Raw genomic sequence first — 57671 nt, 5'->3', positions numbered from 1 at the left:
TGCCAGGCTTGGCTTCGCAGTAGACCGCATCGTCGAAGTCGCGGGCGTCTTCGCCATCGATGGTGACGAACGGCAGATGGCGCAGGTCGATGCGCTTCTCTTTGTCCTTGTCTTCCACTTCCGGCTTGAGCTTGCGCGCTTCCTTGATGACCGCTTCGGGCCATACGTGAGGAATATCGTAGGTGCGCAGCGCAACGTCGATCTCCATGCCCGGCGCCATGTAGTTGCCGACCACTTCAACGATATCGCCCTGAGGCTGGAAGCGCGCCGTTGGCCAGTGGGTGATTTTCACCTCGACAAACTGGCCGACCTTGGCGGCGCCATTGCGGCCCGGGGTGATCAGCACTTCCTGCTGGACCTTGGGGTTATCCGGGACAACAAAGCCGATGCCGCCTTCTTCGAAGTAACGGCCGACGATGGACTCGTGGGCGCGGGACACCACTTCGACAATCACACCTTCGCGGCGACCGCGACGGTCCAGCCCGGAAACACGTGCCAGGGCACGGTCGCCATCGAACACCAGGCGCATTTGCGCCGGGCTCATGAACAGGTCATCGCTGCCGTCATCCGGGATCAGGAAGCCGAAGCCGTCACGGTGACCGGCAATGCGGCCCAGGATCAGGTCGAGTTTGTCCACGGGCGCGTAGGTGCCACGGCGGGTGTAGATCAACTGAGCGTCGCGTTCCATGGCACGCAGACGGCGGCGCAGGGCTTCGAGCTGGTCTTCGGTGGTCAGACCGAACTCTTCAACCAGTTGCTCGCGGCTAGCAGGCGAACCCCGATCGGCGAGGTGCGCCAGGATCAGTTCGCGGCTAGGAATAGGGTTTTCATATTTTTCCGCTTCACGAGCGGCCTCGGGATCGAGGGACTGCCAATCGGCCATTAGAGAGTTTTCACCTTGTCTATATAGGGGTTAGTTTGGCATACGCGTATTGAAACGGGAAATTTCAGGCGTCAACAAGCCCTTAAAAGGCCTTTTGTGCAATCGGTTGCACACCTTGCACGACCATTGGCGAAGTTTTCCAGAGTTTTTTGATAGCGGGGGTTTACAGCGTAAATTCGGCTCCGTATAGTGCGCGCCATCGACGACGGCAACGTGGTTGATGCTGCCCAGGTGGTGAAATTGGTAGACACGCCAGCTTCAGGTGCTGGTGATCGCAAGGTCGTGGAAGTTCGAGTCTTCTCCTGGGCACCAAAATTCAGATCAAACCCGCGAAAGCGGGTTTTTTCGTTTCAGGCCTTTGATTTTTAACGAAAAAATTGATTTATATTTTTCGAGCCAGGGGTTTACAGATTAAATAGCCCGCCGTATAGTTCGCCCCATCAACAGCGGCAACGTTGCTTGATAATGCCCAGGTGGTGAAATTGGTAGACACGCCAGCTTCAGGTGCTGGTGATCGCAAGGTCGTGGAAGTTCGAGTCTTCTCCTGGGCACCAAATTCAGATCAAACCCGCGAAAGCGGGTTTTTTCGTTTCCGGGGTTTGAAAACTTCCCGGCGATTCAGCCCTCGCCCGTACTTGAGAAGCTTTATCGTTTATCCTTGCAAAGATTTGTTGCATTCAAGCGAGGAAACCGTCGGATGACTATCCGCTCTACCCATCTCAAGACATCCCTTCTGCGTGGCCTGACGCTCACTCTACTCAGTCTGACCCTGCTCTCCCCTTCGGCTCACAGCGCCGACAAGGTCTCACTGACCCTCTACAACGGCCAACACAAAGAAGTCGGCGATGAACTCGCCAAGGCCTTCGAAGCCAAAACCGGCATTCACGTCAACGTGCGCAAAGGCAGCAGCAACCAGCTGGCCAGCCAGGTCGTCGAAGAAGGTGAGCGCTCCCCGGCCGACGTGATCTATACCGAAGAATCCCCCCCGCTCAATAAACTGGGCGAGCAAGGCCTGCTGGCCAACATCGACGCCAGCACCCTCAACGTACTGCCCAAGGACTACGTGGGCAGCAACGGCAACTGGATGGGCGTGACCGCCCGCACCCGCGTGGTGGCCTTCAACCCGAAACTGATTGCGGAAAAAGACCTGCCCAAATCGGTGCTGGATTTCGCCGGCCCCGAGTGGCAAGGCAAAGTCGGCTTCGTGCCTACCAGCGGCGCATTCCAGGAACAGGCCGTGGCAATCCTCAAGCTGCACGGGCGCGAGGCGGCTGAAGAATGGCTGACCGGCCTGCGCGCCTTTGGCAAGGTGTACAGCAACAATATGGTTGCGCTCAAAGCGGTGGAAAATGGCGAAGTCGCCACCGTGCTGGTGAACAACTACTACTGGTTTGCCTTGAAGAAAGAAAAAACCAACCTGGATTCGCAACTGCATTACTTCACCGACGGCGATGCCGGCGGCCTGATCACCGTGTCTTCGGCAGCCGCACTCAAATCCAGCAAACACCCGAAAGAAGCCCAGCAGTTGCTGGCATTCATGGCCAGCGAAGACGGCCAGCGTGTGATCACCAACACCTCAGCCGAATACCCGCTGCGCAAGGGGATGCAATCGAGCCGTGGCCTCAAGCCATTCTCTGAGCTGCAACCGCCGAAAGTCACGCCTGCCGACCTTGGCAATGCCGAGGAAGCCCTGGAGCTGGAACGCGAGGTTGGCTTGAACTGATGAGCCCATCGCTATCGGCGCCGGGGTTCATGCCCCGGCGCAAACGTCCGTCGATCTGGCTGCTGTTGCCCGTGTTGTTGCTGGTTGGCCTGAGCCTGCTGCCGCTGGTCTACGTTGGGCTCAAAGCCTGGCAGGCGGGCTGGGCGCAGGCCCTGCACCTGCTGTGGCGGCCTTACGTGTTCGGCCTGCTGCGCAATACTTTGGCGCTGATGGTCGGCGTTACCCTGGCGTGCGGCGTGATCGGCCTGTCCCTGGCCTGGCTGCTCGAACGCAGCAACCTGCCGGGACGGCGCATCTGGGGCGTGATCCTGTGCCTGCCGTTTGCAGTGCCGGCGTTTGTCAGCAGCTTTACCTGGGTGTCGCTGAGCGCCAATTTCGAAGGGCTCGGCGGGGCGATCCTGGTGATGACGCTGTCGAAATACCCGCTGGTGTTTCTGCCAGTGGCGGCAACCCTGCGCAACCTGGATCCGTCTCTTGAAGAGTCGGCGCGCACGCTGGGACACAATCGCTGGGGCGTGTTCGTGCGCGTCACCCTGCCCTTACTGTGGCCGTCCCTGCTGGCCGGCGCATTGCTGATCGCGCTGCATATGCTGGTGGAGTTCGGCGCCCTGTCGATCATCGGCCTGCAGACCTTCACCACGGCGATCTACCAGCAATTCGAACTGGAGTTCAGCAATGCCAATGCCGCGATGCTGTCGGCAGTGCTGCTGGTGATGTGCCTGACCCTGCTGTGGCTGGAGCTGCGTGTGCGCGGCAAGGGCCGACACGTGCGCATCGGCCAGGGCGCGGCGCGGCATGCCGGGCAGGTGAAGCTGGGCCAGTGGGCGCCGCTGGGCCAGCTGTATTGCCTGGCGCTGGCGGTGATCGGCAGCGGCATTCCGCTGGGCATGCTCGGGTATTGGCTGGCGGTGGGTTCGTCGGCAGCGTTCCCGCTGGCCGAGATTGGCGAGGCGCTGCTGTCGTCCCTGGCGCTCTCGCTGGGCGGCGCGGCGCTGTGCCTGCTACTGGCGGTGCCGGTGGGGCTGCTGGTGGTGCGCTACAAGGGCCGACTGGCGATCTGGGCCGAGCGTCTGCCCTATCTGCTGCACGCTCTGCCTGGGTTGGTCATCGCCCTGACGCTGGTGTATTTCGCACTGCATTATGTGCCAGTGCTGTATCAAACCTCGGCGCTGTTGCTGATCGCTTATGCGCTGCTGTTTTTACCGCTGGCCCAGGCGCCGATTCGTACGGCCCTGAACAAGGCTGCACCGCAGCTGGAAGAGGCGGCGCGCACCCTGGGCGCGTCGTCGTTCAGTGCGTTCTGCCGGGTGACCCTGCCGATTATTTTCCCGGCGCTGGGCGCAGCATTTGCGCTGGTATTTCTGGATGCGATGAAGGAATTGACGGCGACGTTGCTGCTCAGTCCGACCGGGCTGAATACCCTGGCGACTGCGGTGTGGGCGCATACCTCGAATATAGAATTTGCGGCGGCGGCGCCTTATGCGGCGTTGTTGATTCTGGTGTCGGGGTTGCCGGTGTATTGGCTGACGACTCGGATGTATCTGAGCCGCTGAAATCGCTATCGGGAGCAAGCCCCCTCTCACATTTGAAGGTCTTCACACATCAAAATGTGGGAGGGGCTTGCTCCCGATAGGGCCAGCACTAGGCCCGAAACTGTCCCAGGCTGGCCTTAAGCTGCGCCGCCAACCCATCCAGCACCTTGCCACTGGCCGTGGTCTCCACCACCGCCTGCGCCGCGCGCTCGGCCTGGGCATGGATCACCTCCACCCGCCCACGCACCGCATGCGCCCCCTGGGCCTGATGCTCGGCCGCGCGCGTCGCCAGGCCGATGGCCGCGTGCACCTGCTCCACCGAGGCCTGCACCGTCTGCTGCAAGCGCACACTGTCACGCAACACCAGCAAACCTTCGCTGGCCTGGTGCCCGGCCTTGCCGATGGTTTCCACCGCCTCGCGCGCGCCCTGCTGCAACGCGACGATATGCGCCTGGATGTCACCGGTTGAGCTTTGGGTCTTGCTGGCCAGCGCACGCACCTCGTCCGCCACTACCGCAAAGCCGCGTCCGGTCTCACCGGCACGCGCCGCCTCGATGGCCGCGTTGAGCGCCAGCAGGTTGGTCTGTTCGGCGATGCCATGAATCACGGTCAGCACCACTTCGATCTGCTCGCTTTGCTGCGCCAGCCGCTCGATGACCTGGGAACCGGCCTGCACCTGCCCCGCCAGCGCCTCGATCAAACTGCCGACTTCGGCCGAAGTGCGCGCGTTTTCATCGGTGGCCTGACGAATATCCACCACCTGCTGCAACGCCGCCTGCATCGCCTGGCTTTCGGCCTGGGCTTCATCAGCCATCTGCGAAAGCTCGCGCAGGCTCTCGGCCACCTCATCGCGCTGCAAGCCGGCCGCGGCATCGGCGCCGGCATTGCGCAGGGTCATGGCGCCGATTTCCACCCCGGTGCGCTGGGCCACATCGCCCGCTTCGCGCACGATAGGCTGCAACTTATCCACAAAGCGATTGACCGCCGAAGCCATGGCGCCGATTTCGTCCTTGCTGTTGATTTGCACGCGCCGGGTCAGGTCGCCGTCGCCCGCCGCCAAGTCATCCATGGCGGCAATCAACAGTTTCAGACGATTGACCACGCGCCGCCCCAGCACGATGGCGATCAGCAGCAACACCGCCAAACCCACGATGGCGAGCCCCATACCGATGCGCCAGCGCAGCGTGCCCGCCGCATCCTGCACAGCATCGGTGGTGTTGGCGGTCATCTGGTTGGCGGTGGCCTGGGCCGATTGCAGACGCGCGCCCATGGCGGACGCGCTGTCAGCGGCTGCGCCCTTGAGGCTGTCGCCCACCAGTTGATCGCCGCTGGCGATCAACGCGGCGAAGCGTTTGTCGAGGGCTTGCAGATTCGCCTCCACCGAGGCGGTCGAAACGCCCATGCGCACCTTGCCGATCTCGACCCCATTGGGGCTGATGGACGCTTCGACGTAGTACACGGCAGGATCGGACCTGGCCGCATCCAGCACTTTGTCGAGGGCGCGCTCACCGGCGCCCTTGGCCAGCAGCGCCTGGTTGATCGGGTTTTCACGATTGAGGTAGCGGGTCAGATGCTCACCGGTGGCGTCGTCGTAGACCACGAACAACACGTTGGGATTGCGCTGGGCGCGCCGGGCGAATTCGGACAACGTCGGCACATCGCTGTCCCACATGGCGCGCGGCGCCACCGAGGCCAGCAATTGCGCCATGTCGTTGGCGGAGTCTTGCAGGTCTTTTTCCAGGGTCGCACGCAGTTGCTTCTGCTCTTCCTGCAGGCGTGTTGAAAGCCCTGCAGTCAGACGCTGACGCGTGCTGGTGGACAAGCTCTCCAGACTCGACGTGACTTCCTTGCCAGCCTGGGCCAGTTCACCTGAGAGCTTCTGGCTGTCGATGCCCAGACGCGCGGCCAAATCTGCTTCCAACGCCGTGACCGTGCTCCGCGTCAGCGCGACGGCGACCAGCACTTGCACCAAAAGGGCGATACCCAGAGTAACGAACACCGGACGCAACAGACGACTTTGTAACACTGAGAGAACGGCAGACATCGGTAATCCCTCGACCACGGGTGCCATTAATTTGATAGCACCGCGAAAGAGAGAATAACAGCAAGTGTCGTGCCGTCTGGCAGACGCCCATGAAAAAGGGCTCCCGAAGGAGCCCTTTGCTTTTCACATCAATCGCTTATCAAGCGAACGGGTGGCGCAGAACGATGGTTTCGTTGCGGTCAGGCCCCGTCGAAATAATGTCGATCGGCGCACCGATCAACGCTTCAACACGCTTGATGTAGGCACGGGCGTTAGCCGGCAGTTCTTCCAGGGTCTTGGCGCCCACGGTCGATTCGGTCCAGCCCGGCACTTCTTCGTACACCGGCTGCAGGCCTACGTAGCTGTCAGCGTCGGTCGGTGCGACGTCATTGCCTTGCGCATCCTTGTAGCCGATGCAGATGTTGATGGCTTCCAGACCGTCGAGTACGTCCAGCTTGGTCAGGCAGATGCCGGAGATGCTGTTCACATCGATGGCGCGACGCAGGATAACGGCGTCGAACCAGCCACAACGACGGGCACGGCCGGTGGTGGCGCCGAATTCGTGACCCTGCTTGGCCAGATGCGCGCCCACGGCGTCGAACAGCTCAGTCGGGAAAGGACCCGAGCCCACGCGGGTGGTGTAGGCCTTGGTGATGCCCAGGATGTAGTCGAGGAACATCGGGCCAACGCCGGAACCGGTGGCAACGCCGCCGGCAGTGGTGTTGGAGCTGGTCACGTACGGGTAGGTACCGTGGTCGATGTCCAGCAGCGAGCCCTGTGCGCCTTCGAACATGATGTCCTTGCCGGCGCGACGCAGGTCGTGCAGCTCGGCAGTCACGTCCAGCATCAGCGGCTTGAGCAGCTCGGCGTATTCCTTGCACTCGGCCAGGGTCTTGTCGAACTCGATGGCCGGCTCTTTGTAGTAACCGACCAGCATGAAGTTGTGGTAATCCACCAGTTCACGCAGCTTGTCTTCAAAGCGCGGCATGTTGAGCAGGTCGCCCACACGCAGGCCACGACGGGCAACCTTGTCTTCGTACGCCGGGCCGATGCCGCGACCGGTGGTGCCGATCTTCAGCTCGCCACGCGCCTTTTCACGGGCCTGATCCAGGGCAACGTGGAAGGACAGGATCAGCGGGCAGGACGGGCTGATGCGCAGGCGCTCGCGCACCGGCACGCCTTTTTCTTCCAGCTTGGTGATCTCGCGCAGCAGGGCGTCGGGAGCTACCACCACGCCGTTGCCGATCAGGCACTGCACACCTTCGCGCAGCACGCCCGACGGGATCAGGTGCAAGACGGTTTTTTCGCCATCGATGACCAGGGTGTGGCCAGCGTTGTGGCCGCCCTGGTAGCGCACTACGGCGGCAGCATGTTCGGTCAGCAGATCAACGATCTTGCCTTTGCCCTCATCACCCCATTGGGTGCCCAGGACTACGACATTCTTACCCATAACACTTGTCCTCATTCGCGCAAACTTGGTGCCGGCGATGGCCGGCAGGAAAACTCAAGAAGCCAGTGGCGATACTTGCCAAAGCCCGTTCTGCTGAATCAATTGCCGGTCGCAGTCCGCTTCACGGGCGGCGGCCAATGGCTGCCCAGGCAAAGCCTGGACCACACGCTGACCCTCACTGCGCAACTGGCAAACCTGCTGCCAGAGTGCTGCGTCCGTACTGTCGGGCATCCAGATGCCACCAGACGGCAGCTCGACCTCAGCACGCCCCAGGGTCACTAGGGTTTTCAAATCGGTGGAAAAGCCGGTAGCCGGACGCGCGCGACCAAAGTCAGCGCCGATATCGTCATAACGACCGCCCTGGGCGATGGCCTGGCCAACACCCGGTACGAATACGGCGAACACCACACCCGTGTGGTAGTGGTAGCCGCGCAACTCGCCCAGATCAAAGTACAGCGGCAACTGCGGGAAACGCGCCGACAACTGCTCGGCGATGGCCTCCACGTCGTCCAGCGCGGCCAATACCGACGCCGGCGCATTGGCCAGGCGCTCACGCGCGGCCACCAGCACTTCACGACCACCGCACAGGTTGACCAGCGCACGCAGCATGCCGGCCAGGTCCGCAGGCACGCCTTCGGTGAGGGCAATGACTTCATCGATGGCCTTGCGTTGCAGGGCATCGAACAACTGTTGCTCCACTTCGCCGGACAACCCGGCGGCACGGGCCAGACCACGGTAGATACCCACGTGACCCAGGTCCATGTGCACATCCGGCACATCAGCCAGTTGCAACATGGCCAGCATCAGGCTGATCACTTCAACGTCGCTGCTCGGGCTGGCGTCGCCATACAACTCGGCCCCCAGCTGGATCGGGCTGCGCGAAGACGACAGGGCACGCGGCTGCGCATGCAGCACACTGCCGGCGTAGCACAGGCGGCTCGGGCCTTCGCGGCGCAGAGTGTGCGCGTCGATGCGCGCAACCTGTGGCGTGATGTCGGCACGAAAGCCCATCTGCCGGCCCGATTGCGGGTCGATAACCTTGAAGGTGCGCAGATCCAGGTCCTGGCCCGCGCCGGTCAGCAGGGATTCCAGGTACTCGATATGGGGAGTCACGACAAACTCGTAACCCCAGCTCTGGAACAGATCCAACACCTGGCGACGCGCTACTTCAATGCGCGCAGCCTCTGGTGGCAGTACTTCTTCGATGCCATCTGGCAGCAGCCAGCGGTCTACCGTTGCCATTACGCCATTCCCCTTTGATCCGGGCGGCCAGCCCTCGGCCGAGCCTTGAGTGAAGCAGAAAACACCCGCCCCTTGCATAAACCACGCGCAAGAGCAACGTGACGAACGGCCTGTCAATAGCCTCGTCGGGCACTTTCCTCGAAAAACCGGTGGCGCCTGCTCGACCATCAACAATCAAACATGCAGACGCAAAAAAGCCGGGAATTTCCCGGCTGCCGCATCATACACCCGTTTTCTGAAAGGATCACCCCGCCCGGCATTTTAGCCGCCCGACGGAGTGGTTCCTGCAGAGTGACGAGCTGATTACTTGGCTTTTTCCAGGTAGCGGAAGAAATCGCTGCTTGGGTCCAGCACCATGACGTCGGTTTTGTTCGCGAAGCTTTCGCGGTAGGCACGCAGGCTACGATAGAACGCGTAGAACTCCTGGTCCTGGCCATAGGCCTTGGAGTAGATCGCCGCCGCTTGCGCATCGCCATCACCACGGGCCTCTTCAGACTCGCGATAGGCTTCCGCCAGCAGGACACGACGCTGACGGTCGGCATCCGCACGGATCCCCTCAGCCAGTTCGTTACCCTTGGCGCGGTGCTCACGTGCCTCACGCTCACGCTCGGTGCTCATACGCTCGAACACGCTGCGGTTCACTTCCTTGGGCAGATCAATGGCCTTGACGCGCACATCGACCACTTCGATACCCAGTTCCTTTTCCGCCATGGTGTTCAGCGAGCGGGTGATATCCGCCATCAGCGCATCACGCTCGCCGGATACCACTTCGTGCAGGGTGCGCTTACCGAACTGGTCGCGCAGACCCGACTCGAGACGACGCGACAAACGATCATCGGCAAGCTGCTTCTGGCCGGAGGTCGCGGTGTAGTACCGCTCGGCATCCTTGACGCGCCACTTGGCGTAGGCGTCAACCATCACGGCTTTCTTTTCCAGGGTCAGGAAGCGCTGCGTCGGTGCATCCAGGGTCATCAGGCGACCGTCGAACTTGCGCACCTGATTGACGTAAGGAACCTTCACATGCAGGCCGGGCTGGACATCCGCCTGGACCACGCGACCGAATTGCAGCAGCACCGCGCGCTCGGTCTGAGCGACGATGTAGAAGCAGTTCCAGGCAGCGATGACCACGACGACGCCCACAATCAGGGCGGTCAGCGATTTATTGCTCATCAACGACTCTCCCTGGTACGTGTTTGCTGTTGCAGCAGGTCAGCGGCCGCACGGGCGCTGGCTTCGTTGGCAGCGGCGTTCGAACCGGTCGACGGCGCGCTGGCGCCACTACGACCACCTTCGATCATCTTGTCCAGCGGCAGGTACAGCAGGTTGTTCTGCCCGCCCTTGCTGCCGGTCACGAGAACCTTGCTGGTGTTGCTGAAGACTTCCTGCATGGTGTCCAGGTACAGACGCTCACGGGTGACCTCGGGTGCCTTGCGATACTCGGCGACCAGCTTGGTAAAGCGATCCGCCTCACCCTTGGCGCGCGAGACCACTTCGTCACGGTAGCCGTTGGCATCTTCAAGGATGCGCTGGGCCTGACCACGGGCTTCCGGCACGACGCCGTTGGCGTAGGTTTCAGCCTGGTTGCGCGAACGCTGCTCGTCTTCACGGGCGCGGATCACGTCGTCGAAGGCTTCCTGCACTTCACGCGGTGCCGCTGCGCTCTGCACGTTCACCTGGGTGACGGTGATACCGGTGCGATAGGTATCGAGGAACCGTTGCAGACGCTCCTTGATTTCGCTGGCCATCAACTCACGGCCTTCGGTCAGCACCTGATCCATGGCGGTGGAACCCACCACATGGCGCAAGGCGCTTTCGGTCGCGTGTTGCAGGCTGATTTCCGGCTGGTCGACGTTCAGCACGAAGTCCTGCAGGTTGGTGATCTTGTACTGCACGGTCAGCGGCACTTCGACGATGTTTTCGTCTTCGGTCAGCATCTGGCCCTGCTTGGTATAGGAACGCTCACGTGTGACGTTCTCCATGTACTTCTTGTCGATCGGCGGGAAGTAGATGTTCAGGCCCGGCCCGACCGTCTCGTAGTACTTGCCGAAGCGCAGCACCACGGCTTGCTCCTGCTCGTCCACCACGTAAACGGCGCTGTACAGCCATACGGCCGCCAGCACGACAAGACCCAGGCCCAGCAGGCCATAGCCACCGCCCTTGCTTGTGCGACCGCCGTCGTCACCACCCCGTTTTTTCCCACCACCGAACAACCCATTCAGGCTTTCCTGCAGCTTTCGGAAGGCCTCGTCGAGATCTGGTGGCCCCTTGCGGTCGCCATTATTGCGGCGCTTACCACCCCAAGGATCCTGATTATTCGAGTTGCCACCCGGCTCATTCCAAGCCATAGCGCTCTCCATCTGATAAAGCAAAGACGCGCCCACGGCGCGCCGACCAATGCTACAGAATGCCTGCCATTGCGGCACAACCGCTTTAGGAGGCTTTTATTGCAAAGTGTGTTGTTCGATGAACTCCGCTGGCACCTCACCCTCGCGGCTGACCAGCCGATTGAGCTCCGAGCGCGGCAACCGAACGGCCAGCAAGCTGACACCTTCTTCGTCGTGTTCTTCTTTCTGTACCGCGCCCAGTTCGAAAAACTGTGCACGCAGTCGAGCAAAACGCTGCGGCAAGCGCAAGGTGCCGACGAACAAATCACTGCCGAGCAGTTCGGCAATCGCTTGTTCAAGCAGCTCCAGACCACTGCCATCACGCGCCGACAGCCACACCCGCTGGGGTACGCCGTTCTCGTCGCGCTGAATTTGTGGCTCAACGCCTTCAAGCAAATCGAGTTTGTTATAGACCTCGAGGATCGGCAAGTCCTGGGCACCAATCTCGCCCAGTACCACCATCACCTGTTCAATCTGCAGCATGCGGTCCGGTTCGGCCGCATCGATCACATGCAGCAGCAGGTCGGAGTTGCTCGACTCTTCGAGCGTAGACCGAAAGGCCTCGACCAGCTTGTGGGGCAAGTGACGGATGAAACCTACCGTGTCGGCCAGGACAATCGGCCCCAGGTCGCCTATATCAAGGCGGCGCAAGGTCGGGTCGAGAGTGGCGAACAGTTGGTCGGCCGCATACACGTCCGACTTCGTCACATTATTGAAGAGTGTGGATTTGCCGGCGTTGGTATAGCCCACCAGCGACACGGTAGGAATATCCGCACGCGAACGGCCTCGACGCGATTGCTCGCGCTGGCTGCGTACCTTCTCCAGGCGCCCCTTGATCTGGCGCAGGCGCACCCGCAGCAGGCGTCGGTCGGTTTCGAGTTGGGTTTCACCCGGACCCCGCATGCCGATACCGCCCCCCTGACGCTCAAGGTGAGTCCAGCCGCGCACCAGACGCGTACTCATGTGGTCAAGCTGGGCCAGTTCGACCTGGAGCTTGCCTTCATGGGTGCGGGCGCGCTGGGCAAAAATATCGAGAATCAGACCGGTACGATCGATCACGCGACACTCGAAAACACGTTCGAGGTTGCGTTCCTGACTGGGCGTGAGGGTGTGATTGAAGATCACCAGATCGGCTTCTTCGGCGTGGACCAGGTCGCGCAGTTCCTCGACCTTGCCGCTGCCGATCAGGTATTTGGCGGTTGGCCGATGACGCGGCACGTTAAAAAACGCAACGGTCTCGGCGCCGGCCGAATTTGCCAACTCCTGAAACTCCTGCGGATCTTCGCGCGCCTCAGGGTCCTGTCCATCCAAGTGAACGAGGATTACTCGCTCACCACCACCGTGGCGCTCAAAGAACAAAGGAGACTCCTATCAGGCGTTACCTGGCTCAGCGTCAGCTGCATCATCACCGGCTGCGCTAGGCAGACGGATTGGACGGACTGGAACGACTGTCGAGATAGCGTGCTTGTAGACCATCTGGCTGACGGTGTTTTTCAGCAGGATCACGAACTGGTCGAACGACTCGATCGTGCCTTGCAGCTTGATACCGTTGACCAGGTAGATGGAAACCCCCACTTTCTCTTTACGTAAAGTGTTCAAGTAAGGGTCTTGTAGCGAATGCCCTTTTGACATGTGTCGCACTCCTTTAAGGATCAATAATTAAAAAATCGGAAAATGGGTAGCTTATGGCCGTCACACCCCCAAGGATAGACGGCAATTGCAAGGACTCAGCTCAATATGGAGACCGACCCCAGGTATTTCAAGGCGCGTGACAGATTGTCGCTGTCCAGGCTGTCCAGCCAGTGCAAATCGCTCCAGCTGCGCAGCCAGGTGAACTGGCGCTTCGCCAATTGGCGCGTGGCGATGATGCCGCGCTCCTGCATGTCGGCTGACGTCAGCTTGCCATCCAGGTAATCCCAGACTTGACGGTAGCCTACAGCGCGTATCGAAGGCAGCCCGGCATGCAGGTCACCTCGGGAACGCAAAGCTACGACCTCGTCCACAAACCCCTGTTCCAACATAATCGTGAATCTTTGCGCAATTCGTTCATGCAGCACTTGGCGATTTGCCGGGGCAATGGCCAGATTCGCGACAGTATAGGGCAATTGTGATTGACCCGACGCGTCTGCATCAGCACTTTGCGCAGTTTGTTTCAGCCTGTGTTCAGTCATGGTCTGGCCGCTCACACGCCAGACTTCCAGCGCGCGCGTGAGGCGCTGCGGATCGTTGGGGTGAATACGCGCGGCAGACACCGGGTCTACCGCCGCCAGTTGGTCGTGCAGGGCTTGCCAGCCAAGGCGGGCAGCGTCGTCCTCAAGTTCGGCGCGCACCTGGGCGTCGGCGGGCGGCATGTCGGCGAGCCCTTCCTGCAAAGCCTTGTAGTAGAGCATTGTGCCGCCCACCAGCAGCGGGATATTGCCCCGCGCGGTGATGTCGGCCATGGCTGCCAGGGCGTCAGTGCGAAAATCCGCAGCCGAATAGCTCATCGACGGGTCGAGGATGTCGATCAGGCGGTGGGGATGTTCGGCCAGCAGCGCTTTGGAAGGCTTGGCGGTGCCGATATCCATGTCCCGGTAAACCAGGGCAGAGTCGACGCTGATCAGCTCGCAGGGCAGCACCTTGCTCAGCTCGATGGCCAGGTCAGTCTTGCCGGCGGCCGTGGGGCCCATCAGAAAGATCGCGGGGGGCAAGGCACTCATCAGCGGCCGCGCAGGAACAGTTTGTCCAGATCGTCCAGGCCCATCTGGGTCCAGGTCGGCCGGCCGTGGTTGCACTGGCCACTGCGCTCGGTGTTTTCCATGTCGCGCAGCAGGCCGTTCATTTCCGGCAGGGCCAGACGGCGATTGGCGCGGATCGCGCCGTGGCAGGCCATGGTGCCGAGCAGCTCATTGATGTGCGCCTGGATACGGTCACTGGTGCCGTATTCCATGAGGTCGGCCAGCACGTCGGCCACCAGGCGGTTGGCCTCGGCCTGTTTGAGCAGCGCCGGAATCTGACGGATCGCGAGGGTTTCCGGGCCCAGGCGTTGCAGTTCAAAACCGAGTTTCTGGAACACACCATGGTGTTCTTCGGCGCAGTCGGCTTCCCGCTGACTGACGGCCAGGGATTCGGGCACCAGCAGCGGCTGGCCGCTCAGGCCTTCGCTGGCCATGGCGATCTTGAGGCGCTCGTACATGATTCGCTCGTGGGCGGCGTGCATGTCCACCAGCACCAGACCGTGGGCGTTTTCCGCGAGGATGTAGATCCCCTTGAGCTGGGCCAGCGCATAACCCAGCGGCGGGATATCACCGCCACCTTCGGGCAACGCAACGGGGGCGCCCGGCTCGGCACCCGGCAGCGGCGCGAAAAATTCGCGATAGGCCGCCTGGGCCTCGGCCACCGGCACAGTCGATTGCGGGCGCGGCGTGTATTGATACTGATAGCCCGCGCCAGCACCCGAGCCCGGCGCGGTGTACGAAGGCTGTGGCTGCGGCGATTGCAGCAGGTTGGCCGCCAGGCTCATTTCGCCCTGCGGCCCGAACTCACCGGCCTCGGGGCCGGTCGGCCGCACCACTGCCGTCACGATCGGCGCCGACAGTTGATCGTCCGGACGCACATCGCCCAGGGCGCGGTGCAAGGTGCCATACAGGAAGTCATGCACCATGCGCCCATCACGGAAGCGCACTTCATGCTTGGTCGGGTGCACGTTGACGTCGACCACCGAAGGGTCGACCTCAAAGAACAACACAAAGGTCGGATGCCGACCGTTGAACAACACGTCGCGATACGCCTGACGCACCGCATGCGCCACCAGTTTGTCGCGCACCGCACGGCCATTCACGAAGAAATACTGCAAGTCCGCCTGGCTGCGCGAGAACGTCGGCAGGCCCACCCAACCCCACAGACGCAGGCCATTGCGCTCGATCTCGATCGGCAGCGCCTGCTCCAGGAAACCCGCGCCGCAGATCGCCGACACCCGTCGGGCACGCGCAGCATCGTCATGGGCTTCGTGCAGGCTGAGGATGGTCTTGCCGTTGTGACGCAGGTGAAACGCTACGTCGAAACGTGCCAGGGCCAGGCGCTTGATGACTTCCTGCAGGTGATCGAATTCGGTTTTCTCGGCCTTGAGGAATTTGCGCCGGGCCGGGGTGTTGAAGAACAGGTCGCGCACTTCCACCGACGTACCCACCGGATGCGCCGCCGGCTGAACGCGCGGGGCCATGTCGCGGCCTTCGGTTTCCACTTGCCAGGCCTGCTCGGCGTCGCGGGTGCGCGAGGTCAGGGTCAGGCGCGCCACGGAGCTGATCGACGCCAGGGCCTCACCGCGAAAACCCAGACTCATCACCCGCTCCAGGTCTTCGAGGTCGCGGATTTTGCTGGTGGCGTGACGGGCCAGGGCCAGCGGCAGGTCATCCGAGGAGATACCACTGCCATCGTCGCGTACGCGCAGCAGCTTGACGCCGCCCTGCTCCACGTCGACATCGATGCGTTTGGCGCCGGAGTCGATGCTGTTTTCCAGCAGCTCCTTGATCACCGACGCCGGGCGTTCAACCACCTCACCGGCGGCAATCTGGTTGGCCAGGCGCGGGCTGAGCAATTCAATGCGCGAGCCACTGTTCAACAAGGACTCGCTCATTACTGCGCCGCCAATTCAGTGCCGGGGATGGTCAGCACCTGGCCGACTTTCAGTTCGTCGCTCTTCAGGTTGTTGGCACTGCGCAACGTGGCAGGCGACACCTGGAAGCGCACCGCCAGCATGGCCAGGGTGTCGCCGGGCTGCACGCGATGGTCGCGCGGGCCCTGGGCGATTTTGCCGGAATCACGCAGCCAGGCAATGTAGGTACCCGGCGGCGGATTCTGCTGGAAGAACTGCCGTACGCCGGCGCTGATGGAACGCGCCAGGGCCTGCTGATGGCTGGCACTGGCCAGCTTGGAGGCTTCGTTGGCGTTGGAGATAAAACCGGTTTCCACCAGGATCGACGGGATATCCGGCGATTTCAACACCATGAACCCGGCCTGCTCCACGCGCTGTTTGTGCAGCGAGGTGACCCGGCCGATGTTGCTCAGGACTTTCTGGCCGACGTTGAGGCTGGAGGTCAGCGAGGCGGTCATCGACAGGTCGAGCAGTACGCCGGCAAGCATCTTGTCCTTGTCGTCGAGGGACACGTTGCCGGCCCCGCCGATCAGGTCGGAACGGTTTTCACTGTCGGCCAGCCAGCGCGCCGTTTCGGACGTGGCGCCGCGATCGGACAGGGCAAACACCGAGGCACCGAAGGCGGCGCTGGACGGCGCAGCGTCGGCATGGATCGAAACGAACAGGTCGGCGCCCTTCTTGCGCGCGATTTCTGTACGGCCGCGCAGCGGAATGAAGTAGTCACCGGTGCGGGTCAGCTCGGCGCGATAGCCTTTCATGCCGTTGACCTGGCGCTGCAGCTCGCGGGCGATGGCCAACACCACGTCTTTTTCATGCTGGCCGCGCGAGCCGGAGGCCCCCGGGTCTTCACCGCCGTGGCCGGCGTCGATCACCACAATAATGTCGCGCTTGCCCGGCGGCGCGGGCGGCGGCGGCGGCAATTTCACCTGCGGTTGCGATGGGTTGACGGGTATCGCGGGCACGGTCGCCACGCTCGGCGTCGGCGCAGGCGTCGGGTTGGCGTCGGCGGCATTGTCGAACAGGTCGACCACCAGGCGGTTGCCGTACTGGGCGTTGGGCGCCAGGGAAAAGCTTTTCGGGGTCACGGCCTTTTTCAGGTCGATGACCACGCGCAAGTCAGTGGGCGTACGCTGGGCCGAGCGCATGGCGGTGATCGGCGTGTTGGCGGTGGACACCTTGAGAGGCGCGGCCAGGGTCGCACCATTGATATCGATCACCAGGCGATCAGGCGCCGCCAGGGTAAAGACGCTGTGCTGGACAGGGCCAGACAGGTCAAACACCAGTCGCGTGTTATCCGGCGCTCGCCACAGGCGAACACTTTTCACCTGTGAAGCAGCCAGAGCATTGACAGTCATTGCCGCAAGCAACACTCCCACGACAGCAACCAACGCGCGAAAGCGCATACCTAACCCCACCAATTATTTGAATTCCAATGCCAAAGCGGCGCACCACGACTGGCCACGCGCGCTCTGGGGCAACAACTTCAACTGACGTCCTGTTTCATGCGGCGTAATGGTAATGGTCATGTCCGGCTTTGGCAAAAAGCCTGCACCTTTATCTGGCCACTCGATCAGGCACAGCGCATCTTCGTCGAAGTAATCACGAATGCCCATGTATTCCAGCTCTTCGGGGTCGACCAGGCGGTACAGATCGAAGTGAAAGGCGCGCACGTCGCCGATCTCGTAGGGTTCGACCAGCGTAAACGTGGGACTTTTCACCGCGCCAGCGTGCCCCAGCCCACGAATAATCCCCCGCGACAGCGTGGTCTTGCCCGCGCCGAGGTCGCCTTCGAGGAAGATCAGCCCGGCGCCTGCCGTGACGGCGGCGATACGATTCCCAAGCGCCACCATGGCATCTTCATCGGCCAGGAACAGGGTTACGTCAGACACGGCGACTGCTCCTCCAGCAATTGACGAATGGCGGGGATCAGGTCGCTGGCCGCCAGCCCGCGACCGAAGGTGCCCTGGCGATCACCTGCCGTAGCGTGCAGCCACACCGCCAGGCAGCTGGCGTCATAAGCCGGCATGCCCTGGGCCAGCAATGCACCCACCAACCCGGCCAATACATCACCCAGACCGGGCGCAGCCATGGCGGGATGGCCCTGATCACAGCGGGCAACGTCCCCATCGGGGCTTGCAATCAGACTGCCAGCTCCTTTGAGAATAACCACGGCATTTAATGTGAGGCTAAGCGCGAGTGCCGCATTGAGGCGATCAGCTTGAACCTCGGCGGTGGTAATGCCCAGCAAACGCGCGGCCTCGCCCGGATGGGGGGTGATCACGCAATTGGCCGGCAAGTCGACATGGCCTGCAGCGAGCAGGTTCAATGCGTCCGCGTCCCACACCTGCGGCAGTTTGGCGTTGGCCGCCACCGACAACAGGCTTCTGCCCCAGGCTGATTCGCCCAGGCCAGGCCCCATGACGATGACCGAGGTTTTTTCCAGCAGGCCCATCAACTGGTTGGCCGAGCTCACGCCCAGCGCCATGACCTCCGGCAGTCGCGCCAGCGCCGCCGGCACATGCTCAGGCCGGGTCGCCAGGGAAACCATGCCGGCGCCACTGCGCAGGGCGCTTTCGGTGCTCAGCAGCGCGGCGCCGCCTAAGCCATGGTCGCCGCCAATGACCAGCAGATGGCCAAACTGGCCTTTATGGGCATCCGGGGAACGTGCAGGCAGTTGCGGCAAATTGCCGGGCAACAGTGGCTGAACGTCGGTTATTTCGTGTTTTGTCTGAGGCATGCGTCTTCAAGCTCCGATGTCTGGCAGAATTATACCCATCTAACCTGTGGTTTCTTGTGTCTCATGCCTGCCATTACCTCCGATCTGCCCGCGCTTGCCCAATCGATCAAAGACTGGGGCCGCGAGCTGGGCTTCCAACAAGTGGGCATCAGCGGCCTGGACCTGGCCGAGCATGAGCAGCACCTGCAACGTTGGCTCGACGCGGGCTATCACGGCGAGATGGATTACATGGGCGCCCATGGCAGCAAACGCTCCCATCCCGAGCAACTGGTGCCGGGCACCCTGCGCGTGGTGTCGCTGCGCATGGATTATCTGCCCGGCGACACCCAGATGGCTCACTTGCTGGCACAGCCGGAAAAAGCCTACATCTCGCGTTACGCCCTGGGCCGCGATTACCACAAGCTGATCCGCAAGCGTGTGCAGCAACTGGCCGACCGCATCCAGGCGCAGATCGGCCCGTTCGGCTTTCGTGCCTTCGTCGACAGCGCGCCGGTGCTGGAAAAAGCCATTGCCGAACAGGCCGGTCTCGGCTGGATCGGCAAAAACACCCTGGTGCTCAACCGCAAGGCCGGCAGTTACTTTTTCCTCAGCGAGATGTTCGTGGACCTGCCGCTGCCGGTGGATGCGCCCCACAGCACCGAACATTGCGGCCGCTGCACGGCGTGCCTGGATATCTGCCCGACCAATGCCTTCGTCGGCCCCTACGTACTTGACGCCCGGCGCTGCATTTCCTACCTCACCATCGAACTCAAGAGCGCCATTCCCGAGGACCTGCGCCCGCTGATCGGCAACCGCGTGTTTGGCTGCGATGACTGTCAGATCGTTTGCCCATGGAATCGTTTCGCCCGGCCCACCGCCGAAAGCGATTTCAAGCCACGGCACAATCTGGATAACGCAGAACTGGCCGAACTGTTTCTGTGGGACGAGGACAGATTCCTCAGCAGCACCGAAGGCTCACCGCTGCGGCGCGCCGGTTATGAGCGCTGGCTGCGCAACCTGGCAGTGGGCCTGGGCAATGCGCCATCGAGCATTCCGGTGCTGGAGGCGTTGCAGGCGCGGCGCGATTACCCTTCAGAGCTGGTGCGCGAACACGTGGAATGGGCGCTGAAGCAGCACGCCGGACGTCAGTGAACGTCGTCGTTATAGACGAACTTGGGCATTTCCCAATGAAAGCGGATCGCCAGCAGGCGCAACAGAAAACCGCTGAACAGCGTCAGCAGAATGGCCTGTTCGCTGGGTAACTCGAGGTAAAGGCACAGCAGGTAGAACCACGCGGCGAGAAATGACACGCTGGCGTACAGCTCACGGCGGAACACCAGCGGGATGTCGTTGCAGAAAATGTCCCGCAGGATGCCACCGAACACCCCGGTGATCACACCGCTGACCGAAGCCACCAACATGCCATGGCCCATTTCCAGGGCGGTCATGCAGCCAATCAGGGTAAAAGCCACCAGCCCCACGGCATCCAGCGCGAGAAACAGCGAGCGCAGGCGGCGCATCAGCGGTGCGGCGAAGATCGTCACCAGCGCGGCGATCGAAGTCAGTATCAGGTATTCCGGGTGTTTGACCCAAGTCAGCGGGTAGTGGCCGAGCAACACATCGCGCACCGAACCGCCTCCCAGTGCCGTCACACAGGCAATCAGCACCACGCCAAACCAGTCCATGCCGCGCCGACCGGCGGACAGCGCGCCGGTCATGGCTTCGGCGGTGATGGCGATGAGGTAGAGCATCAGCAGCATGCGGGCGATCCTTGCATGGGCATCAAAGGTGACCGAGTCGCGTCCATCGGGAGCAAGCCCCTCCCACAGTTGACTGCGTTCGCAGATCAATGTGGGAGGGGCTTGCTCCCGATAGCGCCAGGCCAGTCAATACCTCTTCAAGCCTTGATGAAATGCTTGCGGTAATGCTGCAACTCGGCAATCGACTCGCGAATGTCATCCAGCGCCAGATGCGTGCTGCCTTTATGAAAGCTGTCTTTAACCTCGGGCGCCCAGCGCGCGGCCAGCTCCTTCAAGGTGGACACATCCAGGTTGCGATAGTGGAAGTAACTCTCCAGCCCCTTCATGTGGGTATAGAGGAAGCGCCGGTCCTGGCAAATGCTGTTGCCGCAGATCGGCGACTTGCCCTTGGGCACCCACTTTTCCAGAAACGCGATGGTTTCGGCTTCGGCGTCGGCCATGCTGATGCGGCTGTCGCGCACGCGCTGGGTCAGCCCGGAGTTGCCGTGGGTGCGGGTGTTCCACTCGTCCATGGTGGCCAGCACCGCGTCACTGTGGTGGATGGCGATCACCGGACCTTCGGCCAAGGTGTTGAGGTTGCTGTCGGTGACAATCGTCGCCATCTCGATGATGACGTCGGTGTCTGGGTTCAGACCGGTCATTTCCAGATCGATCCAAATCAGGTTCTGTGGATTCAGCATGGCTTGATTCTCTTGGCACCTTGGCGTAGCCGCGCAGTTTAGCAGGCGGCGGCGTGCTAGACTCGCGACCGTTTCACCCTATCTTTGCATTATCGACACGGAACACCAATGGCCAAACGCCAGCTCAATCGTCGCCAAAACTGGCGCATCGAAAAGATTCAAGGCGAACGCGCCGCGCGCGCCGCCAAACGTGAATCCTCCGCCGTGGAAGCACTCGAGGGTGGCGACCTCGGCCCGGAACAGACGGGCCTGGTGATCGCGCACTTTGGTGTGCAGGTCGAAGTGGAGGCGCTGGAAGGCGAACTCGCCGGCTCAGTGTCACGTTGCCACTTGCGCGCCAACCTGCCGGCGCTGGTCACTGGCGACAAAGTCGTGTGGCGTGCCGGCAACCAGGGCATCGGCGTCATCGTCGCGCAACTGCCGCGCACCACCGAGCTGCGCCGTCCCGACAGCCGTGGTCAGCTCAAGCCTGTGGCAGCCAACGTCGACATGATCGTGATCGTGTTCGCCCCGCTGCCCGAGCCCCATGCCAACCTGATCGACCGCTACCTGGTCGCGGCCGAGCATGCCGGCATTCGCCCGCTGCTGCTGCTGAACAAATTCGACTTGATCGACGATCAGAACGCCCCCGCGCTCAACGCGCTGCTGGCGGTGTACCGCACCCTGGGTTACCCGGTGCTGGAAGTGTCGGCCCATCACGGCGACGGCATGGAACAACTGCAACAGCAGCTGGACGGGCGTATCAGCGTGTTCGTCGGCCAATCGGGCGTGGGCAAGTCGTCGCTGGTCAACAGCCTGCTGCCGGAAGTCGACACCCGCGTCGGCCCGCTGTCGGAGCTGTCCGGCCAGGGCACGCACACCACCACCACCGCACGCTTGTTCCACTTCCCGGGCGGCGGCGAGTTGATCGACTCCCCCGGCATTCGTGAATTCGGCCTGGGCCACGTTAGCCGCAGCGATGTGGAAGCGGGTTTTATCGAGTTCAACGACCTGATCGGTACCTGCCGCTTCCGCGACTGCAAACACGACCGCGAACCTGGGTGTGCGTTGCTCAAGGCACTGGAAGACGGACGTGTGCAGCAGCAGCGGATGAACAGCTATCGGTCGATTATTGCGAGCTTGCCTGAGAGCAGTTACTGAACGTATTGGCGAGCGGGCTTGCCCCGCGCCGGGCTGCGCAGCAGCCCTCATCCAAACGGCTTATTTATTCCAGAAATGATTCATCAGGCTTTGGGGCTGCTGCGCAGCCAAACGCAGGACAAGCCTGCTCGCCACAATAAGCCACAGCCTATTTAGCTATGAACCCGTCCCAGGCACCGTCGGATCCTTCACCCCACCGTCATCGAACAAATTCAGCTTCTGGCGCAGTTCATGGGCCGGTAACGGCTCCTGCCCCGGCGCAATCGCATTCGGGTCGGTGGGCACTTCACCCGGTGCGCCTTCACCCTGGGCGGGTGCCGGTGGCGGCTGGTCGCCTTCAATCGCGCGCTGGGCCTTTTTGGTCAGTACGACGATATCGATGCGGCGGTTGACCGGATTGAAGGGGTCCTTGTGATCAAACAGCTGCGAGGAGGCAAACCCCACCACGCGCGCCACTTGCGGGTCCGGATAACTGCCGGCGACCAGCGCACGCCGGGCGGCGTTGGCGCGGTTGGCCGACAGCTCCCAGTTGCCGAAGTCGCCCTGGCCCGCGTAAGGCTTGGCGTCGGTATGGCCGCTGATGCTGATCTTGTTCGGCACCGCCTTGATGGTGTCGGCCATGGCCAGCAGGATGTCTTCAAAGTACGGTTTGAGGCGTGCGCTGCCGGAGTCGAACATCGGCCGATTGGCGGCGTCGGTGATCTGGATGCGCAGGCCTTCCGGGGTGATTTCGAACGAAATCTGATCCTTGAACTTGAGCAACTGCGGGTTTTCTTCAACCTTGTTCTGCAACTCCTGCAGCAACAGTTCGAGGCGTTCCTGCTCGACCTGTTCGGCCATGCTCTCGACGGTATCGCGCTCCACGGGAATTTTGTCCTGCGGCGACTCGGTCTGCACCTCCGGGTTGATGGTGCGCTCCGGCGCCAACTGCGGTGATCCACCCAGGTCGATCACAAAGGGCGTGCCGCTTTCCGAGAAGCCGATCGGGTCCTTGAAGTAACCGGCAATGGCGATCTTCTGTTCCGGCGTGGCGGTGGACATCAGCCATAGCACCAGGAAGAACGCCATCATCGCCGTGGCAAAGTCGGCGAAGGCGATCTTCCAGGCGCCACCATGGTGCCCCGCAGCGAAGCGCTTGACGCGCTTGATGATTATCGGCTGGTTGTTTTCCATGGCTTAGCGACCGCGAACCGCTTGCTCCAGCTCGGAGAAACTCGGGCGATGTTTGGGGTAGAGCACCTTGCGCCCGAATTCCACGGCCAGCGACGGCGGCATGCCGGACGCCGACGCCACCAGGCTGGCCTTGATCGCTTCGTACAGATTCACTTCTTCCTTGGCGTCGTGGGCCAGGCAGGTGGCGAGCGGACCGAAGAAGCCGTAGGCCGCCAGGATACCGAAGAAGGTGCCCACCAGCGCCGCACCGACGTGCATGCCAATGGCCGCCTGGTCACCTTCGCCGAGAGAAGCCATGGTCACCACGATGCCGAGCACTGCCGCAACGATACCGAAACCGGGCATGCCGTCGGCGACGCCGGTCACGGCATGGGATGGATGCTCCAGCTCTTCCTTGAGGCTGAACAGCTCCATGTCGAACAGGCCTTCGAGTTCGTGGGGAGCCATGTTGCCGGAAGACATGATGCGCAGGTAATCACAGATATACGCGGTCAGGCGCTCGTCCTTGAGCACCGTCGGGTACTTGGCGAAAATCGGGCTGGCCGCGGCGTCTTCGATATCCCCTTCAATGGCCATCATGCCTTCGCGACGACTCTTGTTGAGGATCTCGTAGACCAGACCCAGCACGTCCAGATAGAAGGTGTGAGAAAAGCGCGAGCCGAACATGCCCACCGATTTCTTGATCACGTGCATGGTCATGTAGCCGGGGTTGGCCTGCAGGAATGCGCCAAACGCAGCACCGCCGATAATCAGCACTTCGAAAGGCTGGATCAACGCGGCAATTTTACCGTGGGACAAGACGTACCCACCGAGCACACTTGCGATGACGACAATGATGCCGATAATTTTAGCCATAGGGGATCTGTACTTGCGCCGTCGGGTTCATGGACATAGTGGGTGCAGCTGAAAACTCTTGTTCTACTTATCGGCAAAACTGCGCCAGACTATAGCCCGTTAAGGCGAAAAGCCAACTCAGCCCGTTCCGGGCGTATTGAACGCAAGTGATGATCACGCCCCAATGATGGCTAATGAAACCAGCGTCCCAAGTGCCAAACCCGCCACCCTCGCCGCCTGGATCAAGCGCCTGGACGATGTGCTGCTGCCCGTGCCGCAGGCCGCCCATGAGCGCGTGTGCAAGGCCATTCGCGACAGCCGCAGTTCGTTGCGAGATATTGCCGAGCTTATGCAGAACAGCCCGGCGCTGGTGCTCAGCGTGATGCGCGAAGCCAACGGCCACACCCAGGGCGGCATGACGGAACCGGCAGAAAACCTCGAAGTGGCGCTCAACCGCCTGGGCCTCAAGCGCGCCGAAGAACTGCTCGCGCGGCTGCCCTCGGTGCCCGCCCAGGACATCCCGCTGGCCTTGCGCCAATTGCTGCTGGTGAGCCAGCACGCGTCCCAGCAGGCCAGCGGCTTGTTCGCCAGCCGCCTGGCGCGCCTGTGGCAGGACATTCATTGGGGCAGCCTGCTGTTTCTGTCACCGCTGTGGCCGATGGCCGTGGCCTATCCCAAGCTGCTGGAAGAATGGGAGCTGCGGGTTATCCATAAAGGCGAGAGCGCCCGCGCGGTGGAGCAACAGGTGTTCGGCGTGCGCCTTCTGGACCTGTGCCTGGGCCTGACCGAAGCCTGGCACCTGCCGGTCTGGGTGTCCCAGGGTTATACCTTGCTGCGCAACGAGAAACGCCTGCTGGTCAAGGCCTTGCGCATCGCCCGCGAGGATGACGCACTGCGCCACCAGCAATTGCTCGACGCCGAACCCAACCTGCGTCGCTGGCTCAACCAGCCGGCCAATACCGTGCTACTGGCCAACGGCCTGGCGATGTCGGCCCAGGAGTCCTGGACCTGCCCACACGCCGAGCGCTGGCAATACCTCACCGCGCTGTACCTGCAACAGCCGCTGGCCGATGTGCAGCAACAGGCTCACCAGCAGGCCGTCACCAGCGCCCGTACCACCTTGATGCCCGACCTCTGGCACCCGGCGCTGTCGCTGATCTGGCCGTGGCATGTGCAGAAGGTCCATCGCGGCCTGCTGCCGGCGCCACCGCCCACCGCCGAAGCCCTCGCTGTGTGGCGCAGGCACTGCACCGAGTTGTTGCTGGAGCCGAGCCGCTTCGCCAACGCCATGCACCTGACCACCTGCGCCCGGGACGCGCTGGTGGCCAGCGGCATGCAGCGGGTGATGCTGATGATGACGGATCGCGCCCAGAGCACCTTGCGCGTGCATCAGGTTGACGGCCTGCCCCGGGACGCGGCCAACCTGAGCCTGGACGTGGTCAACAGCACGCTGCTGCAGCGCTTGCTGGAGAAGTCCGCCCAGGTGCGCCTTACGCCCGACAACCATGCGCAATTCTCGGCCCTGCTGCCGCCGATCCTGCGCCGCCTGTTCGCTGGCGAACACCTGCTGCTGCGCTCGCTGAGCTGCAATGGCAAGGTGGTGATGCTGATGATCGCCGACCAGGGCGGCGGGCCGTTTTCGGAAACCACCGTGCAGGCCTTCGGCAAAACCGCCCAATGCGTCGAGAAAGCCCTGCACTGCTTTACCAACCGCAGCGCCTGATGCTTGCGCTACAATCGCCCTCCTTTATCACCCACTTTTGTGCCCAGGAGACCTCACATGCCTGACTTCTCTGGCTTGCCGCTGGTGATCGAGTCCAGCGACCTGCTTGGTCAACTGGATGCCGAGCACCTGATTGTGGTGGACCTCACCAGTGCCGCCCGCTACGCCGAAGGGCATATTCCCGGCGCGCATTTCGTTGACCCCAAACGCACCCAACTGGGCCAGCCACCGGCACCGGGCCTGCTGCCGGACAAGGCCGAACTGGAGAAGCTGTTCGGCGAACTGGGCCACACCCCGGACGCCACCTACGTGGTGTACGACGACGAAGGCGGCGGTTGGGCCGGGCGCTTCATCTGGCTGCTCGACGTGATCGGCCACCAGAAGTACCACTACCTCGATGGCGGCCTGCTGGCCTGGCTGGAAGAACACTACCCGCTGTCCACCGAGGCACCCGCCCCGGCTGGCGGCCCGGTCAGCCTCACACTGCACGACGGCCCCACCGCCACCCGCGAATACCTGCAAAGCCGCCTCGGCGCTGCCGATCTGGGCATCTGGGACGCACGCGGCCCGCTGGAGTATTCCGGCGAAAAGGTGCTGGCAGCCAAGGGCGGGCACATCCCCGGCGCCGTCAACTTCGAATGGACCGCCGGTATGGACAAGGCGCGCAACCTGCGCATTCGCCGCGACATGCCGCAGATCCTCGAAGACCTGGGGCTTACCCGCGACAAGGAAATCATCACCCACTGCCAGACTCACCACCGCTCTGGCTTCACCTACCTGGTGGCCAAGGCGCTCGGTTATCCGCGAGTCAAAGGTTATGCCGGTTCCTGGGGCGAATGGGGCAACCACCCCGACACCCCCGTTGAGATTTAAGGTTTAAGGACAGTTAATGAAAAAGCAGTTGTTTATCCTCAGCCAGTACTTGCTGCCGCACCACTTGCTGTCGCGCCTGGCCGGCTGCATTGCCGAGTGCCGTGTGCGCTGGTTCAAGAATGCCTTCACCACCTGGTTCGCCAAGCGCTATCAGGTGGACATGTCCCAGGCCCTGGTGGAAGACGTGACGGCTTACGAGCACTTCAACGCCTTCTTCACGCGTGCCTTGAAAGACGGCGCGCGCCCACTGGACCAGACGCCGGGCGCGGTGTTGAGCCCGGCCGACGGCGCGGTCAGCCAGCTTGGCCCGATCGAACACGGCCGGGTCTTCCAGGCCAAGGGCCACAGCTTCAGCGTGCTGGAGCTGCTGGGCGGTGACGCGGCCGTGGCTGCGCCGTTCATGGGCGGTGACTTCGCCACCGTGTACCTGTCACCCAAGGACTACCACCGGGTGCACATGCCACTGGCCGGCACCCTGCGCGAGATGGTCTACATTCCGGGGCGCATCTTCTCGGTGAACCAGACCACCGCCGAAAACGTGCCCGAGCTGTTTGCGCGTAACGAACGTGTTGCCTGCATTTTCGACACAGAGCGCGGCCCGATGGCGGTAGTGCTGGTCGGCGCGATGATTGTGGCGTCGATTGAGACCGTGTGGGCAGGCCTGGTTACGCCGCCCAAGCGTGAGCTGAAAACCTTCCGTTATGACGAAGCCGCGCGGGCGCCGATTCATTTGGAGAAAGGCGCTGAATTGGGCCGCTTCAAGCTGGGTTCGACGGCGATTGTGCTGTTTGGGCCCGACCAGGTGAAGTGGGCGCAGGAATTGGTGGCCGGCTCGCCGGTGCAGATGGGCCAGGGTATCGGCTCACCCAAAGCCTGACACCGCTCTGAATGTGGGAGGGCGCAAGCCCCCTCCCACATCTTTACTGCATGCCTGCAGTTGGAAACCGCTTAACCCTGCCCATCGCGTTCGCGAAAGCCCAGCAGATACAACACCCCATCCAGCCCCAGCGTCGAAATCGCCTGTTTGGCCGACTGCTTCACCAACGGCTTGGCGCGGAACGCCACACCCAGGCCAGCAATTGCCAGCATCGGCAAGTCATTCGCGCCGTCGCCCACCGCGATGGTCTGTTCCAGTCGCAAACCTTCCTTGTGCGCCAACTCCCTGAGCAAATCAGCCTTGCGCTGCGCGTCGACAATCGGCTCGACCGCCACGCCGGTCACTTTGCCGTCCTCCACTTCCAGCTCGTTGGCGAACACATAGTCGATGCCCAGCTTGACCTGCAATTGCCTGGCAAAGTAGGTGAAGCCGCCGGACAGGATCGCGGTCTTGTAGCCCAGTCGCTTGAGTTCGGCGAACAGGATTTCGGCGCCTTCGGTCAGGCGCAGCGAAGCGCCGATGGCGTCCAGTACGCTGACATCCAGCCCTTTGAGCAACGCCAGGCGCTCCTTGAAGCTGGCGCGAAAATCCAGCTCGCCGGCCATGGCACGCTCGGTGATGGCCGAGACCTGTTCGCCCACGCCGGCGGCCTTGGCCAGTTCGTCGATGACTTCGGCCTCGATCAGCGTGGAGTCCATGTCGAACACCGCCAGACGGCGGTTGCGCCGGTACAGCGAGTCTTCCTGGAAGGCGATATCGATATTCAATTCCTGCGCCGCACTGAGGAACTCAGCACGCAGGGCCTGCGGGTCGGCCGGTTCGCCGCGCACGGAGAACTCGATGCAGCCCTTGCCCAGGTCGGTCGACGTGTCCAGGGGCATGCGCCGCGACAGGCGGTCGATATGGTCGATATTCAAAGCGTGATGGGCGGTGATCGCGCTGACGCGCTGCAACTGCTCGGCCGTGACCTTGCGGCTCAGCAACGTAACGATGTGGCGCTTATCACGCTGGCCGTCCACCCAGTGCTGGTAGTCCGCTTCGGACAGCGGGGTAAAACGCACCTGTTGATCCAGTGTTTGCGCGGTAGACAGGATTTGCGTACGCAGGGACGCAGCCTGTTCTTCGCTCGGGATTTCCACCAGGATGCCGAACGACAGGGTGTCGTGAATCACGGCCTGGCCGATGTCGAGAATGTTCACACCACCCTGGGCCAGAACACCGGTAATGGCCGCGGTAAGACCCGGGCGGTCAACGCCGGTGATGTTTATCAGGACAATTTCGCGCAAGGCGCACCCCCAGGCTGGAAAAAAACCGCATTCTACCCACTTTCAGTGACCATCGGGCACAGCGAGCGCTTTGCCGGTACAGGGCCTGTCGCTATACTGCGCGTCAACTTCACGGACCAAGAGCCGAGCGCAAGTGAACCGGCCCACGCCAGTAAAAACCGATAACTTCTTCCTGCTGATCTTCCGGGCACTGCGCCATCGCCGTGTGCCGATAGCATTACGCATCGCCAGCCATAACGTGATCCTGGTCGCTCTGGCCCTGGTGATCTACGCCTGCGTGATGGGCTTGCAGTTCAAGCAGGCCATGCACGAGCAGGCTGACGCCCTGGGCGAGAGCCTGACGACCCAGACCGCCACCTCGGCGACCGAGCTGCTGGTGTCCAACGACATCCTCAGCCTCAACGTGCTGCTCAACAACCTGACCAAGAACCCGCTGGTGGCCCATGCCGCCATCTACAGCGTGGACAACCGGATCATGGCCGAAGCCGGGCAACGCCCGAAGAACGGCCTGCTGGGCGAAGCCGAAGGTCTGTACCAGAGCAATATCACGTTTCAGGATGTGAAGGCCGGCCAGTTGCGCATCAGCCTGGACATGCAGCAATTCCAGCAGCCGATGACCATCAGCCTGCAAAGCATGGGCATCCTCAGCGCGATTCTGCTGGCGCTGGCGCTGGCCTTGAGCCTGCGCCTGGGGCGGCATATCTCCACGCCGTTGATGCAACTGCGCATCTGGCTGCGCGATATCGACGAGCACACCCCGGCCACCGACCGCCAGGATGAAATCGGCGACCTCGCGCGCCAGCTCCACGCAAGCTTTGCGCCGGAACCGGTGGTGCCCGAGGTTGAACCCGAGCCCGAATACGACGACACCGATTACGACGACGAACCCGAGTTTGAAGTACGCGACCTGCGCGACCCAGGCTTTGACGAAAGCGCCCCGGTCGCCAGCGCCAAACCAGCACCGCGCCAGGTGATCAGAGCCCAGGAAGACGAACTGGACGACGAAGACCCGTTCGCCGACCTGCGCGACACGTCGGCTGCCAGCCCTGCCGTGGCGCCAAAAGCGGCGGTGGTGAAAAACACCGAACCGCAGCACAGCGCCGTACTCGCCGTGCAACTGGGCTCTCAGGAGCAACTGCGCCGCCTGCCCCGCGCACGCCTGACCGAACTGCTGGAACGCTACCGCGATTGCCTCGATCAGGCTGCCTCGTTGTACCAGAGCGAGCTGCACACCCTGAACGACGGCAGCACGCTGATGCTGTTCCACAGCGAAGACAGCGGTGAGGACTACCTGACCAATGCCATTTGCTGCGGTGAGCTGCTGCGCGCCCTGGGGCATGAACTGCAGATCGAAGTGGCCGACAGCGGCATAACCCTGCAATTGCAGCTGGGCCTGACGGTCGGCGACGATCTGTTCGGCATGAGCCAGATCGACTTGCTGCTGACCGAAATCGCCCAGGATGCGCTGGCGCTGTCCCAGCACAGCCGCAACCTGCTGCTGGTGGAACGCAAGATCAGTGAGGACGGGCTGATCCGCCAGCGCGCGCGCATTCGCCCGATTGCCAGCCCTGAGGGAGCGAGCTGCGTGGAGCGGTTGATGGAGCCGTACCCATCGATGCTGGAGCGGCAGCTGGCGCGGATGCATGAGACCCGTAGCAAGCCCTGAACAACACGGTAAAACCACAATGTGGGAGGGGGGCTTGCTCCCGATAACGGTGTATCAGTCACCAATGAGTTGACTGACCGACTGCTATCGGGAGCAAGCCCCTCTCACATTTGCCTGGGTGCCAGGACTTGAATCCTGGCCAAACAAAAGGCCCGCTTACTCAGCGGGCCTTTTTTTTGGAGCGGTTTTGGCTCAGAACCTGAACACTTCCATATCCGTACGAATCGGCGTGGCCATCGGCATCTTCGGCTTTTCCGGCGCGGCCGGCTTGGCCTGCGCGGGTGCCTGCCTGCGCGTGGCTTCGGCAATCGGCGGCTGGTTGGCCAATGGCTTGAGAGCCACCGACAACTGCTGCGCCAACTGCTGCAACAACACGCCCTGAGCCTGGACCTGGGACGCGGTGGTGCCGGCATGCTCTTCCTGCAGGTGCACGATGCGGTTATCGCGCACCTGACCACGGCGGTCGATCAAACGCCACTGCGCATCGAGGATCGCCGGCTGCGACTTGCCGGAGTCAAGCCGGGTGATGGTCAACAGCACCTGCACATCCGGGGTGAAGCCGGTGGGCGCAGGCGCCAGTACCACACGCTGGCTGTCGAGCTGACCGGCCACCTGACGCAGCATCAACTGGTTGATGTCGGACGACAGGCTGCCCGCCCAACGACCGTCCAGGGAACCTTGCAGGCTGCCGTCGCTCTGACGTTGCAGCAGGGTTTCGCGTTGCAGGTAGTCGGCAACCACCACCGGACCCAGTAATACAGCCATGCCAGCAGTTTGTGCCGGCTGAGCCGGACTTCCGCTGTCCAGCTGGTACAGCGACACCGGCTGGTGCGTGCTGCAACCCGCCAGCCCCAATAGGCCAGCGAGCATCAAAAATAGAGGAAGGCGTGGAGCAGTCATCATCCCATCCAGGTGGCTGCCACAAGGCGAACCACAATGTAATACTAAAAATAACCTAAACACGCTCGGCCACGCCGGCGCTGGAAAGGCCATATCATCCGTGAATATGCGCCATGACTCCAGCGCCAAAGCACCGATCTACCGGTTAAATCGTAGATCAAGGGCTCTAAACCGCGTTAAACGGGCGTTTCCACGAGCAAAGCATCCACACGCTGGAAGCCACGTGGCAATTTGTTACCACGGCGACCGCGCTCCCCCTTGTAATGTTCCAGGTCGTCAGGGCGCAGCGACAACGTGCGCTTGCCGGCCTGGAGCACCAGGGTGGAACCTTCAGGGATCACCGCGATGTCGGTCACGTATTCTTCGCGACTGGCCACCCGCTCCCCTGGAATACCAATGATCTTGTTGCCCTTGCCTTTGCCCAACTGCGGCAGATCGCTGATCTTGAACACCAGCAGACGCCCTTCGGTGGTCACCGACGCCAGCCAGTTGCTTTCGCGATTGTCCACCGGACGCGGCAGAATCACCTTGGCGTTGTTCGGCAGGCTCAGCAGCGCCTTGCCCGCCTTGTTCTTGGCCTGCAGGTCTTCCCCCTTGACCACGAAACCGTAGCCGGCGTCGGACGCGATCACATACAGCGAGTCGTCATCGGGCAGCAGCACACACTCGAAATTCGCCCCCGGCGGCGGCGTCAGGCGCCCGGTCAGCGGCTCGCCCTGCCCGCGTGCAGACGGCAAAGTGTGGGCCGGCACCGAATAGCTGCGCCCGGTTGAGTCGATAAACACCGCAAACTGGTTGGAACGCCCGGCCGCAGCGGTCTTGAAGCCATCGCCGGCCTTGTAGGACAGGCCTGTAGCGTCAATATCATGCCCCTTGGCGGAACGAACCCAGCCCTTTTCCGACAAAACGACGGTAATTTTCTCGTTCGGCAACAGCTCGGTTTCTGTCAGGGCTTTGGCCTCGGCGCGCTCGACAATCGGCGAGCGGCGGTCGTCGCCGTAGGTTTCAGCGTCCTTGATCAGCTCGCTGCGCACCAGCTTCTTGAGCTTGGCTTCGCTGCCCAGCAGCGCTTGCAGCTTGGCCTGTTCCTTGAGCAGCGCATCCTGCTCGTCGCGCAGCTTCATTTCTTCCAGTCGCGCCAACTGGCGCAAGCGGGTGTCGAGGATGTAGTCGGCCTGGATCTCGCTCAGTTCGAAACGCGCGATCAGCTCGGCTTTCGGGTGCTCGGCGGTACGGATGATATGGATCACTTCATCCAGGTTGAGGTAGGCGATCAGCAAACCGTCCAACAGGTGCAGGCGGCGCTCGACCTTGTCGAGGCGGAATTGCAGACGGCGACGCACGGTCTGCACGCGGAACTCCAGCCATTCCACCAGCAGGTTGCGCAGGTTTTTCAGCTGCGGCTTGCCGTCCAGGCCGATGATGTTGACGTTGACCCGGTAGCTGGACTCCAGGTCGGTACTGGCGAACAGATGCTGCATCAGCACTTCATGATCGACCCGGCTGTTGGTCGGGATGATCACGATGCGGCACGGGTTTTCGTGGTCGGACTCGTCACGCAGGTCGGCAACCTGCGGCAGTTTCGACGGCTTGGCCTGCATCAGCGCGGCAATCTGCTCCAGTACCTTGGCCCCGGAGACCTGATGCGGCAGCGCGGTGACAATAATGTCGCCGTCTTCGACGTGGTACACGGCGCGCATGCGCACCGAGCCCTTGCCGGTCTCGTACATCTTCAGCAGGTCGGCGCGCGGCGTGATGATTTCCGCTTCGGTCGGGTAGTCCGGGCCCTGAATATGCTCGCACAGCTGTTCGACCGTGGCCTTGGGCTCATCGAGCAGACGCACGCAGGCGGTGGCGACTTCGCGCAGGTTGTGCGGTGGCACGTCGGTGGCCATGCCGACCGCGATGCCAGTGGTGCCATTAAGCAGGATATTCGGCAAACGTGCCGGCAACACCAGCGGTTCGTCGAGGGTGCCGTCGAAGTTCGGCCCCCAGGTCGCCGTGCCCTGGCCCAACTCGCTGAGCAGCACTTCGGAATAGCGCGACAGGCGCGCTTCGGTGTAACGCATGGCCGCGAAGGACTTGGGATCATCCGGCGCCCCCCAGTTGCCCTGGCCGTCCACCAACGTGTAGCGGTAGCTGAACGGCTGGGCCATCAGCACCATCGCTTCATAGCACGCCGAGTCGCCGTGGGGGTGGAACTTGCCGAGCACGTCACCGACGGTACGCGCCGACTTCTTGTGCTTGGAATCGGCGTCCAGGCCCAACTCACTCATGGCGTAGATGATCCGACGCTGCACAGGCTTGAGGCCGTCGCCGATATGCGGCAGGGCCCGGTCCATGATCACGTACATGGAGTAGTTGAGGTAGGCATTTTCGGTGAAGTCAGCCAGCGATCGGCGTTCTACGCCATCTAAGCTGTCTGCGAGGATGTCACTCATGCGGGCCTCATCATGGTCTGGTAAGGCGCGGTGGCAAGGCCACTGCGCCGGGTCAATTCAAGTGTTTGGTGGTTCATGGCTGGGCACTCCAGCCACCGGCCGGGGCGGCAAAACGGTAGACCACCGGGCGTTTTTCACCATCGGCGCGCGGGCCGAAGTTGTTGTCGATGCCCAACCAGGCACCGTCTTCGTCAATTACCAGGGCTTCGGCCAGGCCATAGGGCTGGGCGTAGCGCCGCTCGGGCTTGAGGGTTTCGTCGGCAAACGACCAGCACAGCTCGACCTTGGCCGTAACCGCGTCACGCCGGCAGATCTGGAACGCATTGCGCTCAAGGGTGAACAGCTTGCCCTTGAACAGCGCCAGGTCGGCAAAATCCCTGGACACCGCCTTCGCGTTGGTGAACTGGGCCGGCTGCACTTCCTGGCCGGCTTCGCTGAGCAACACGCAGGCGCCGTCACAGTCCCACAGGCTATGCGGGCGCTTGATGGACATCAGCCCGCGCCGCTCACGCTCGGCGGCGAGCCAGATCTGGTTGCCCTCGGGGTTCACCGCCAGGCCTTCAAACAGCGCATTGAAGTGCAGCAACATGCCGCTGGCCCGCGCTTCGCGCACCATGCGCGGGGCGATCTGCAGCCATTGCGGCGCACCTTCCACCGGTACCTGCAGCACCGCCGCATGGGCTTCGCTGACGATGTAGCGGTTACCTGCGGCATCACAGCTGATGCCTTCAAAATCCAGGTCGCCGCCGCGAATGAACGACGCCGCCGTGGTGCGCGAGCGCAAGCCCCAGGGCAAACCGGACTCGGGCACCGGCGGCACCTCGATCTTTACCGTTTCGGCCTGCCACACGGGCGCGCTGATATCCAGGCGATAGATCTGCTCGTCGTCGCGGTCGGACACCGTCCACAAATCCTTGCCGCACAGCGCCAGGCCCGACAGGTTACCGCCGCGCATGCCGTCCACGGCGTGTTCGGACACCAGTTTGAGCTCAGCCACGGGGGCGGCCAGTGCTTCGCTGGCCGCCAGCCCGCTCACCATCAGGATCGCCAGGGCGATGCCTGTGCGCATCAGCCCAGCACCTCGGCCAGGTTGCCCTTGGATTCCAGCCAGGCTTTGCGATCCGGAGCGCGTTTTTTTGCCAGCAACATGTCCATCATTTCCGACGTGCCGGCGAAGTCTTCCAGGGTCAACTGCACAAGACGCCGGGTGTTGGGGTCCATGGTGGTTTCGCGCAGTTGCGGCGGGTTCATTTCGCCCAGGCCCTTGAATCGCGTGACCTGTGGCTTGCCGCGTTTCTTCTCGGCCACCAGGCGGTCGAGGATGCCGTCGCGCTCGGCTTCGTCCAGTGCGTAGAAAATCTCCTTGCCCAGGTCGATGCGGTACAGCGGCGGCATGGCGACGTACACGTGACCGGCATCCACCAGCGGGCGGAAGTGCTGCACGAACAGCGCGCATAGCAGGGTGGCGATGTGCAGGCCATCGGAGTCGGCGTCGGCGAGGATGCAGATCTTGCCGTAGCGCAGCTGGCTCATGTCCGCCGCGCCCGGATCGACGCCGATGGCCACAGCGATGTTGTGCACTTCCTGGCTGGCGAGCACTTCGCTGCCATCGACTTCCCAGGTGTTGAGGATCTTGCCGCGCAACGGCAGGATCGCCTGGAATTCCTTGTCCCGCGCCTGCTTGGCCGAACCGCCGGCGGAGTCACCCTCCACCAGGAACAGCTCGGAGCGCATCGGGTCCTGCCCGGCGCAGTCGGCCAGCTTGCCGGGCAGTGCCGGGCCCTGGGTAATGCGCTTGCGCTCGACTTTTTTGCTGGCCTTGAGGCGACGGCCGGCGTTGTTGATCGCCAGTTCCGCGAGGGCCAGGCCCAGCTCCGGGTGTGCGTTGAGCCACAGGCTGAAGGCGTCCTTGACCACACCGGAAACAAACGCCGCCGCTTCACGGGACGACAGGCGCTCTTTGGTCTGCCCGGAAAACTGCGGTTCCTGCATTTTCATCGACAGCACGAACGCGATGCGCTCCCACACGTCTTCCGGCGCCAGCTTTACACCGCGCGGCAGCAGGCTGCGGTACTCGCAGAATTCGCGCATGGCATCGAGCAGGCCCTGGCGCAACCCGTTGACGTGGGTGCCGCCCTGGGCCGTGGGGATAAGGTTGACGTAGCTTTCCTGCACGCTATCGCCGCCTTCGGGCAGCCACAGCAGCGCCCAGTCGACCGCTTCCTTATTACCCGCCAGGCTGCCGCAGAACGGCTCGTTGGGCAGGCGCTCGAAGTCGCTGACGGAATCTTCCAGGTAGGAACGCAGGCCGTCTTCGTAATGCCATTCGACCTTCTCGCCGGTGCCTTTGTCTTCAAAAATGACCAGCAGGCCCGGGCACAGCACGGCCTTGGCCTTGAGCACGTGTTTGAGGCGGCTGATGGAGAATTTCGGCGAATCGAAGTATTTCGGGTCCGGCGCGAAGTACACGCTGGTGCCGGTGTTGCGCTTGCCGACGGTGCCGACCACTTGCAACTCGGTGGCTTTGTAGCCATCGGCAAAGGTCATTTCGTACTCGTTGCCGTCGCGCTTGACCTTGACCCTGACCTGCGTGGACAGGGCGTTGACCACCGAAATACCCACGCCGTGCAGGCCACCGGAGAACTGGTAGTTCTTGTTGGAGAACTTGCCACCGGCGTGCAGCTTGGTGAGGATCAGCTCGACGCCCGACACGCCCTCTTCGGGGTGAATGTCCACCGGCATGCCACGACCGTCGTCGGACACTTCCAGGGAGTGGTCGGCGTGGAGAATCACGTGCACCGACTTGGCGTGCCCGGCCAAGGCTTCGTCGACGCTGTTGTCGATGACTTCCTGGGCGAGGTGGTTCGGCCGACTGGTGTCGGTGTACATGCCGGGGCGTTTGCGCACCGGGTCGAGGCCCGAGAGGACTTCGATGGCGTCTGCGTTATAAGAGCTAGCGCTGGGAGTGGCCATGGGGTCTCGTCTAGAGTCTTGCGATTAAAAAGTACCCTGGGATTTCACAATGCGCTGAAATCGAAGGATTGATACTGATCTGCACCGATGCCGGCAAAGCTGAGCAAGGCCGGCAATTGTCGGGCGAAGCCCTGGTAACCATGGTCGCCGCCGGCCTGGATGCGCAGGGCGCAGGCCCGGTAGTACTGCTGGGCGAGGCGATAATCCAGGGTTTCATCCCCGGTCTGCAACCACACCTGATAACGCGCAGCCTCCTGGGGCGCCGGCACTTCCAGTTCGGCCAGCGCCGTGACGTGGTCGTGGGTCAGCTCCCAGGTTTCATCGGTATAGAGGTTCTTCTGGGTGCCCAGGTAACCGTCGAACATCCGATGGGGGCTGACCGCCGGGTTGACCAGCAGCGCCTTGAGGCCATGGCATTCGGCAAGATGGGTTGCATAGTAGCCGCCGAGTGAGCTGCCGACCAGCAGTGGCCGCCCCAGTTGGACAATGGCCTCCTCCAATTGAGGAATCGCCTTGCGCGGGTGGTGATGCAGGGCCGGCACCCGCAACTGATCGGTCAGGCCGAGGCTGTCCATCACGGTTTTCAGCTGGCTGGCCTTGTTGGACACCGGCGCGCTGTTGAAACCGTGGATATACAAGATCGAAGCGGACATGCCGGGGCTCTCCGTGACTCAGCCAAAGAGGCGCAGTTTACAGGGAATATGGGCAAACGAGGATCGAATGTGGGAGGGGGCTTGCTCCCGATGGCGTTGCATCAGGGCGTACAGGTGCCGACTGATACAGCGCTATCGGGAGCAAGCCCCCTCCCCCCAATGTGTTTGGTGTTTGCAGCTTTTAATAACCGTTACTGCCGTAATCGACAGTAAACGCAAAGTCTGTGACACGCTCCACCCCGGTCTCCAACCGCCCGTCGGCATGCAGGCACAGCCAGCGATAACCCGGTGCCTGTTCGCTGACCGCAAAATCCTCGCTGCCCGGCGTGAACTGGATGCAGGTGGACGGCGATGCAAGGAGCCGCACGCCGTTACGCACTTGATCGATCTCCTGATGCACATGCCCCCACAGCACCGCCCTCACCTGGGGGAAGCGGTCGAGCACGGCAAACAGCGCTTCCGGATTGCGCAAACCAATGGGCTCCATCCACGCGCAGCCAATGGGCACCGGATGATGGTGAAAACACACCAGGTGATGTTGATCAGGCGCTTCGCTCAAGGCCTGGGCCAGCAGTTGCAGTTGCTGGTTCTCCAGGTAGCCCGGCACCGAGCCGGGCACGGCGGAATCGAGCAGGGTGATGCGCCAGTTGCCGACATCGACCACCGGTTCCAGCAGGTCACTGTTCACGGCGGCCTGGGTCATGAACTGTGGTTCGTCGTGGTTTCCTGGAATCCAGCGCGTCGGTGCGCCAAGCGGCGCGGTCATAGCGCGAAATTGCTGATACGACGCCAGCGTGCCGTCCTGGGACAAATCTCCCGTGGCCAACACCAGATCGACACAGGGCTGCTGCTCGCGCACGAGCGCGATCACCCGATGCAGGCTGTCACGGGTATTCAAGCCCAGCAGCGCGCCATCGCTCTCGGCAAACAGATGGCTGTCGGACAGCTGCACCAGCAAGGCAGCGTCAGGGTTCACAGTGGGTACGCGGGGCAAGGCGCTCTCCCTGGCGATCACAGTCATGGATAGGTGTGGCGATTATGCTGAAGCGGGGTCTAGCGCACCACTTCGAACTCATGGCCCAGGGCCAGGCAATGGCTCAACCACTCGCCGAGGAACACATTGAGCTGTGCTTTCTCATCGGGCTGGTGCATGAACACATTCGGGTAGGGATAGATGCTGCGAAAACGCCGCGCATGTTCGGCGCTGATCACCTCGGCCATGCGCGCATCGTGGTACACCTGCACCTCCAGCTGCGGCACCGGCAGCCACGGCAGGCTGTGCTCCTGGCGCACACGCAAGGTGGTGGTGTAGGGGCAGTTGACGATGACTTCCAGGGCCAGCACGCCGAGCATCTGGTCGCCATGGGTCACCCCGATGCGCCGCGCCTCGGGGGCGTGGCGCATATCGGGAAGCAGGCGCATCAGCCGCGCATAGTTGGCCTCGCAGGCCGCCTGCAACCCGATCAGATCAACGCGATAGCGTTCCCGTGCCTTTACTGCCATAACCCCCTCACTTCCGCGCGGTTCAGCGCGAGCCACTGCAGGGCGATAATGCTGGCTGCGTTGGAAATTCTGCCGTCGCGCACGGCTTGCAGGGCGTCTTCGAATGCCCACACCGTGACGCGGATATCTTCTGCCTCTTCTTCCAGTCCATGGACGCCACCGGCTCCCGCGCTGTCGCAACGACCCAGGAACAGGTGCACAAATTCGGTACTGCCACCGGGCGACGGGAAATACTTGGTGATCGGCCACAGCGCGGAGAACGTCAGCCCAGCTTCCTCCTCGGCTTCGCGGTGTGCAACCTCCTCCGGTTCTTCGTCCTTGTCGATCAGCCCGGCAACCATTTCCACCAGCCACGGGTTATCGGTACGCCCCATGGCGCCGACGCGAAACTGCTCGATCAGCACCACTTCATCGCGTTGCGGGTCGTAGGGCAGCACGCAGACAGCATCGTGGCGCACGAACACTTCGCGGTTGATCACTCGGCTCATGCCGCCATCGAATTTTTCGTGGCGCAGTTGCACGCGGTCGAGCTTGTAGAAGCCTTTATAGGCATTGTCGCGCTGAACGATTTCGATTGTGCTCGGCGTCGATTTCGCAATGTCCGTCATGTCCCATCCTCGATAAGCCTGCGCAATGGGCGCCATCCTAACGCGCTCCTGCCCTCGGATGCAGCCCCTTTCCAGTTGCCGGGATAGACGGCTGGCGTCAAACTCACTCTAATCAGCTTAGTGGCGAACTGACTGCCTTGCCGGTAGTCGAAGCTCCACGAATTTCGCTCTTATCGACGGAAGAAGACCTTACATGTCGCTCTTGAAAATCGCCTCCGTGGCGTGTATCGCATTGACCCTCGGCGCCTGCCAGAGCCTGTTCCAGCCCGCGTGGCACACACCTCTGGAAGCCACCCGCGACACCAGCGAGCAAAGCAAGCCGGGTTGCACCAGCGCCGATTGCCCGCTGGTGAATATCGACACCGTGCATTTTGCCAAAGAGCCCAAGCTGGACGCGCTGATCGAACAGCGCCTGCTGGAAATGACTCAAACCAACGCCAGCGACCCGCTGCCGACCAGCCTGGACACCTACCGCGAACAATTCCTGAAGACCGCCGCCCCACGCAACAGCATGTACTTGCAGGCCAAGGTACGCGAGCAGCATGACGGCTTGGTGATCATCGAACTGTCCAGCTACCTGGACCAGGGCGCCACCCACGGCGAACCCGGCCGTGCCTTCATCAACTATTCGCGCCAGCAGCAAAAGGCCCTCTCGCTCACCGATATGCTGTTGCCCGGCAAGGAAGAGGCCTTCTGGAAAGCCGCCCAGGTGGCGCACAACAGCTGGCTGATCAGCACGCGCCTGAGCCTGGAGCCGGAGTTCGTGAAGAAATACCCTTTCCAGAAAACCCCGAACGTGGCGCTGACCTATGGCGGTGTGATCCTCAAGTACCCCACCAGCACCATCGCGCCGTACGCCCTGGGCCACGTCGAGTTGCAGATCCCCTACTCGCGCCTGGAAGGCATCCTCAAGCCTGAGCTGGTGCCCGCACGCCGCTGAAGGCTCGAACCAGGACAAATTGCAACATCCCTGCCAGCACCAGCGCCGGCAGGGTTGCGCCGATGTCCGGATACAGGTTGGCCAGCAAGTGGTAAGTGGCAATGCCCCCCAGCCAGGCCACTAATGCCGGCCAACGCAGCCCAACGACCGCTCCCTGGCCGCGACGGCGCAGGATGAAGTGATCCACCAGCACCACGCCAAACAGCGGCGCAAACACCGAACCGATCAGCAGCAGGAAGTTCTGGTACTGGGTCAACGGCGCAACGCAGGCAATCAAGGTGCAGACCACCCCAATAGCCAGCGCCAGGTGCTCGACCTTCAAACGCACCAGCATCGCGCTGGACACCGCCGCCGAGTGGATATCGGCGAACGCGTTTTCCGACTCGTCCAACAGGATCAGCAGCAGCGGAACGCCAAGACCCGCTCCGGCCAACGCCAACAGCAATGCATTGACCTCACCGCTCGGCGCAAACGCCAGGGTGTAGGCCACGCCCAGGCTCATCAGCCAGACATTCCCGATAAAGAACCCCAGCGCCGTACCACCGAACACGCTTTTCGCGCGTTTGCCGAAGCGTGAGTAATCGGCAATCAACGGCAGCCACGACAACGGCATGGCAATGGCGATATCAAAGCCCACCGCAAACGGCAGCGAACCATCGCCGGGCCGAGTCCAGAGCGCGGCAAGGTCGGCCCTGGCGAACAGGTTCCAGGTCAGCCACAGGCAGGCGGCGAGCAACAGCCAGATGCCCCACTTGCGCAGCACCTGCCGTACGAACGTCAGCGGGCCGCTCACCGCCAGCAGCGTCGCCAGGCCGCCGAAGAACAGGGTCCACAGCAGCGGGCTGGCGAACACACTGCCGTCGCTGAACGCCCGCGTGCCCAGCAGGCTGGCGGCGTCGCGCATCACGATGATTTCGAACGAGCCCCAGCCAATCAACTGCAACAGGTTGAGCAGCGCCGGCAGGCTCGCGCCTCGGCTGCCGAGGCTGAGTTTGAGCGCGGCCATGGCGGACAGGCCGGTGTCGCTGCCGATCACGCCGACGGCAGCCAGCAGCAACACGCCGACCAGGGTGCCGAGGAAGATCGCCAGCAATGATCCCGACAGACCGAGGCCAGGCGCCAATAACGCGCCGGTCTGCAGGACCATCAAGCCGATGCCGAGGGAGAACCACAGGGAGAACAGGTCGCGTGCGCCGAAGACGCGTTTGTCGGCGGGCACGGCGATGTCGGGGGAATAGGTGCTGGGTTGAATGTTCAAGGGAGATTGTCTCTGAGAGGCACTTGTTGTGTTCAAGAGGGTTATCGGGAGCAAGCCCCCTCCCACAGTTGGCATGCATTTCAACTGTGGGAGGGGCTTGCTCCCGATGAGGCCGGTACAGACCACTAAAATCCCGAATCAGACCTTTTTATACAGCTGACTGCCTTCCTGCTTGAACCGCTCCGCCTGCTCCGCCAAGCCTCTGGCCACGTCCACATCCACCGCTTCAATGCGCTGGTTGGCCGCGTACTCGCGCACTTCGTGGGTCACCTTCATCGAGCAGAACTTCGGCCCGCACATCGAGCAGAAGTGCGCGACCTTGGCCGACTCCTTGGGCAAGGTCTCGTCATGGAAGGCCCGCGCGGTGTCCGGGTCCAGGCCGAGGTTGAACTGGTCTTCCCAGCGGAACTCGAAGCGCGCCTTGCTCAAGGCATTGTCGCGAATCTGCGCGCCCGGATGGCCCTTGGCCAAATCCGCCGCATGCGCCGCGATCTTGTAGGTAATGATCCCGGTTTTCACGTCATCCTTGTTCGGCAAGCCCAGGTGTTCCTTGGGCGTGACGTAGCAGAGCATGGCGCAGCCGAACCAGCCGATCATCGCCGCGCCGATGCCGGAGGTGATGTGGTCGTAGCCCGGGGCAATGTCGGTGGTCAGCGGGCCGAGGGTGTAGAACGGCGCCTCGTCGCAGCACTCGAGCTGTTTGTCCATGTTCTCCTTGATCAACTGCATCGGCACGTGACCGGGGCCTTCGATCATGGTTTGCACGTCGTGCTTCCAGGCGATCTTGGTCAGCTCGCCGAGAGTTTCCAGCTCGCCGAATTGCGCGGCGTCGTTGGCATCGGCCACCGAGCCCGGGCGCAGGCCGTCACCCAGGGAGAAACTGACGTCGTAGGCCTTCATGATTTCGCAGATTTCTTCGAAGTGCGTGTAGGCGAAGTTTTCCTTGTGGTGCGCCAGGCACCACTTGGCCATGATCGCCCCGCCCCGGCTGACGATGCCGGTAACCCGGTTGGCGGTCAGCGGCACGTAGCGCAGCAGCACACCGGCGTGGATGGTGAAGTAGTCGACGCCTTGCTCGGCCTGTTCGATCAGGGTGTCGCGGAACAGCTCCCAGGTGAGCTCCTCGGCCATGCCGTCGACTTTTTCCAGGGCCTGGTAGATCGGCACAGTGCCAATCGGCACCGGCGAGTTGCGGATGATCCACTCGCGGGTTTCGTGAATGTGCTTGCCGGTGGACAAATCCATGATGTTGTCCGAGCCCCAGCGAATGCCCCAGGTCATCTTCGCCACTTCTTCCTCGATGGACGAGCCGAGGGCGCTGTTGCCGATATTGCCGTTGATCTTCACCAGGAAGTTACGACCGATAATCATCGGCTCCAGCTCGGTGTGGTTGATGTTGGCCGGGATGATCGCGCGGCCGCGGGCGATTTCCTCGCGCACGAACTCAGGGGTAATGATCTTCGGAATGCTCGCGCCAAAGCTGTGCCCGGCGTGCTGCTGCTTGAGCAGGCCGGCGGCGCGGGCTTCTTCGAGCTTCATGTTTTCGCGGATGGCGACGTATTCCATCTCCGGCGTGATGATGCCCTTGCGCGCGTAGTGCATCTGGCTGACGTTGGCGCCGGCCTTGGCGCGGCGCGGGTTCTGCAGGTGGGCAAAGCGCAGGTAGGCGAGGTCCGGGTTATCCAGGCGTTCCTGGCCGTAGCGGGAGCTCAGGCAGCTCAGGCGCTCGGTGTCGCCGCGTTCTTCGATCCACGGCGAGCGCACATCGGCCAGGCCTTTGCGCACGTCGATAATGACAGTGGGGTCGGTGTAAGGGCCGGACGTGTCGTAGACCACCACCGGCGCGTTGATTTCGCCGCCGAATTCGGTGGGCGTCACGTCCAGGCTGATCTGGCGCATGGGCACGCGGATATCGGGGCGCGAGCCCTGCACGTAGATCTTCTGCGAGCGGGTAAACGGCTGCACGGAGCCGGAGTCGACCTTGGCCGATTCACTCAGGTGCACAGTATTTTTTGATTTTTGGCTTTTTAGTTCAGTGCTCATCACAGGCTCTCCAACTTATCCAGGCGGTGGATTGTTGTCGGAGCGAACCTGGGACGGATGGACGCACTGATAGCAGTGCTGTGCTTTGTGCACGAGGGCGTTCGATGGTCGAACAGCATCCCGGACGAAGCACAAGAGGACTCGCCGGGTGACGAGAAATCTTGTTCCCTACGCAGGCGTTAACCTGATCAGGTTCAACGGGATCCGGTATTTACCGATCTCAGCCTTCCAACAAGGCACCCCGACAAGAACGCGGCCAGTCTAGACCATGGCGTGGGCAAGTTGCCAATAACGGTGGATCAAGCGTGATGAATGGCGTGATTGCAGGATTGTTGTGCCGAGGTCGCGCCACTACACTCCAGAGCGGCCTCAAGGCTTGACGCTCTACAAGCGCCACCGTAGCCTTGGGCGATTAATTATCAGCGTAATATTTATTCAGGGATCGCCTCATGCTGCGCAAACTCTCACTGGCCCTTGCCGTGTCTTGTGCGACCAATGGATGGGTCTGGGCAGCTGAAGCGCCCTTGTCCGTCAACACCGATCTGGTCAGCGTCTACCAGGAGGCGGTGAACAACAACGCCGACCTGGCCGCCGCCCGCGCCCAATATGGCGCGCAAAAGGAAGTGGTGCCCCAAGCCCGCGCCGGCTTGCTGCCCAACCTCTCGGCCGGTGCCGACAGCAATAATGTGCGCACCCAGCTCGACCAGCCGGCGGCCACCGTCAACCGCGACGCCCACTCCTGGCGCGCGACCCTGAGCCAGCCACTGTTTCGCGCCGACCGCTGGTTCCAGCTGCAGGCCGCCCATGCGGTCAACGAGCAGGCCTCGCTGCAACTCTCGGCGACCGAGCAGAACCTGATCCTGCAAAGTGCCGAAAGCTACTTTGCGGTGCTGCGCGCCCAGGACAACCTGGCCTCGACCAAGGCCGAAGAAAACGCCTTCAGGCGTCAGCTGGACCAGTCCAACGAACGCTTCGACGTGGGCCTGTCGGACAAGACCGACGTGCTGCAATCCCAGGCCAGCTACGACACGGCCCGCGCCAACCGCATCCTCGCCCAGCGCCAGGTCGACGACGCCTTCGAAGCGCTGATCACCCTGACCAACCGCCAGTACAACGCAATCCAGGGCATCGTCCACAGCCTGCCGGTGCTGCCGCCGATGCCGAACGACGCCAAGGCCTGGGTCGAAACTGCCGGCCGTCAGAACCTCAACCTGCTGGCCAGCAACTACGCCGTCACTGCCGCCGAAGAAACCCTGCGCCAGCGTAAGGCCGGCCACTTGCCCACGCTCGACGCGGTGGCGCAGTACGAAAAGGGTGACAACGACGCGTTGGGTTTCGGCAATCCGAACCAATTGCCGATTCCTTACGGCGGCGATGTGTCCCAACGCACCGTCGGCCTGCGCCTGAACATTCCGCTCTACAGCGGCGGCCTTACCAGCTCGCAGGTGCGCGAATCCTATTCGCGCCTGGACCAGTCCGAGCAACAGCGCGAGGGCCTGCGCCGCCAGGTGGTGGAAAACACACGCAACCTGCACCGCGCGGTGAACACCGATGTGGAACAGGTGCAGGCGCGCCGACAGTCGATCATCTCCAACCAGAGCGCGGTGGAGGCCACCGAAATCGGTTACCAGGTGGGGACGCGCAACATCGTCGACGTGCTGGACTCGCAGCGCCAGCTCTACGCGTCGGTGCGCAACTACAACAACAGCCGCTATGACTACATTCTCGACAACCTGCGCCTGAAGCAGGCCGCGGGCACCTTGAACCCGGGTGACCTGCAGGAGCTGACGCGCTACCTCAAGGCCGACTACAACCCGGACCGCGATTTCCTGCCACCGGACCTGGCCAAAGCCGCCGCCGAACAGCTCAAGGCCCGGCCCGGTAACTGAACATGTGAGAGGGGGCTTGCCCCAATGCCGTTCAGCTAAGCGCAGATTCCCTGTGGCGAGCAGGCTTGTCCTGCGTTGGGCTGCGCAGCAGCCCCAAAGCCAGCTCCCACATTTAACCGCGTTCGCACTCCCTACACCGATCGGCTATAAGGCCGCCGCGCTTTTGCTTTTGATCTGAGGCGCCCCGTCAAACACGCTGGCCGAACGCAGGGCAAAGACCTTTTGCTTACTTTTGGGTCTTTCCAAAAGTGAGCCGCCGTAAGGGCGGAACCCTAAGTCGCCGTTACCGCAGAAACGGATATGTACACCGAAAAATCGCATTCGCGAGCGAGCCCCCTGCCACAGTTTTATCGGTGCTGTGTCAGTTGATCAGTCGGCCAAGGCCGTCCAGCAACCGCTGCAACGCGCCCTGATTGGCCTGCATCACTTCAAGCCCCGCCTGCGCCATGCGGCGGGCATCCTGCGGCAGTTCGAACAGCTGGCGTACCGCCTCAGCCAATCCGTCAGCATCATCCACCTCACGCAACGCCCCGGCCTCGCGCATCATTGCGGTGATCTCCAGAAAGTTGAACAGGTGCGGCCCCATGATCACCGGCAACCCCAACGCCGCCGGCTCGAGCGGGTTATGCCCACCGGTCGCTACCAGGCTGCCGCCGACAAAGGCGCTGTCGGCCAATGCATACAGAAACAGCAACTCGCCCATGGTATCGCCAAGCAACACGGCGGTTTGCGCCGTGACGGGTTCGCCGCTGGAACGGCGCACCGTGGCAAAGCCCTGTTGCTCGCACAGCTCGAACATCGGACCGAAGCGTTCCTGATGGCGCGGCACCAGAATCAACAGCGCATTGGGATAGCTGTCGAGCAGTTGACGATGAGCCGCGAGCACCACCGCATCCTCGCCTTCGTGGGTGCTGGCGGCGATCCATACCGGGCGCTGGGTGGCGCCCCATTGCTCACGCAGGGCCGCGGCGCGTACCGGTAATTGCGGGTCGATGGTCAGGTCGAACTTGATCGAGCCGGTCACCTCCACCGTGTCCGCTCGCGCGCCGAGGCTTCGGAAGCGCTCGGCTTCGGTTTGCGTCTGCACGGCCAACAGGCTCATCTCTGACAGCATCGGCGCGGTGAGCTTGGCAAACCGCGCGTAGCCCTTGGCCGAGCGCGCCGACAATCGCGCATTGGCCAACGCCACCGGAATGCCGCGCCGAGCGCAGGCGTGGATATGGTTGGGCCACAATTCGGTTTCCATAATGACCGCAAGCCTGGGCTGCACGCGATCAAGAAAGCGCTTTGCCGCGCACGGCACGTCATAGGGCAGGTAGCAGTGCTGGATGCGCGGCTCGTTGGCGAACAGCGCCTGGATACGCTCGGAACCGGTCGGTGTCATGCAGGTGACCGTGATCGGCAACTGCGGATAACGCTCCAGCAGCCCACGCACCATCGGCGCGGCGGCAATGCTTTCACCCACCGACACCGCATGCACCCAGATCCCGCCGGGCTGCATCGCCGGCAAGCCAAGGGAAAACCGCTCGCCCACGCGCTTTGCATAGGCCGGAGCCTTGCGTGCACGCAGCCACAGACGTAAAGCCACCAACGGCAGCGCCAGGTAAAACAGACAGCTGTAGAGAGTTCTATTCATGGCGGCGGAGTTTATCGGCTTTTTCAATAGTGAGCCTATAGAATGCCCATCCTGATACCGCCGCAAGCCGAGGACTCCCCATGAATGCCGCCTACTACTACCTGGCCATCGCCATCTGCTCGGAAGTGATCGCCACCGTGTCCATGAAAGCCATCAAGGGCTGGAGTACGCCGATCCCCCTGCTGCTGGTGATCGTGGGGTATGGCGTGGCGTTCTGGATGCTGACCCTGGTGGTACGCACGGTGCCGGTGGGCGTGGCGTATGCCGTGTGGGCCGGGATGGGCATTGTGATGGTGAGTATCGCGGCGTTGTTCATCTACGGGCAGAAACTCGATGTACCGGCGATGCTGGGGATGGGCTTGATTGTGCTGGGCGTGGTAGTGATCCAGCTGTTCTCGAAAACCGCCGGGCACTGACCGCCACGCTACAGCCTGTATACTGCGCCCCTTGTCTTGAACACTGAGGTCGCCCATGCCATCCGATATTTCCACCGACGTCCTGATTGTCGGCGCCGGGGTTGCCGGCCTCTGGCTGAATGCGCGCCTGCGCCGCCAGGGTTTTTCCACGGTGGTGGTGGAAAGCGCCACCCTGGGCGGCGGGCAGAGTGTGAAATCCCAGGGGATCATTCACGGTGGTGCGAAATATGCGCTGCACGGCGCGCTGACCGGCGCCTCCGAGGCGATTGCCGACATGCCACGCCGCTGGCGCGAAGCCCTGGCCGGCAGCGGCGAGCTCGATTTGTCCGGCGTGCGCCTGCTCTCCGAGGCCCACTACCTTTGGTCTCCCGGCACCCTGGCCGGCAACCTCACCAGTTTTTTCGCGAGCAAGGCCGTGCGCGGTCGGGTCGATCAGGTCAAGGGCGACGAGCTGCCGCCAGCCCTGCAGGACCGCCGCTTCAAGGGCAAGGTCTATCGCCTGGCGGAGCTGGTCGTCGACGTGCCCAGCCTGATCGAACGCCTGGCGCAACTGGCCGGTGACGGGCTGCTCGCCGGGCAACGGATCGAGCCGCTGCGCGAGGGCAATACGCTGGTGGGTCTGACGGTGGATGGCCGTGAGATCCGCGCCCAGCGCATCGTGTTGAGCGCCGGCGGCGGTACCGCCGAGCTGCTGAAGGCCCTGGGCCTGAGCACACCGGCCATGCAAAAACGCCCGCTGCACATGATCATCGCCAAGGGCCCCGGCCTCAAGCCGCTGTACGCCCACTGCCTGGGCGGCGGCACCAAGCCGCGCATCACCATCACCACCCACCCGGCCGCCGATGGCAATTGGGTGTGGTACATGGGCGGCGACATCGCCGAGGCCGACGGCGTGACGCGCACCCCACAGGAACAGATCGCCACCGCGCAAAAAGAGCTGGCGCAACTGCTGCCGTGGATCGACATGAGCCAGACCCAGTGGGCCACCCTGCGCGTCGACCGCGCCGAACCGCTGCAGTCCGGCCTGGCGCGCCCCGACAATGCCTTCCTCGCCGAAGAGGGTCGGCTGCTGGTGGGCTGGCCGACCAAACTGGCGCTGGCGCCGGACTTTGCCGATCGCGTAATCAACAGCCTCGAACGTGACGGCATCCGCCCTGCCGGCGGCGAGCCGCTGCCCGCCCTGCCAAAACCTGCCATCGGCGTACCTGCCTGGGAGCACCTGTTGCCATGAGCCTGCCAACCCTGCACGACCTGCACCGCCCCCTCGGCAGCACCGGCCTGCTGGTCTCGCCGCTGGGCCTGGGCACCGTCAAACTCGGCCGCGACCAGGGCGTGAAGTACCCCAACGGCTTCCAGATCCCCAATGACGAGGAGGCGCGGATGTTGTTGCGCCAGGCGCGCCAGTTGGGCATTAACCTGATCGACACCGCGCCGGCCTATGGCTTGAGCGAGGAGCGCCTGGGGCCGCTGCTACGTGATCAGCGCAAGGACTGGGTGATCGTGAGCAAGGTTGGCGAAGAGTTCGAGAACGGCGTTTCCCGCCACGACTTCAGCGCCGCCCACACACGGCTGTCCATCGAGCGCAGTTTGAAACGCCTTGAAACGGATTTTATCGACCTGGTGTTGGTGCATTCCGACGGCAATGACTTGCACATTCTCAACGACTGCGAAGTGTATGAGGCCCTGGCCGCGCTGAAAAAAGAGGGCAAGATTCGCGGTTTCGGCTTCTCCGGCAAAACCGTCGAAGGTGGCATCAGGGCCCTTGAACAGGGGGACTGCGCGATGGTCACTTACAATCTGAACGAACAATCGGAGAAAGCCGTCATTGATTATGCGGCGGCCCACGGCAAGGGCATTCTGGTGAAAAAAGCCCTGGCCAGCGGCCATGTGTGCCTTGACCCTGGAATGGATCCAATTCGTGCCAGTTTCATGTTGTTGTTTGCGCAAACGGGCGTCGCCAGTGCTATTGTCGGGACCATTAATCCGCTGCACCTGGCCCATAACGTGGCGACCGCTGCCCAGGTCATTCGTCAACTCTGATGCCGCCGACGCGGCCGACCCCGTCGCAAGAAGGAGCCGACATGCCGCGAACGCTCATAAGAAAAAACCCGAGTAACTTCAAGACCCTGCCCCTGCACGTCGAAGCCAGCCCCGAAGGCCTGAGCTACCAGAGCGTCGGCATGCCGCTCAACTTTGCGCAGACCCTGCAACGGCGCAAGCCGGTGGAGGTGGCGGACCCCGAGCGTTTCGCCCTGGAGCTGGCCAATCTGGGCGTGTCGGTACGCCTGACGTTGCACTGGCAAAACAAGGACTACTGGGTGCTCGTGCGCCAGCGCCGCCAGGACCGTGGCGATGTAGTGCTCAAGCTGATCTCCGGCTACGTGCCCGCCCACGAACTGAACCTGCCGCTGCACACCGCCATCCAGGAAATCGCCGAGGAATGCCTGCTGGAAACACCGGAAGGCTGGCTTGGCGGACGCTTCAACGACACCTGGCTGCCGGCGCCCTACTCCGCCGCCCTGCACTACCGCGAAGCGCTGCCGTTTCGCTTGAGCCCGCTGTCCGGCGCGGCCCGTCCGGTGCGCTGCGCGACCATGCAGTTGATCGAGCGCCCCCGGGCCTATGTGCACTTGCCCACGGCCTCGCTGCAATTGATCTACGACCTGCGCCTGGAAGTGCCCAGGGAGGCCAAGTCCCTGAGCCTGTTCCATGTGGATGAGCGGCTGGAAGGCGATCAACTGGTCGCGCGCCTGGACCGCCAGCGCCCGGATCTGTACCTGATGCCGCTCAAGGACGGCCAGCCATTGGCCGAGCTCTATACGTTGAAGAAAGACCAGTTGTACCCGGCCAGCACGCGGGGCCTGTACCTGGCGGAAAGCTTCGCCCAGCAGGACGGCTGGCTGGTACGCGACGAGCGGATTCGCTGGAAGGACTGGCTGCGCCAGCAAGGCCTGGCAGAGCCGGAAAAGGAATCCAAACTCAAACGCCTGGCCAAGCGCGTACTGCGCAAGATGGTGCCGAAGAAAAAATAAGGTGGGAGCCCCCGCCAGTTCTTCGACTTGGCACTCTCGCCCAGCAAACTGAAGCCTCTGTGGCGAGCAGGCTTGTCCTGCGTTGGGCTGCGCAGCAGCCCCAAAACCAGGCGCTGAGCCGTATCAGGTACTCCGCGTTTTGCTGGATTGGGGGCGCTTCGCACCCCAACGCGGGGCACGCCCGCTCGCCACAACAAGCCCGCTGGCCACAGGGATTGCGGTCAGACGTTGAGCAAGCGCTCCAGGCCCACCTTGAGCGGGGTCGGTTCGGGCAGCTTGAAGCTGGCCAGCAACCGTTGGTTATTGGCTCGCGAATGGCGAATGTCCCCGGAGCGCGCCGGGCCGTAGGTGATCGTCGGCAACGTGCCCACCACTTGCTCAAGCGCCTGCAATACCTGCTTGAGCGTGGTGGTGCGGTTCCACCCCACATTGATCGCACCCAACGGCGCTTGCGGCGCTTCGATGGCCTGCACCAGCACATCCACCAAGTCTTCCACGTACATGAAGTCGCGGGTTTGCTCGCCATCGCCAAACACGGCAATCGGTGTGCCCGTTTGTACGCGTTCGCTGAAGATGCTGATCACCCCGGAGTACGGCGATGACGGATCCTGGCGCGGCCCGAAGACATTGAAGAAGCGGAAGATCACCGGCTCCAGGCCATGCTGGCGGCGGTAGAAGTCAAAGTAATGTTCACCGGCCAGTTTGTCCGAGGCATAGGGCGTCAGCGGCGCCTTGGTGGTCTCTTCGTCAATCGAAGCACCCTCGCCATTGTTGCCGTACACCGCCGCGCTGGAGGCAAACACCACGCGCTTCACCCCGGCCTTGCGCATGGCTTCGCAGACATTCAGCGTGCCGACGAAATTGCTCTGGTGCGTGCCCACCGGGTCGTCCACCGAAGCCTGCACCGAGGCCACCGCGGCCAGGTGCACCACGGCGCTCACGCCAACGGCGGCCTGGGCCACCTGTTTGGCATCGGCCACATCGCCTTCCAGCAGTTGCACCCGTGGGTTGTCCAGCGGCAGATTACTGCGCTTACCGGTGGACAGGTCATCCAGCACCCGCACCGAGTAACCCTTGGCGAGCAACGCATCGACCAGGTGGGAGCCAATAAAACCCGCGCCCCCGGTAATCAGTACGCACGCGTCACTCATGGCTGCGGATCTTCTCGACAATGGCGGTGGTCGAGCTGTTCTCGACCAGGCCCAGCACTTTGACCTTGCCACCATAGGCACTGACGATATCGGCGCCCACGACCTGATCGACCGAATAGTCGCCGCCCTTGACCAGCACGTCCGGCTTGACCTGCGCCAGCAGGTTTTCCGGTGTGCCTTCGGAGAAGCTGATCACCCAGTCCACCGCGCCCAGCCCGGCCAGTACGGCCATGCGTCGGTCGACGCTATTGATCGGTCGGCCCGGCCCTTTGAGACGGCTGACCGAGGCATCGTCGTTCACCGCGACGATCAGACGATCGCCCTGGGCGCGCGCCTGCTCGAGGTAGGTCACGTGACCGGCATGCAAAATGTCGAAACAGCCGTTGGTGAACACAATGCTTTCGTTGTGCGCGCGCGCATCGTCGATGGCCAGCAGCAATTGTTCGATGGTCAGCACGCCACGCTCGGAGCCTTCGGAGCGCTGGATCGCACGGCGCAGCTCAGGTGCGCTGATCGCCGCGGTACCCAGTTTGCCGACGACGATGCCGGCCGCCAGATTGGCCAGGGCCACCGCGTGGGGCAGTTCTTCGCCGGCGGCAATGGAGGCCGCCAGGGTGGAAATCACGGTGTCGCCCGCGCCGGTGACGTCGAAGACCTCACGGGCCCGCGCCGGCAAGTGCATGGCCGGATGGTGGGGGCGCAGCAGGGTCATGCCGTGCTCGCCACGGGTCACCAGCAAGGCACCCAGGTCGAGGTCGGCCATCAGCGCTGCGCCTTTGGTCACCAGGTCGTGTTCGTCGACGCATCCGCCAACGATGGCTTCGAACTCGCTGAGGTTCGGCGTGATCAGGCTGGCGCCTCGATAGATCGAGAAGTCCTTGCCCTTGGGATCGGCCAACACCGGGATACCCCTGGCCTTGGCGGCCTGGATCAGCATCTGATGGTTCTGCAACGCGCCTTTGCCGTAGTCGGAAAGCACCAGCACCTTGATGCCTTCGAGCAGCGCCTCGACCTGACCGCTCAGGGCCAGGGCGTCGGTGGCGAAGGGTTCTTCGAAATCGATACGCAGCAATTGCTGGTGACGGCTCATCACGCGCAGCTTGACGGTGGTCGGCTGATGGGCAATCCGCTGGAACAGCGCACGCACTCCGGCACCGCGCAGGCTGTTGGCCAGGCTGTCGGCGGCTTCATCGTCGCCGGTCACGCCTACCAGGGAGGCCGGGGCGCCGAGGGCGGCAATATTGAGGGCAACGTTGGCAGCGCCGCCCGGACGGTCTTCGATTTGCTCGACCTTGACGACCGGCACTGGCGCCTCAGGGGAAATCCGTGAGGTTCCGCCATGCCAGTAACGGTCGAGCATGACATCGCCGACTACCAAGACTGGGGCTTGATCGAATCGCGGCATGGACAACTTCATGGAGCAACCCACTACAAAATGAACAGGGGCGCGATATTAGCACAGGGTTATAGAAGGCTTGTGGAGCACCGCAAGCAAATGTGGGAGCAGGCCCCCTCCCACAACAAGTCTCACACAGACGCCCTGTGTGCCCCCATCGAATCAGGTGATGTCGGCCGACACCGGGGCATCCAGGCCCATGGCATGCAGGCGGGCGTAGTAACCGTTCTGCGCCAGCAGCTCGCCGTGGGTACCACGCTCGACAATACGGCCATCGTCCATCACCAGGATCAGGTCGGCCTTCTCGATGGTGGACAGGCGGTGCGCGATCACCAGGGTGGTGCGGCCTTGCATGACCTTGTCCAGCGCCGCCTGAATGTGGCGCTCGGACTCGGTGTCGAGGGCCGAGGTGGCCTCGTCGAGAATCAGCAGCGGCGAATTCTTCAGCAGCGCCCGGGCAATCGCCAGGCGCTGGCGTTGGCCGCCGGACAGCAGCACGCCGTTTTCACCGACCTGGGTGTCGAAGCCCTTGGGCAACTGGTCGATGAAGTCCTTGGCATTGGCATCGGTCGCCGCCGCTTCGACATCGGCCCTCGGCGCGCCGGCCAGGTCGCCATAGGCAATGTTGTTGGTCACGGTGTCGCTGAACAGGGTCACATGCTGGGTGACCTGCGCGATGTGCTTGCGCAGGTTGAGCAGCTTGTAGTCTTCGATCTCCACGCCGTCGAGCAGGATCTCGCCGCTTTCGTGGTGATAGAAACGCGGGATCAGGCTGGCCAGGGTCGACTTGCCGCTGCCCGAACGGCCCACCAGGGCGATCATTTGCCCAGGCTCGGCGGTAAAGCTGATGTCCTTGAGCACATGGCGTTCAGTGCCGGGGTAGGTGAAGTTCAGGTTGCGCACTTCCAGACGACCGCTGACCTTGTCACGCTCGATGGTGCCGTGGTCGATTTCGACGTCTTCGTCCAGTTGCTCGAAAATGCTCTCGGCACCCGCCACACCCTTCTGGATGGTGGAGCTGACTTCCGACAGTTGGCGAATCGGCTTGGGCAACAGGCCGGCCAGGGTGATGTAGGCCACCATGTCACCCGCCGATGCATCGCCACGCAGGTACAGCACCAGAAACATCAGCACGGCCATGGCGGTGTAGATCACCAGTTGCAGGGCCGGGGTGTAGATGGCGCCCGTACGGGTCATGCGCAACTGCTTGTCGGTATTGCTCTGGCTGGCCTTGAGGAAACGCTTCTCCTCGTAGACCTCGCCGCCGAAGCTGCGCACCACGCGGTAGCCCTGAATGGTTTCCGAGGCCACATGGGTGACGTCGCCCATGGCCACCTGGATTTTCTTGCTCTGCTTGCGAAATTTCTTGCTGGCCGTGCTGACCATCACCGCGATCAGCGGAAGAATGGCGATCATCACCAGCGTCAGGCGCCAGTTCATGTACAGCAGCGAGGCGAACAGGAAGATCACCGTCATGCCTTCGCGGATCACCACCTTGATCGCATCGGTGGCCGCCCCCGTGACCATGGTCACGTTGAAGGTGATGCGGGAAATCAGGTGCCCCGAGTTGTGGTTGTCGAAATAACGGTTGGGCAGGGTCAGCAGGTTGTTGAACAGCTGCACCCGCAGGTCGTGGACCAGGCCCAGGGACACCTTGGCCAGCAGGTAGTTACCCAGGAACGAACCCAGGCCCTGCCATGCCGCGATCAGGATGATCAGCAGCGGCACGGCCTGCAGCAGCTGCAGGTCGCGCAGGAACGGCACGCTGGGGAACAGCACCGCTTCGGGGTTGGACAGGCCGTCGACGAAGTACTTGAGGATGTACCCCAGCATCGGCTGGGTCGACGCGAAAATCAGAAATCCGAGGATACTCAGTGCAAACAGCCCCGCGTAGGGCCTGACGTAGCTGAGTAGACGGAAGTATATTTTCAAGCTCGAAGGGCTTGCGCTCGGACTGGAATCGGTCATAACACGCGGCGTTTTGAAAAAGGAGGCTGACTTTAGCACAGCTTCTCTGTTGTACTTGCACCCGGCATGACCCGCGCGCCCGCGCTTGCTGCCGACGACAACCAATAACGCCTGCTTTACGATGGTCGGCTTTCTTTCTCTGGAATGGCTTTTGCGTATGCACTCCAAGCGTCTCAACTATGGTTCAAATCGCGTTTTCGACTTTCTGGTCATGTGGATTTTACCCATTGGCTTATTGCTGCTGCTGAGTGCGCTGTTCCTTGTCTCCAATCGTAATGTGCTGCATCGAATCGTCTACCTCCTGTTTACTGTGCCGACCTTGTTCATGCTGTTCCAGCGCCCCAGGGAGTTCCGGGAACTGCTGCGCGAACCACTGGCGATCGCCTTTCTGGTGTTTGCCGCCTGGGCCCTGACCAGCCTGCTGTGGAGCCCCGAACCGAGCATCGACACCGACCTGTTCAAACGCCCGCTGAACACCTTCATGCTGTTCGGCGGCTGCGGGCTGCTGCTGCATTATCGCAACGACCTGTTCAAGCCGATCTTCTTCGCCGCTGCGGTGATCGCGATGGTGGTGTGCGCGTTCAACCTGGTGGCTTTCGCTAAGGGTTTCCAACCCGGCATGCGCATGATCGGCGGCCGTGGCGCCCTGGATAACCCACTGCTCAGCTCCCACCTATTCGGTTTTTTCTGCGTGTACTGGCTGTACGTGTGCATGACCACACGGCGCGCCCATGTGCTGTGGTTCAGCGTGCCGGCCCTGACAGTGATGACGGCGGCGGTACTGGCGACCGGCTCGCGTACACCCCTGGTCGCCATGACCCTGGCCATCCTGTGGATGAGTTTTGTCAGCCGCAACCGTCGCTCTGCCGTGCTGATCGCGGCGCTGGTGGTGAGTGCCATTGGGCTGCTGCTGGTGTACCCGGAACTCATCACCCAACGCGGCAGCTCATTTCGGTTCGAACTGTGGAGCATGTCGCTGGAGCGAATTGCAGCCCATCCGTGGATCGGCCACAGCTACGATTCGGAGCTGTACCTGACCCTGGCGGACGGCTACGTGCTGCGCGAGCCGCACAGCTTCGCCCTCGGCGTGCTGTATTACGTCGGCATCATCGGGTTCATCCCGTGGATATTCATGCTTGGCTGGGGCCTGTACAAAAGCTTCAAGGAGCGCGCGCAACCGCTGTTCATCCTCGCCTCCTCCCTGCTCGCCTACGGCATCGGCGCGGGCCTGACCGAAGGCGGCGGCATCCTGTCGCGGCCCAAGGAGCACTGGTTCCTGTTGTGGATTCCGCTGGCGCTGATCGCCGGTTTGAGCATTGCCAAACGCCGCCACAGCCTGCTGCGCCTGCCCGTGCAAAGCCTCAAGCCTGCCGCTTTTGAAGCGCTGTGCAGCGATGCCCAGGTGATCGAAGCCGATGGCCTGGGGCCGAAAGTCCTGCGCCTGGTCGACGGCCGCTTCCTCAAGGTGTTCCGCGCCCGCCGCTGGTACACCTCGGGCAGCTTCAACCCCTACTCGGAGCGGTTCGCCAGCAACGCCGAACAACTGCGCAGCCTGGGCATTCCCACGCCGCAGATACTTGCGATCTACGCCCTCGCCGAGGGCAGCAGCGCCGTCACCTATTCGCCACTGCCCGGCCTGACCCTGCGCCAAGCCCTGCAAAGCCTGGACAGCAGCCTGCGCGAGTCATTGATCGAACGCTTTGGCCAGTTCATGGCGCAGTTGCATGAGCGCGGCGTGTACTTCCGCTCGCTGCACATGGGTAACGTCCTGCTGATGGACGACGGCGAGTTCGGCCTGATCGACATTGCCGACCTGCGCATCTTCCCGTCGCCCCTGCGCAACGCCTTGCGCCAACGCAACCTGCGCCATATGCAACGCTATCCGCAGGATCGCAACTGGCTGTTCGATACCCACTTCGAACAGTTGACCAAGGGTTACGCGACCGTTGCCAGCGCAGGCGCCACGGCGAAGATCCGCGCGCACGTACTGGCCGCGCCCAGCGCTTAGGAGCGCAGCGGCGTCAGGTAGAGCCGCACCAGGCCACGCAAGGTCTTGCGCCCCCAGAATTTGAGCGGGATCTGCTTGAGAATCTCCCGTGCCAGCGGTCGGTCACGATCGGCGGTCTTGAGGAACATCGAGTTCAGGAAGTTGTAGCGCACCGCGTCATAGGCCGGGTGATGGCTGAAGTGGGCATAGGTCTTGAGGATGTTCTCGATCATGTAGCGATGGTTCTTGTAGGTGTTGCTCGCATGCTGGCGGTACTGC

48 protein-coding genes, 2 tRNA genes and 1 riboswitch (2 of these 51 only partly in view) are annotated in these 57671 nt (G+C 62.6%); of the genes, 17 read left to right on the top strand and 33 right to left on the bottom strand.

Features of this window, described 5'->3' with window-relative positions; all coding sequences use genetic code 11:
- Positions 1-883: the 5' portion of a ribonuclease R gene (gene rnr, locus JOE32_RS19915; RefSeq protein WP_209987912.1), read on the bottom strand. It extends 1748 nt beyond the left edge of the window; the window shows 883 of its 2631 coding nt (coding positions 1-883); its start codon is at positions 881-883; its stop codon lies off the left edge, out of view.
- Positions 884-1108: 225 nt separating this feature from the next.
- On the opposite strand from rnr, the gene JOE32_RS19910 reads away from it, so the two are divergent.
- The 4 genes from JOE32_RS19910 to JOE32_RS19895 all read left to right on the top strand — a co-directional run bounded on the left by JOE32_RS19910 (position 1109) and on the right by JOE32_RS19895 (position 4159).
- Positions 1109-1195: transfer RNA gene (locus JOE32_RS19910), tRNA-Leu, on the top strand.
- Between the two features lie 155 nt (positions 1196-1350).
- Positions 1351-1437 (top strand) — tRNA-Leu (locus JOE32_RS19905).
- 143 nt (positions 1438-1580) lie between these two features.
- Positions 1581-2606, top strand: coding sequence for an extracellular solute-binding protein (locus JOE32_RS19900; RefSeq protein ID WP_209987909.1), 1026 nt, complete (start codon positions 1581-1583; stop codon positions 2604-2606).
- Positions 2606-4159 (top strand): iron ABC transporter permease, encoded by a 1554-nt coding sequence (locus JOE32_RS19895; protein WP_209987906.1) that lies wholly within the window; start codon positions 2606-2608, stop codon positions 4157-4159. Before JOE32_RS19900 ends, JOE32_RS19895 begins: the two co-directional genes overlap by 1 nt.
- A gap of 88 nt (positions 4160-4247) precedes the next feature.
- Here JOE32_RS19895 and JOE32_RS19890 read toward each other — a convergent pair whose 3' ends face one another.
- From JOE32_RS19890 to JOE32_RS19835, 12 genes are all read right to left on the bottom strand, one after another.
- On the bottom strand, positions 4248-6182 hold the full coding sequence (locus tag JOE32_RS19890; RefSeq protein ID WP_209987902.1) for a methyl-accepting chemotaxis protein: 1935 nt from the start codon (positions 6180-6182) through the stop codon (positions 4248-4250).
- A gap of 139 nt (positions 6183-6321) precedes the next feature.
- On the bottom strand, positions 6322-7611 hold the full coding sequence (locus JOE32_RS19885) for an adenylosuccinate synthase (protein ID WP_209987899.1): 1290 nt from the start codon (positions 7609-7611) through the stop codon (positions 6322-6324).
- A gap of 54 nt (positions 7612-7665) precedes the next feature.
- Positions 7666-8853, bottom strand: coding sequence for an ATP phosphoribosyltransferase regulatory subunit (locus JOE32_RS19880; RefSeq protein ID WP_209987897.1), 1188 nt, complete (start codon positions 8851-8853; stop codon positions 7666-7668).
- Positions 8854-9156: 303 nt separating this feature from the next.
- Complete coding sequence (gene hflC, locus JOE32_RS19875; protein ID WP_209987893.1) at positions 9157-10023, bottom strand: protease modulator HflC; 867 nt, start codon at positions 10021-10023, stop codon at positions 9157-9159.
- Positions 10023-11198, bottom strand: a complete 1176-nt coding sequence (gene hflK / locus JOE32_RS19870; RefSeq protein ID WP_003236241.1) for an FtsH protease activity modulator HflK — start codon at positions 11196-11198, stop codon at positions 10023-10025. Before hflK ends, hflC begins: the two co-directional genes overlap by 1 nt.
- A 96-nt stretch (positions 11199-11294) precedes the next feature.
- On the bottom strand, positions 11295-12596 hold the full coding sequence (gene hflX, locus JOE32_RS19865; protein ID WP_209987890.1) for a ribosome rescue GTPase HflX: 1302 nt from the start codon (positions 12594-12596) through the stop codon (positions 11295-11297).
- 12 nt (positions 12597-12608) lie between these two features.
- Positions 12609-12869: an RNA chaperone Hfq gene (hfq, locus tag JOE32_RS19860; protein ID WP_003171355.1), complete on the bottom strand. Its 261-nt coding sequence runs from the start codon at positions 12867-12869 to the stop codon at positions 12609-12611.
- A 95-nt stretch (positions 12870-12964) separates the two neighbouring features.
- Complete coding sequence (gene miaA, locus JOE32_RS19855) at positions 12965-13936, bottom strand: tRNA (adenosine(37)-N6)-dimethylallyltransferase MiaA (RefSeq protein WP_209987887.1); 972 nt, start codon at positions 13934-13936, stop codon at positions 12965-12967.
- Complete coding sequence (mutL, locus tag JOE32_RS19850; protein WP_209990637.1) at positions 13936-15837, bottom strand: DNA mismatch repair endonuclease MutL; 1902 nt, start codon at positions 15835-15837, stop codon at positions 13936-13938. The genes miaA and mutL overlap by 1 nt, the downstream gene beginning before the upstream one ends.
- Before the next feature lie 14 nt (positions 15838-15851).
- The gene (locus tag JOE32_RS19845) at positions 15852-17273 is read right to left on the bottom strand and encodes an N-acetylmuramoyl-L-alanine amidase (RefSeq protein WP_209987883.1); all 1422 of its coding nucleotides are present in this window, start codon (positions 17271-17273) and stop codon (positions 15852-15854) included.
- A 15-nt stretch (positions 17274-17288) separates the two neighbouring features.
- The gene (gene tsaE, locus JOE32_RS19840) at positions 17289-17759 is read right to left on the bottom strand and encodes a tRNA (adenosine(37)-N6)-threonylcarbamoyltransferase complex ATPase subunit type 1 TsaE (RefSeq protein ID WP_057010245.1); all 471 of its coding nucleotides are present in this window, start codon (positions 17757-17759) and stop codon (positions 17289-17291) included.
- The gene (locus JOE32_RS19835; protein ID WP_209987880.1) at positions 17747-18607 is read right to left on the bottom strand and encodes an NAD(P)H-hydrate dehydratase; all 861 of its coding nucleotides are present in this window, start codon (positions 18605-18607) and stop codon (positions 17747-17749) included. The genes tsaE and JOE32_RS19835 overlap by 13 nt, the downstream gene beginning before the upstream one ends.
- 63 nt (positions 18608-18670) lie before the next feature.
- Here JOE32_RS19835 and queG point away from each other — a divergent pair, with 63 nt between their 5' ends.
- Positions 18671-19738 carry a tRNA epoxyqueuosine(34) reductase QueG gene (gene queG / locus JOE32_RS19830; protein WP_209987876.1) on the top strand — a complete coding sequence of 356 codons (1068 nt, stop codon included), beginning with the start codon at positions 18671-18673 and terminating at the stop codon, positions 19736-19738.
- Here the strand turns inward: queG and JOE32_RS19825 are convergent.
- Positions 19732-20346, bottom strand: coding sequence for a trimeric intracellular cation channel family protein (locus tag JOE32_RS19825; protein ID WP_057010242.1), 615 nt, complete (start codon positions 20344-20346; stop codon positions 19732-19734). The genes queG and JOE32_RS19825 overlap by 7 nt on opposite strands.
- Positions 20347-20483: 137 nt before the next feature.
- Positions 20484-21026, bottom strand: a complete 543-nt coding sequence (gene orn, locus JOE32_RS19820; protein ID WP_209987873.1) for an oligoribonuclease — start codon at positions 21024-21026, stop codon at positions 20484-20486.
- Between the two features lie 108 nt (positions 21027-21134).
- Between orn and rsgA the strand changes: the two genes are divergently transcribed.
- Positions 21135-22166, top strand: a complete 1032-nt coding sequence (gene rsgA, locus JOE32_RS19815) for a small ribosomal subunit biogenesis GTPase RsgA (protein WP_003236258.1) — start codon at positions 21135-21137, stop codon at positions 22164-22166.
- 156 nt (positions 22167-22322) lie between these two features.
- Here rsgA and motB read toward each other — a convergent pair whose 3' ends face one another.
- Both motB and motA read right to left on the bottom strand, forming a co-directional pair.
- The gene (gene motB / locus JOE32_RS19810; RefSeq protein ID WP_209987870.1) at positions 22323-23339 is read right to left on the bottom strand and encodes a flagellar motor protein MotB; all 1017 of its coding nucleotides are present in this window, start codon (positions 23337-23339) and stop codon (positions 22323-22325) included.
- 3 nt (positions 23340-23342) lie between these two features.
- Positions 23343-24194, bottom strand: coding sequence for a flagellar motor stator protein MotA (motA, locus tag JOE32_RS19805; RefSeq protein WP_003236261.1), 852 nt, complete (start codon positions 24192-24194; stop codon positions 23343-23345).
- Between the two features lie 166 nt (positions 24195-24360).
- Here motA and JOE32_RS19800 point away from each other — a divergent pair, with 166 nt between their 5' ends.
- Genes JOE32_RS19800 through asd form a run of 3 tightly spaced genes read left to right on the top strand, consistent with a single transcriptional unit; the run spans position 24361 to position 27646 of the window.
- Positions 24361-25896: an HDOD domain-containing protein gene (locus JOE32_RS19800; protein ID WP_209990635.1), complete on the top strand. Its 1536-nt coding sequence runs from the start codon at positions 24361-24363 to the stop codon at positions 25894-25896.
- Between the two features lie 57 nt (positions 25897-25953).
- Positions 25954-26769 carry a rhodanese-like domain-containing protein gene (locus tag JOE32_RS19795; RefSeq protein WP_209987867.1) on the top strand — a complete coding sequence of 272 codons (816 nt, stop codon included), beginning with the start codon at positions 25954-25956 and terminating at the stop codon, positions 26767-26769.
- Positions 26770-26785: 16 nt separating this feature from the next.
- The gene (asd, locus tag JOE32_RS19790) at positions 26786-27646 is read left to right on the top strand and encodes an archaetidylserine decarboxylase (RefSeq protein ID WP_209987864.1); all 861 of its coding nucleotides are present in this window, start codon (positions 26786-26788) and stop codon (positions 27644-27646) included.
- 71 nt (positions 27647-27717) lie between these two features.
- Here asd and serB read toward each other — a convergent pair whose 3' ends face one another.
- Positions 27718-28932, bottom strand: coding sequence for a phosphoserine phosphatase SerB (gene serB / locus JOE32_RS19785; RefSeq protein WP_209987860.1), 1215 nt, complete (start codon positions 28930-28932; stop codon positions 27718-27720).
- 133 nt (positions 28933-29065) lie between these two features.
- On the opposite strand from serB, the gene JOE32_RS19780 reads away from it, so the two are divergent.
- The gene (locus JOE32_RS19780; RefSeq protein ID WP_209987857.1) at positions 29066-30598 is read left to right on the top strand and encodes an AhpA/YtjB family protein; all 1533 of its coding nucleotides are present in this window, start codon (positions 29066-29068) and stop codon (positions 30596-30598) included.
- Between the two features lie 192 nt (positions 30599-30790).
- Here the strand turns inward: JOE32_RS19780 and JOE32_RS19775 are convergent, their stop codons facing one another.
- The 8 genes from JOE32_RS19775 to JOE32_RS19740 form a co-directional block, all read right to left on the bottom strand.
- On the bottom strand, positions 30791-31501 hold the full coding sequence (locus tag JOE32_RS19775) for an ABC-type transport auxiliary lipoprotein family protein (RefSeq protein WP_209987855.1): 711 nt from the start codon (positions 31499-31501) through the stop codon (positions 30791-30793).
- A 173-nt stretch (positions 31502-31674) separates the two neighbouring features.
- Positions 31675-33939, bottom strand: a complete 2265-nt coding sequence (gene parC / locus JOE32_RS19770) for a DNA topoisomerase IV subunit A (protein WP_209987852.1) — start codon at positions 33937-33939, stop codon at positions 31675-31677.
- Between the two features lie 73 nt (positions 33940-34012).
- Positions 34013-35008, bottom strand: coding sequence for an esterase-like activity of phytase family protein (locus tag JOE32_RS19765; RefSeq protein ID WP_209987850.1), 996 nt, complete (start codon positions 35006-35008; stop codon positions 34013-34015).
- Complete coding sequence (gene parE / locus JOE32_RS19760) at positions 35008-36912, bottom strand: DNA topoisomerase IV subunit B (protein WP_057010231.1); 1905 nt, start codon at positions 36910-36912, stop codon at positions 35008-35010. The genes JOE32_RS19765 and parE overlap by 1 nt, the downstream gene beginning before the upstream one ends.
- A gap of 44 nt (positions 36913-36956) precedes the next feature.
- Complete coding sequence (locus JOE32_RS19755; protein WP_209987847.1) at positions 36957-37565, bottom strand: YqiA/YcfP family alpha/beta fold hydrolase; 609 nt, start codon at positions 37563-37565, stop codon at positions 36957-36959.
- A 181-nt stretch (positions 37566-37746) separates the two neighbouring features.
- Positions 37747-38559 carry a 3',5'-cyclic-AMP phosphodiesterase gene (gene cpdA / locus JOE32_RS19750; protein ID WP_209987844.1) on the bottom strand — a complete coding sequence of 271 codons (813 nt, stop codon included), beginning with the start codon at positions 38557-38559 and terminating at the stop codon, positions 37747-37749.
- A 59-nt stretch (positions 38560-38618) separates the two neighbouring features.
- A complete protein-coding gene (locus tag JOE32_RS19745; RefSeq protein ID WP_003171323.1) occupies positions 38619-39068 on the bottom strand; it encodes a DUF1249 domain-containing protein in 450 nt (149 codons plus the stop codon).
- Positions 39059-39676: an NUDIX domain-containing protein gene (locus JOE32_RS19740; RefSeq protein WP_003236285.1), complete on the bottom strand. Its 618-nt coding sequence runs from the start codon at positions 39674-39676 to the stop codon at positions 39059-39061. The genes JOE32_RS19745 and JOE32_RS19740 overlap by 10 nt, the downstream gene beginning before the upstream one ends.
- Before the next feature lie 193 nt (positions 39677-39869).
- On the opposite strand from JOE32_RS19740, the gene JOE32_RS19735 reads away from it, so the two are divergent.
- The gene (locus tag JOE32_RS19735; RefSeq protein ID WP_209987839.1) at positions 39870-40616 is read left to right on the top strand and encodes an RsiV family protein; all 747 of its coding nucleotides are present in this window, start codon (positions 39870-39872) and stop codon (positions 40614-40616) included.
- On the opposite strand, the gene cytX is transcribed toward JOE32_RS19735, so the two are convergent.
- Both cytX and thiC read right to left on the bottom strand, forming a co-directional pair.
- Positions 40585-41874, bottom strand: coding sequence for a putative hydroxymethylpyrimidine transporter CytX (gene cytX, locus JOE32_RS19730; protein WP_209987836.1), 1290 nt, complete (start codon positions 41872-41874; stop codon positions 40585-40587). The two genes, JOE32_RS19735 and cytX, sit on opposite strands and share 32 nt — an antisense overlap.
- 138 nt (positions 41875-42012) lie before the next feature.
- Complete coding sequence (thiC, locus tag JOE32_RS19725; protein ID WP_209987833.1) at positions 42013-43917, bottom strand: phosphomethylpyrimidine synthase ThiC; 1905 nt, start codon at positions 43915-43917, stop codon at positions 42013-42015.
- Between the two features lie 148 nt (positions 43918-44065).
- Positions 44066-44171, bottom strand: a riboswitch (TPP riboswitch).
- A 195-nt stretch (positions 44172-44366) separates the two neighbouring features.
- Here thiC and JOE32_RS19720 point away from each other — a divergent pair.
- Positions 44367-45806, top strand: coding sequence for a TolC family outer membrane protein (locus tag JOE32_RS19720; RefSeq protein ID WP_209987831.1), 1440 nt, complete (start codon positions 44367-44369; stop codon positions 45804-45806).
- A gap of 361 nt (positions 45807-46167) precedes the next feature.
- Here JOE32_RS19720 and waaA read toward each other — a convergent pair whose 3' ends face one another.
- Positions 46168-47442 carry a lipid IV(A) 3-deoxy-D-manno-octulosonic acid transferase gene (gene waaA, locus JOE32_RS19715; protein WP_209987828.1) on the bottom strand — a complete coding sequence of 425 codons (1275 nt, stop codon included), beginning with the start codon at positions 47440-47442 and terminating at the stop codon, positions 46168-46170.
- Positions 47443-47522: 80 nt separating this feature from the next.
- On the opposite strand from waaA, the gene JOE32_RS19710 reads away from it, so the two are divergent.
- Genes JOE32_RS19710 through JOE32_RS19695 form a run of 4 tightly spaced genes read left to right on the top strand, consistent with a single transcriptional unit; the run spans position 47523 to position 50890 of the window.
- On the top strand, positions 47523-47858 hold the full coding sequence (locus tag JOE32_RS19710) for a multidrug efflux SMR transporter (RefSeq protein WP_003188013.1): 336 nt from the start codon (positions 47523-47525) through the stop codon (positions 47856-47858).
- Between the two features lie 55 nt (positions 47859-47913).
- Positions 47914-49089: an FAD-dependent oxidoreductase gene (locus JOE32_RS19705; protein WP_209987824.1), complete on the top strand. Its 1176-nt coding sequence runs from the start codon at positions 47914-47916 to the stop codon at positions 49087-49089.
- Positions 49086-49898 (top strand): aldo/keto reductase, encoded by an 813-nt coding sequence (locus JOE32_RS19700; RefSeq protein WP_209987821.1) that lies wholly within the window; start codon positions 49086-49088, stop codon positions 49896-49898. The genes JOE32_RS19705 and JOE32_RS19700 overlap by 4 nt, the downstream gene beginning before the upstream one ends.
- A 41-nt stretch (positions 49899-49939) precedes the next feature.
- Positions 49940-50890, top strand: a complete 951-nt coding sequence (locus JOE32_RS19695; RefSeq protein WP_209987817.1) for a metal ABC transporter ATPase — start codon at positions 49940-49942, stop codon at positions 50888-50890.
- Between the two features lie 221 nt (positions 50891-51111).
- Here the strand turns inward: JOE32_RS19695 and JOE32_RS19690 are convergent, their stop codons facing one another.
- From JOE32_RS19690 to msbA, 3 genes are all read right to left on the bottom strand, one after another.
- On the bottom strand, positions 51112-52041 hold the full coding sequence (locus JOE32_RS19690; protein WP_209987814.1) for an NAD-dependent epimerase/dehydratase family protein: 930 nt from the start codon (positions 52039-52041) through the stop codon (positions 51112-51114).
- Positions 52034-53458, bottom strand: a complete 1425-nt coding sequence (hldE, locus tag JOE32_RS19685; protein ID WP_060548475.1) for a bifunctional D-glycero-beta-D-manno-heptose-7-phosphate kinase/D-glycero-beta-D-manno-heptose 1-phosphate adenylyltransferase HldE — start codon at positions 53456-53458, stop codon at positions 52034-52036. The genes JOE32_RS19690 and hldE overlap by 8 nt, the downstream gene beginning before the upstream one ends.
- A gap of 141 nt (positions 53459-53599) precedes the next feature.
- Positions 53600-55405, bottom strand: coding sequence for a lipid A export permease/ATP-binding protein MsbA (gene msbA, locus JOE32_RS19680; protein ID WP_209987811.1), 1806 nt, complete (start codon positions 55403-55405; stop codon positions 53600-53602).
- Between the two features lie 157 nt (positions 55406-55562).
- On the opposite strand from msbA, the gene JOE32_RS19675 reads away from it, so the two are divergent.
- The gene (locus tag JOE32_RS19675) at positions 55563-57413 is read left to right on the top strand and encodes a bifunctional O-antigen ligase/aminoglycoside phosphotransferase family protein (protein WP_209990632.1); all 1851 of its coding nucleotides are present in this window, start codon (positions 55563-55565) and stop codon (positions 57411-57413) included.
- Here JOE32_RS19675 and JOE32_RS19670 read toward each other — a convergent pair.
- On the bottom strand, positions 57410-57671 hold the 3' end of the coding sequence (locus JOE32_RS19670) for a glycosyltransferase (protein ID WP_209987808.1). The gene runs 620 nt beyond the window's last position; only the last 262 of its 882 coding nucleotides appear in the window; the start codon falls outside the window, past its right edge; it ends in the stop codon at positions 57410-57412. The genes JOE32_RS19675 and JOE32_RS19670 overlap by 4 nt on opposite strands.

The sequence above is a fragment of the Pseudomonas sp. PvP025 genome (assembly GCF_017832155.1).
Lineage (GTDB): Bacteria > Pseudomonadota > Gammaproteobacteria > Pseudomonadales > Pseudomonadaceae > Aquipseudomonas.
Note: the sequence above shows the minus strand (reverse complement) of the source record. Positions and strands in the feature narration are given on the sequence as shown.

Excerpts from the sequence above, each read along its gene's own strand:
- JOE32_RS19765 (WP_209987850.1), bottom strand. The coding sequence starts at position 35,008 with ATGCGCACAGGCATCGCCCTGGCGATCCTGATGGTGAGCGGGCTGGCG.
- JOE32_RS19705 (WP_209987824.1), top strand. The coding sequence starts at position 47,914 with ATGCCATCCGATATTTCCACCGACGTCCTGATTGTCGGCGCCGGGGTT.
- queG (WP_209987876.1), top strand. The coding sequence starts at position 18,671 with ATGCCTGCCATTACCTCCGATCTGCCCGCGCTTGCCCAATCGATCAAA.
- JOE32_RS19800 (WP_209990635.1), top strand. The coding sequence starts at position 24,361 with ATGGCTAATGAAACCAGCGTCCCAAGTGCCAAACCCGCCACCCTCGCC.
- orn (WP_209987873.1), bottom strand. The coding sequence starts at position 21,026 with ATGCTGAATCCACAGAACCTGATTTGGATCGATCTGGAAATGACCGGT.
- hfq (WP_003171355.1), bottom strand. The coding sequence starts at position 12,869 with ATGTCAAAAGGGCATTCGCTACAAGACCCTTACTTGAACACTTTACGT.
- JOE32_RS19745 (WP_003171323.1), bottom strand. The coding sequence starts at position 39,068 with ATGGCAGTAAAGGCACGGGAACGCTATCGCGTTGATCTGATCGGGTTG.
- JOE32_RS19710 (WP_003188013.1), top strand. The coding sequence starts at position 47,523 with ATGAATGCCGCCTACTACTACCTGGCCATCGCCATCTGCTCGGAAGTG.
- JOE32_RS19900 (WP_209987909.1), top strand. The coding sequence starts at position 1,581 with ATGACTATCCGCTCTACCCATCTCAAGACATCCCTTCTGCGTGGCCTG.
- rsgA (WP_003236258.1), top strand. The coding sequence starts at position 21,135 with ATGGCCAAACGCCAGCTCAATCGTCGCCAAAACTGGCGCATCGAAAAG.
- JOE32_RS19825 (WP_057010242.1), bottom strand. The coding sequence starts at position 20,346 with ATGCTGCTGATGCTCTACCTCATCGCCATCACCGCCGAAGCCATGACC.
- JOE32_RS19700 (WP_209987821.1), top strand. The coding sequence starts at position 49,086 with ATGAGCCTGCCAACCCTGCACGACCTGCACCGCCCCCTCGGCAGCACC.
- JOE32_RS19795 (WP_209987867.1), top strand. The coding sequence starts at position 25,954 with ATGCCTGACTTCTCTGGCTTGCCGCTGGTGATCGAGTCCAGCGACCTG.
- JOE32_RS19885 (WP_209987899.1), bottom strand. The coding sequence starts at position 7,611 with ATGGGTAAGAATGTCGTAGTCCTGGGCACCCAATGGGGTGATGAGGGC.
- motA (WP_003236261.1), bottom strand. The coding sequence starts at position 24,194 with ATGGCTAAAATTATCGGCATCATTGTCGTCATCGCAAGTGTGCTCGGT.
- JOE32_RS19735 (WP_209987839.1), top strand. The coding sequence starts at position 39,870 with ATGTCGCTCTTGAAAATCGCCTCCGTGGCGTGTATCGCATTGACCCTC.
- asd (WP_209987864.1), top strand. The coding sequence starts at position 26,786 with ATGAAAAAGCAGTTGTTTATCCTCAGCCAGTACTTGCTGCCGCACCAC.
- hldE (WP_060548475.1), bottom strand. The coding sequence starts at position 53,458 with ATGAAGTTGTCCATGCCGCGATTCGATCAAGCCCCAGTCTTGGTAGTC.
- JOE32_RS19835 (WP_209987880.1), bottom strand. The coding sequence starts at position 18,607 with ATGCCTCAGACAAAACACGAAATAACCGACGTTCAGCCACTGTTGCCC.
- JOE32_RS19895 (WP_209987906.1), top strand. The coding sequence starts at position 2,606 with ATGAGCCCATCGCTATCGGCGCCGGGGTTCATGCCCCGGCGCAAACGT.
- JOE32_RS19690 (WP_209987814.1), bottom strand. The coding sequence starts at position 52,041 with ATGAGTGACGCGTGCGTACTGATTACCGGGGGCGCGGGTTTTATTGGC.
- JOE32_RS19755 (WP_209987847.1), bottom strand. The coding sequence starts at position 37,565 with ATGTCCGCTTCGATCTTGTATATCCACGGTTTCAACAGCGCGCCGGTG.
- miaA (WP_209987887.1), bottom strand. The coding sequence starts at position 13,936 with ATGAGTGCCTTGCCCCCCGCGATCTTTCTGATGGGCCCCACGGCCGCC.
- JOE32_RS19675 (WP_209990632.1), top strand. The coding sequence starts at position 55,563 with ATGCACTCCAAGCGTCTCAACTATGGTTCAAATCGCGTTTTCGACTTT.
- hflC (WP_209987893.1), bottom strand. The coding sequence starts at position 10,023 with ATGAGCAATAAATCGCTGACCGCCCTGATTGTGGGCGTCGTCGTGGTC.
- hflK (WP_003236241.1), bottom strand. The coding sequence starts at position 11,198 with ATGGCTTGGAATGAGCCGGGTGGCAACTCGAATAATCAGGATCCTTGG.
- thiC (WP_209987833.1), bottom strand. The coding sequence starts at position 43,917 with ATGAGCACTGAACTAAAAAGCCAAAAATCAAAAAATACTGTGCACCTG.
- waaA (WP_209987828.1), bottom strand. The coding sequence starts at position 47,442 with ATGAATAGAACTCTCTACAGCTGTCTGTTTTACCTGGCGCTGCCGTTG.
- JOE32_RS19720 (WP_209987831.1), top strand. The coding sequence starts at position 44,367 with ATGCTGCGCAAACTCTCACTGGCCCTTGCCGTGTCTTGTGCGACCAAT.
- JOE32_RS19740 (WP_003236285.1), bottom strand. The coding sequence starts at position 39,676 with ATGACGGACATTGCGAAATCGACGCCGAGCACAATCGAAATCGTTCAG.
- parE (WP_057010231.1), bottom strand. The coding sequence starts at position 36,912 with ATGGCCACTCCCAGCGCTAGCTCTTATAACGCAGACGCCATCGAAGTC.
- JOE32_RS19890 (WP_209987902.1), bottom strand. The coding sequence starts at position 6,182 with ATGTCTGCCGTTCTCTCAGTGTTACAAAGTCGTCTGTTGCGTCCGGTG.
- JOE32_RS19845 (WP_209987883.1), bottom strand. The coding sequence starts at position 17,273 with ATGCGCTTTCGCGCGTTGGTTGCTGTCGTGGGAGTGTTGCTTGCGGCA.
- JOE32_RS19775 (WP_209987855.1), bottom strand. The coding sequence starts at position 31,501 with ATGATGACTGCTCCACGCCTTCCTCTATTTTTGATGCTCGCTGGCCTA.
- motB (WP_209987870.1), bottom strand. The coding sequence starts at position 23,339 with ATGGAAAACAACCAGCCGATAATCATCAAGCGCGTCAAGCGCTTCGCT.
- JOE32_RS19695 (WP_209987817.1), top strand. The coding sequence starts at position 49,940 with ATGCCGCGAACGCTCATAAGAAAAAACCCGAGTAACTTCAAGACCCTG.
- msbA (WP_209987811.1), bottom strand. The coding sequence starts at position 55,405 with ATGACCGATTCCAGTCCGAGCGCAAGCCCTTCGAGCTTGAAAATATAC.
- JOE32_RS19880 (WP_209987897.1), bottom strand. The coding sequence starts at position 8,853 with ATGGCAACGGTAGACCGCTGGCTGCTGCCAGATGGCATCGAAGAAGTA.
- parC (WP_209987852.1), bottom strand. The coding sequence starts at position 33,939 with ATGAGTGACATCCTCGCAGACAGCTTAGATGGCGTAGAACGCCGATCG.